This is a genomic window from Vibrio sp. 397 (genome assembly GCF_033339395.1).
Lineage (GTDB): Bacteria > Pseudomonadota > Gammaproteobacteria > Enterobacterales > Vibrionaceae > Vibrio > Vibrio alginolyticus.
Genome location: NZ_JAWOUN010000015.1, coordinates 57,672 through 105,179 on the forward strand (window position 1 = coordinate 57,672; position 47,508 = coordinate 105,179).

General features: G+C 44.6%; 40 protein-coding genes (1 of these 40 cut by a window edge). 29 read left to right on the forward strand and 11 right to left on the reverse strand.

The features are described 5' to 3' along the window. Positions 1-535, reverse strand: the 5' portion of a protein-coding gene (locus R7P36_RS19975; protein WP_047102870.1) for a beta-ketoacyl synthase chain length factor. It extends 194 nt beyond the left edge of the window; only the first 535 of its 729 coding nucleotides appear in the window; the start codon lies at positions 533-535; its stop codon lies off the left edge, out of view. 76 nt (positions 536-611) lie between these two features. Between R7P36_RS19975 and R7P36_RS19980 the strand changes: the two genes are divergently transcribed. From R7P36_RS19980 to R7P36_RS20040, 13 genes are all read left to right on the forward strand, one after another. Next, on the forward strand, positions 612-1,010 hold the full coding sequence (locus R7P36_RS19980) for a hypothetical protein (protein ID WP_005382272.1): 399 nt from the start codon (positions 612-614) through the stop codon (positions 1,008-1,010). 27 nt (positions 1,011-1,037) lie between these two features. Then, entirely contained in the window at positions 1,038-2,105 is a 1,068-nt protein-coding gene (locus R7P36_RS19985) for a class I SAM-dependent methyltransferase (protein WP_017819929.1), read from the forward strand. Positions 2,106-2,112: 7 nt separating this feature from the next. Continuing rightward, positions 2,113-3,357, forward strand: a complete 1,245-nt coding sequence (locus tag R7P36_RS19990) for an NAD(P)/FAD-dependent oxidoreductase (RefSeq protein ID WP_025766964.1) — start codon at positions 2,113-2,115, stop codon at positions 3,355-3,357. A 210-nt stretch (positions 3,358-3,567) separates the two neighbouring features. Beyond that, a complete protein-coding gene (locus R7P36_RS19995; protein WP_081008346.1) occupies positions 3,568-4,308 on the forward strand; it encodes a transglycosylase SLT domain-containing protein in 741 nt (246 codons plus the stop codon). A 99-nt stretch (positions 4,309-4,407) separates the two neighbouring features. Further along, positions 4,408-5,616 carry a DEAD/DEAH box helicase gene (locus R7P36_RS20000; RefSeq protein WP_213899482.1) on the forward strand — a complete coding sequence of 403 codons (1,209 nt, stop codon included), beginning with the start codon at positions 4,408-4,410 and terminating at the stop codon, positions 5,614-5,616. Between the two features lie 250 nt (positions 5,617-5,866). Continuing rightward, positions 5,867-6,529, forward strand: a complete 663-nt coding sequence (locus R7P36_RS20005) for a potassium channel family protein (protein ID WP_005388291.1) — start codon at positions 5,867-5,869, stop codon at positions 6,527-6,529. After that, complete coding sequence (locus R7P36_RS20010; RefSeq protein ID WP_213899481.1) at positions 6,526-7,893, forward strand: TrkH family potassium uptake protein; 1,368 nt, start codon at positions 6,526-6,528, stop codon at positions 7,891-7,893. Before R7P36_RS20005 ends, R7P36_RS20010 begins: the two co-directional genes overlap by 4 nt. A gap of 360 nt (positions 7,894-8,253) precedes the next feature. Next, positions 8,254-11,238 (forward strand): M6 family metalloprotease domain-containing protein, encoded by a 2,985-nt coding sequence (locus tag R7P36_RS20015; protein WP_213899480.1) that lies wholly within the window; start codon positions 8,254-8,256, stop codon positions 11,236-11,238. 172 nt (positions 11,239-11,410) lie between these two features. Next, positions 11,411-12,223: a sugar transporter gene (locus R7P36_RS20020; protein WP_171344882.1), complete on the forward strand. Its 813-nt coding sequence runs from the start codon at positions 11,411-11,413 to the stop codon at positions 12,221-12,223. 176 nt (positions 12,224-12,399) lie between these two features. Next, positions 12,400-13,869, forward strand: a complete 1,470-nt coding sequence (locus tag R7P36_RS20025; protein ID WP_206970935.1) for a protein adenylyltransferase SelO — start codon at positions 12,400-12,402, stop codon at positions 13,867-13,869. Positions 13,870-14,081: 212 nt separating this feature from the next. Further along, positions 14,082-15,080 carry a TRAP transporter substrate-binding protein gene (locus tag R7P36_RS20030; protein WP_017634784.1) on the forward strand — a complete coding sequence of 333 codons (999 nt, stop codon included), beginning with the start codon at positions 14,082-14,084 and terminating at the stop codon, positions 15,078-15,080. A 70-nt stretch (positions 15,081-15,150) separates the two neighbouring features. Continuing rightward, entirely contained in the window at positions 15,151-15,825 is a 675-nt protein-coding gene (locus R7P36_RS20035; RefSeq protein ID WP_005382256.1) for a TRAP transporter small permease, read from the forward strand. Between the two features lie 3 nt (positions 15,826-15,828). Further along, on the forward strand, positions 15,829-17,190 hold the full coding sequence (locus tag R7P36_RS20040) for a TRAP transporter large permease (protein WP_005382255.1): 1,362 nt from the start codon (positions 15,829-15,831) through the stop codon (positions 17,188-17,190). A gap of 33 nt (positions 17,191-17,223) precedes the next feature. Here the strand turns inward: R7P36_RS20040 and R7P36_RS20045 are convergent, their stop codons facing one another. The 3 genes from R7P36_RS20045 to R7P36_RS20055 form a co-directional block, all read right to left on the reverse strand. Further along, entirely contained in the window at positions 17,224-17,406 is a 183-nt protein-coding gene (locus R7P36_RS20045; RefSeq protein ID WP_021034161.1) for a hypothetical protein, read from the reverse strand. A 78-nt stretch (positions 17,407-17,484) separates the two neighbouring features. After that, a complete protein-coding gene (locus R7P36_RS20050) occupies positions 17,485-18,822 on the reverse strand; it encodes a sigma-54-dependent transcriptional regulator (RefSeq protein WP_005382254.1) in 1,338 nt (445 codons plus the stop codon). Between the two features lie 4 nt (positions 18,823-18,826). Beyond that, positions 18,827-20,614, reverse strand: coding sequence for an ATP-binding protein (locus R7P36_RS20055; RefSeq protein ID WP_318122291.1), 1,788 nt, complete (start codon positions 20,612-20,614; stop codon positions 18,827-18,829). Positions 20,615-21,159: 545 nt separating this feature from the next. Here R7P36_RS20055 and tig point away from each other — a divergent pair. The 7 genes from tig (at position 21,160) to R7P36_RS20090 (ending at position 30,097) form a co-directional block, all read left to right on the forward strand. Next, on the forward strand, positions 21,160-22,467 hold the full coding sequence (gene tig, locus R7P36_RS20060; protein WP_005382251.1) for a trigger factor: 1,308 nt from the start codon (positions 21,160-21,162) through the stop codon (positions 22,465-22,467). A 105-nt stretch (positions 22,468-22,572) separates the two neighbouring features. Continuing rightward, complete coding sequence (clpP, locus tag R7P36_RS20065; RefSeq protein ID WP_005382347.1) at positions 22,573-23,199, forward strand: ATP-dependent Clp endopeptidase proteolytic subunit ClpP; 627 nt, start codon at positions 22,573-22,575, stop codon at positions 23,197-23,199. A gap of 70 nt (positions 23,200-23,269) precedes the next feature. After that, positions 23,270-24,550 (forward strand): ATP-dependent protease ATP-binding subunit ClpX, encoded by a 1,281-nt coding sequence (gene clpX, locus R7P36_RS20070; RefSeq protein WP_005382345.1) that lies wholly within the window; start codon positions 23,270-23,272, stop codon positions 24,548-24,550. Positions 24,551-24,680: 130 nt separating this feature from the next. Beyond that, positions 24,681-27,032, forward strand: a complete 2,352-nt coding sequence (gene lon / locus R7P36_RS20075; RefSeq protein ID WP_005384300.1) for an endopeptidase La — start codon at positions 24,681-24,683, stop codon at positions 27,030-27,032. Positions 27,033-27,223: 191 nt separating this feature from the next. Further along, positions 27,224-27,496, forward strand: a complete 273-nt coding sequence (locus R7P36_RS20080; RefSeq protein ID WP_005382341.1) for an HU family DNA-binding protein — start codon at positions 27,224-27,226, stop codon at positions 27,494-27,496. A gap of 201 nt (positions 27,497-27,697) precedes the next feature. Continuing rightward, positions 27,698-29,557 (forward strand): peptidylprolyl isomerase, encoded by a 1,860-nt coding sequence (gene ppiD, locus R7P36_RS20085; protein WP_005382334.1) that lies wholly within the window; start codon positions 27,698-27,700, stop codon positions 29,555-29,557. Between the two features lie 255 nt (positions 29,558-29,812). Next, entirely contained in the window at positions 29,813-30,097 is a 285-nt protein-coding gene (locus R7P36_RS20090) for a ComEA family DNA-binding protein (protein WP_031777211.1), read from the forward strand. A 98-nt stretch (positions 30,098-30,195) separates the two neighbouring features. Here the strand turns inward: R7P36_RS20090 and rrtA are convergent, their stop codons facing one another. Then, positions 30,196-30,747 (reverse strand): rhombosortase, encoded by a 552-nt coding sequence (gene rrtA / locus R7P36_RS20095; RefSeq protein ID WP_005382331.1) that lies wholly within the window; start codon positions 30,745-30,747, stop codon positions 30,196-30,198. 3 nt (positions 30,748-30,750) lie between these two features. Here rrtA and R7P36_RS20100 point away from each other — a divergent pair, with 3 nt between their 5' ends. Beyond that, the gene (locus R7P36_RS20100; protein ID WP_025766956.1) at positions 30,751-31,365 is read left to right on the forward strand and encodes a tRNA-uridine aminocarboxypropyltransferase; all 615 of its coding nucleotides are present in this window, start codon (positions 30,751-30,753) and stop codon (positions 31,363-31,365) included. A gap of 6 nt (positions 31,366-31,371) precedes the next feature. Here R7P36_RS20100 and R7P36_RS20105 read toward each other — a convergent pair whose 3' ends face one another. From R7P36_RS20105 to R7P36_RS20115, 3 genes are all read right to left on the reverse strand, one after another. Continuing rightward, entirely contained in the window at positions 31,372-32,694 is a 1,323-nt protein-coding gene (locus tag R7P36_RS20105; RefSeq protein WP_017634779.1) for an anti-phage deoxyguanosine triphosphatase, read from the reverse strand. A gap of 15 nt (positions 32,695-32,709) precedes the next feature. Continuing rightward, on the reverse strand, positions 32,710-33,294 hold the full coding sequence (gene yfbR, locus R7P36_RS20110; protein WP_017634778.1) for a 5'-deoxynucleotidase: 585 nt from the start codon (positions 33,292-33,294) through the stop codon (positions 32,710-32,712). A gap of 90 nt (positions 33,295-33,384) precedes the next feature. Continuing rightward, complete coding sequence (locus tag R7P36_RS20115) at positions 33,385-34,599, reverse strand: pyridoxal phosphate-dependent aminotransferase (RefSeq protein ID WP_005384283.1); 1,215 nt, start codon at positions 34,597-34,599, stop codon at positions 33,385-33,387. Positions 34,600-34,816: 217 nt separating this feature from the next. On the opposite strand from R7P36_RS20115, the gene R7P36_RS20120 reads away from it, so the two are divergent. From R7P36_RS20120 to R7P36_RS20150, 7 genes are all read left to right on the forward strand, one after another. After that, on the forward strand, positions 34,817-36,124 hold the full coding sequence (locus tag R7P36_RS20120; protein ID WP_033906881.1) for an isochorismate synthase MenF: 1,308 nt from the start codon (positions 34,817-34,819) through the stop codon (positions 36,122-36,124). Then, entirely contained in the window at positions 36,121-37,839 is a 1,719-nt protein-coding gene (gene menD, locus R7P36_RS20125; RefSeq protein ID WP_025766952.1) for a 2-succinyl-5-enolpyruvyl-6-hydroxy-3-cyclohexene-1-carboxylic-acid synthase, read from the forward strand. The genes R7P36_RS20120 and menD overlap by 4 nt, the downstream gene beginning before the upstream one ends. Beyond that, entirely contained in the window at positions 37,826-38,653 is an 828-nt protein-coding gene (gene menH, locus R7P36_RS20130) for a 2-succinyl-6-hydroxy-2,4-cyclohexadiene-1-carboxylate synthase (RefSeq protein WP_213899478.1), read from the forward strand. Before menD ends, menH begins: the two co-directional genes overlap by 14 nt. Next, positions 38,646-39,512 carry a 1,4-dihydroxy-2-naphthoyl-CoA synthase gene (gene menB / locus R7P36_RS20135; protein ID WP_005382318.1) on the forward strand — a complete coding sequence of 289 codons (867 nt, stop codon included), beginning with the start codon at positions 38,646-38,648 and terminating at the stop codon, positions 39,510-39,512. The genes menH and menB overlap by 8 nt, the downstream gene beginning before the upstream one ends. Positions 39,513-39,637: 125 nt before the next feature. After that, positions 39,638-40,627, forward strand: coding sequence for an o-succinylbenzoate synthase (gene menC / locus R7P36_RS20140; RefSeq protein ID WP_213899477.1), 990 nt, complete (start codon positions 39,638-39,640; stop codon positions 40,625-40,627). Next, positions 40,612-42,039, forward strand: coding sequence for an o-succinylbenzoate--CoA ligase (gene menE / locus R7P36_RS20145; protein ID WP_176310858.1), 1,428 nt, complete (start codon positions 40,612-40,614; stop codon positions 42,037-42,039). Before menC ends, menE begins: the two co-directional genes overlap by 16 nt. A gap of 100 nt (positions 42,040-42,139) precedes the next feature. Beyond that, entirely contained in the window at positions 42,140-42,328 is a 189-nt protein-coding gene (locus R7P36_RS20150) for a hypothetical protein (RefSeq protein WP_213899476.1), read from the forward strand. On the opposite strand, the gene R7P36_RS20155 is transcribed toward R7P36_RS20150, so the two are convergent. The 3 genes from R7P36_RS20155 to R7P36_RS20165 form a co-directional block, all read right to left on the reverse strand. Further along, positions 42,325-43,254, reverse strand: coding sequence for a YeiH family protein (locus R7P36_RS20155; protein ID WP_213885746.1), 930 nt, complete (start codon positions 43,252-43,254; stop codon positions 42,325-42,327). The two genes, R7P36_RS20150 and R7P36_RS20155, sit on opposite strands and share 4 nt — an antisense overlap. A 114-nt stretch (positions 43,255-43,368) precedes the next feature. Next, positions 43,369-45,243 (reverse strand): MFS transporter, encoded by a 1,875-nt coding sequence (locus R7P36_RS20160; RefSeq protein WP_213899475.1) that lies wholly within the window; start codon positions 45,241-45,243, stop codon positions 43,369-43,371. A 13-nt stretch (positions 45,244-45,256) separates the two neighbouring features. Then, positions 45,257-45,847 carry a TetR/AcrR family transcriptional regulator gene (locus tag R7P36_RS20165; RefSeq protein WP_005382308.1) on the reverse strand — a complete coding sequence of 197 codons (591 nt, stop codon included), beginning with the start codon at positions 45,845-45,847 and terminating at the stop codon, positions 45,257-45,259. 392 nt (positions 45,848-46,239) lie between these two features. On the opposite strand from R7P36_RS20165, the gene R7P36_RS20170 reads away from it, so the two are divergent. Then, on the forward strand, positions 46,240-47,112 hold the full coding sequence (locus R7P36_RS20170; RefSeq protein ID WP_005384268.1) for a Tim44 domain-containing protein: 873 nt from the start codon (positions 46,240-46,242) through the stop codon (positions 47,110-47,112). The last annotated feature ends 396 nt before the right edge of the window (positions 47,113-47,508 follow it).

Consider the following 47,508-nt stretch of genomic DNA (forward strand, 5'->3'; position numbering starts at 1 on the left):
GGTTTTCATATTCTAAATAAGAGTCAGGCATAGGCTCATCAAAATCAACAAGCAGTACTTTTTTGTCAGGATTGTCGGACAAAAACAGCCATGCTTCTAATATTGCGCTTTGGAATGTGTTTTCTGCCGCAGCGATAGAAGTTAGGGGAATGGGTTGTTTAGTTGCGATAGTGGCAAGCCCTGCTGCGGTATTGTGCACCGATTGAGAAAAAGCCATCGGAGACGCCTCTTCTCCATTAATTATATCTTCAACTAGTGCGACGCTGCGATGCAGTTCACCATGACGGCTTGAAAATACAAGGTAATCAACTTGATGTTGATTAAGCATTTCGATTGCAGTTTGTACCGCCAGTTTACTGAGTGGGCTCATTCTTCTGCGCATCATCGCAGGAATATTTGCAACATTGATTTTGCCATCTTCTGGCCATTTTATCTCTGTTGCCCATTGTTTCCATTCATTGGATTCGGATAAACCGAATGAATTCGCTGTCCACGCATCAATATTGAACGAAATGTTGATCTTCGAGTTTGGCATATTGGGTTAAATTGTTTATTTTACAGCTCGATACAAATTGGGGTTGACCCAAATTCACAATAAAAAGGAAATTATCATGTCGCGTTTTAAGCTGTATGTCTCGTTATTATTAACTTTGCTTCTTGTTGGTTGTGGACGAGTACAACCTGTAATGAATGTGGAGGATACTCCAGTTGCTTATGATCTTCAAAATAAACAAGTAAAAATGGCCATAGTGCAATCAGCAACTAACCGAGGCTGGACGATCGAAGAAGTAAGCCCTGGTGTTCTTATTGCAAAAATCCACGTTCGTAAACACTCTGCAGAAGTAAAAATCCCATACAATAATAAATATTACTCAATTATTTATCTCAACTCAGTAAATCTCAAAGCAAGTGATGGCAAAATCCACCGCAATTACAATCGTTGGGTAAACAACTTGAATGTTGATATTCAGCGAGCTATTGCATTGTTGGGCAATCAATCTCAACAATAAAACTATTAATTGCAGTTAGGTTTTTCCGTGTTAAATCAAAATAATGACCCTTTTAATGCTTTTGAAGCGAAGACAGAAGCTCAGAAGTTATCTTTTGCACCAATCGTGTTCCAGACCGCCAAAACGCTTCGAGATTTAGGTATTTTAGCCGTTTTAGACAGCGCTGGCGCTCAAGGCATGAGTGCCACAGATATTGCCGAGAAAACGGGAGTATCAGAATATGGTGTTAAAGTACTGTTGGATATGGCGATTAGTGCGCATATTGTTTTATGGGAACGACCTAACTATTCGCTTGCAAACCTTGGTTTTTACCTTCTTCATGATGGTATGACGAATGCAAACATGGATTTTACGGCAGATGTTTGTTACGCCGCGATGATGCATTTGACGGAAGCAATTCAAGAAGGTAAACCGTCAGGTTTGAAAGAGTTGGGCAATTGGGAGACCATTTATCAAGGTCTATCGACGTTACCAGAACAAGCCAAACAGAGCTGGTTTAAGTTCGATCATTTCTATTCGGATCGCTCGTTCCCACTTCTGCTTAAAGAAGTATTTGCAAGCAAGCCAAAGCATCTTGTGGATATTGGCGGAAATACGGGAAAATGGGCGATTCAGTGTTGTAAACATGACCCTGACGTTCAAGTGACGATTGTTGATTTACCACAGCAATTAGAAGTAGCGATGAAGAATGTTTCAGAAAACCAGTTCGTCGAGCGTGTACGTCCATACCCTGCAAACATGCTGGATAAAGCACAAACATTGCCTGGACACGCTGACGTATGGTGGATGAGCCAGTTCTTGGATTGCTTTTCCCCAATTGAGATCCTCAATATCCTTAAAAAAGTTAAAGCCCAGTTAACGAAGGGAGATACTATTTACGTATTGGAGCTGTTTTGGGATGCTCAAAAATACGCGGGAGCTTCCTATAGCCTTAATGCCACTTCTCTTTATTTTACCTGTTTAGCTAACGGTAATAGTCGCTTTTATCGCAGTGATGATTTCTTAGAAATTGTCGAAGCGGCAGGTTTATCTGTCGTTGAAAGAACCGACAATATTGGCCTTGGTCATACCTTATTAAAACTACAAGCAAACTAAATTCAGAATGAAAACAGAGCTCAAGCAAGTTGTTGTCGTAGGAGCGGGGCCATCAGGTTCAACCGTTTCTGCGTTATTAAAATCGCGTGGCATAGATGTTGTTGTCTTAGAAAAAGCGACTTTTCCACGCTTTTCCATAGGAGAAAGCCTGCTCCCTGCATGTATGGAAGTTGTTGAACAAGCAGGAATGACCAATGCAGTAAAGCAGTTTGGCTTCCAGTATAAAGATGGTGCTGCATTTCGTCGTAATGGCGTATACACCCAGTTCGACTTTACAAACAAATACACGCCAGGACCGGGCACGACGTTTCAGGTTCAACGTGCCAGCTTTGATAAAGTATTGGCAGATAGCGCTGAAGAGCAAGGCGTAGAGATTCGCTATCAGCATGAACTGCTCAATCTAGTGTTTGAAGGGAAAAAGTCTCGATTAGAAGTGCTCGACTCAAATAAGAAGGCTTATCAAATCGAAGCAGATTTTGTGTTGGATGCCAGTGGCTTTGGGCGTGTTTTGCCACGCTTGTTGGAGCTAGAAGAACCTTCTTGTCTTCCGCCTAGAAAAGCGATCTTTACCCATATCGAAGATCATATCTCTCCCCAAGAGCCGGAATACGATCGCAACAAAATTTTAATTTCAGTTCATCCTGAAAATCACGACGTATGGTACTGGCTAATCCCATTCTCTAATGGTACTTGTTCGTTTGGTGTGGTGGGTGAGCCAGAATTTTTCGAACAATACCCAGAAGATAAGATTGCAGCGTTGCAGCAGTTAGCCAATGAAGAGCCGGGTTTGGCTTCTTTGTTGCGAAATGCGAATTACCCGAATCCAGCAGGCGAGTTGGGTGGCTATTCTGCTAACGTCAAACGTTTAGCGACAGAGCACTACGCGTTGCTTGGTAATGCAGGTGAGTTTCTTGATCCTGTATTTTCATCGGGTGTCACTATCGCCATGAAATCGGCAGAGTTTGCAGCGGACTGCGTGGTTCGTCAGCTGAATGGTGAAAAGGTTGGTTGGCAAGAAGAGTACTCGCAACGCTTAATGGTGGGAGTGAACACATTCCGCACTTATGTGGAAGGCTGGTACAACGGCACGTTGCAAGATGTGATTTTCTATCAAAACCCGAACCCACGTATTAAACAGATGATTAGTGCGATTTTGGCTGGATATGCTTGGGATACGAATAATCCTTACGTAAAACAAAGTGAGCAGCGTTTGTCGACGCTTGCAGAACTGGTTCGGGAAGCTGAACTGTAAGAATATACATTCGCTTATCCGAGAATCAGTAAACCTAGGTCTTACCAAAAAATTGGTAAGACCTTTTTAATGCCTCTTTACTTTTACTTCTAGCGTGTTGGAGACACATTGACCACTTACATCGGTGTGTATCGAATTTGAGAATTTTTATGGTGACATTGATCACATCTAGAATTCCTGTTGCTGATATTTATATTAAATTTGTAGGAAATGGATTACATTCTGGGAGTGTTCCCTACATCTGGCTTCGTTGTGAAAACGGTTTATAAGCAACTGTATAAGTTAGTAAAGTTCCAAAAACTACACCAAAAAAAAGACAAGTTTCTTACCAAATCAATTCGCTTGGTGAGTTCGAGCCATCGACTACGCCAAACGCTTCCTCTACTTTCTAAAATTGTCGAAGAACATGACGCATCAACGGTCTCTTCGATTGCAGATCCCGAGAACGCGGTAGCGTGGGGAGGTAAAGTTTCTCCAGAGTTCAAATCTAAAGTCATCCGTATTAGTAAAGAGCTAAAGATCAATCCTAATCATCTTATGGCGTGCATGGCATTTGAAACTGCTGAAACTTTCAGTCCAAGCATCAAAAATGGTTCCGGAAGCGGGGCTACAGGGTTAATTCAATTTATGCCCTCTACCGCAGAGTCATTAGGAGTGAACACAAAGACTCTTGCGAGAATGAGCGCGCTTGAACAACTTGACTATGTGAAAGCGTACTATTGGCCCTATCGAAATAAAATTAATAGCTTAGAAGATGCTTACATGGCCATTCTCTACCCTGCTGCGATTGGCAAACCGCCGTCTTTCGTTTTGTTCAGACAAGGCTCAATTGCCTATCGACAGAATGCAGGTATCGACCGCCACAACACGGGGAAAATCACGCTTAATGATGTTTCCTACAAAGTGAGGAAAAAATTAGAAAAAGGTTTGCAGCCCAATTTCATGGGCTAAGATTGTGTCATGTTCCTAGTTTTTCGCGCATGAATCCTTCTGTTACTTCACGGGGATTCTGATACACTACGCGCCCATTTCCTCTGTTGAGACTTTTCTATGCCATTTTCTAAGCTTGGTTTAAGCGCATCGATTGCTGATGCAGTAAAAGCGCTAGGTTATGAAAAACCCACTTCTATCCAACAAAAAGCCATTCCAATCGTATTGCGTGGCCGCAATTTAATTGCAGCAGCGCAAACGGGCACAGGTAAAACGGCCAGTTTTGTTCTGCCAATCTTAGAAAAGCTTAGTCGAGGCGAAACGCAACGTAAAAAACGCGCTCGTGCGATTATCCTAACGCCAACACGCGAACTTGCGCTTCAGGTTCATCAAAGTATTGAAGCTTATGGTAAAAACTTACCATTACGCTCAATGGCGATGTTTGGTGGTGTGGATTATGCACCACAAAAACAAGCCTTGATCGAGGGTGTCGATATTGTGGTAAGCACGCCTGGGCGCTTGATTGATCTGTACGGTCAACGCGCGATTCACTTTGATGAAGTGGAAATGCTAGTGCTTGATGAAGCCGACAAAATGTTGGATATGGGATTCATCGATGCGATCGACAAAATCGTCGACTGTATGCCAGAACATGTGCAAAGTTTGCTGTTCTCAGCAACGTTATCTAACCCTGTTCGTGACTTGGCGAAAAATGCGATTATTGATCCTGAAGAGATCACGATTGCAAAGCACAGTGCCTCAAAATCAAATATTAAACAGTGGATCACGACCGTCGATAAAGACATGAAGTCGTCGCTGTTAAGTCACTTGCTTAAAGAAAATGACTGGTCGCAAGTACTGGTATTTATTGAAACTAAACACGGCGCAGCCAAACTGGTAAGCCAACTTGAGAAACGTGGCATTGTGGCAGAAGCATTCCACAGTGGCCGTAATCAGCGTGTTCGCCAGGAATTAATAGAAAAGTTTAAAGCGGGTGAAATCCAGTACTTAGTCGCAACCGGTGTTGCTGCGCGCGGTATTGATATTGATAATCTGCCAGTTGTCATCAACTACGATTTACCTTACCCAGCGGATGAGTATGTACATCGTATTGGTCGTACAGGTCGTGCTGGCGCGAAAGGTGAGGCGATATCACTGGTTTCAAAAGACGACTTTAAGAACCTCTGCATGATTGAAAGTCGTTTAGGGCACTTGCTAGAGCGAGTGGAAATTGAAGGTTTTGCGCCAAGAAAGCCAGTACCAATTTCAATTTTAAATTACGTGCCTAAGAATAAACGTAAACCGCGCGATAAGCGCGAATCAAAATAGCCAGTTTATCCCATGATCTAAAAGCCGCATTCTTGCGGCTTTTTGCGTTTTAAGGCATCCAATTATGTAGCCATCGCGACGGTTTCTATTCGGTAATGAGGAAAAAAGTTAATCAGTGTCATACGCTTAACACGTAAAGTGAATCAAGGTGCGTTAAGCTTTTGTCAATTATCTGTCCGCAGGTTTGCACAAGGTAAGGAATGGGCGCAAACTTTTTTGCTTGCTAATGAATGCATAAGATGGGGCACAAATGAAAACAGGTGATAAGCAATTCGCCGTTATTGGTCTTGGCCGATTTGGTTTGGCAGTGTGTAAAGAGTTACAAGATTCAGGCGCTCAAGTTTTAGCCGTTGACATCAACGAAGACAGAGTTAAAGAAGCCGCCAGTTTTGTTAGTCAGGCGGTTGTGGCTAACTGTACTCACGAAGAGACGGTTGCTGAGCTCAAACTTGATGATTACGACATGGTGATGATTGCCATCGGAGCGGATGTCAATGCCAGTATTCTTGCGACATTGATTGCTAAAGAGGCGGGAGTAAAGTCAGTATGGGTTAAAGCCAACGACCGCTTCCAAGCTCGTGTTCTGCAAAAAATTGGCGCAGACCACATTATCATGCCTGAGCGTGACATGGGGATACGTGTCGCGCGTAAAATGCTCGATAAACGGGTTCTTGAGTTCCACCCATTAGGCAGTGGCTTAGCTATGACGGAGTTTGTGATTGGCTCTCGTTGGATGGGTAAGACACTAAGTGATTTGGCTCTGTGCAAAGTCGATGGCGTGCAAGTGCTAGGGTTTAAACGGGGCCCAGAAATTACCAAGGCACCTGACCTTAATACCACACTAGAAATTGGTGACCTAATTATTGTGGTCGGCCCTCAAGATGCGCTCGCAAATAAATTAAAATCGCTATGACGTATTTTCATCAGAAAGGTGTTTTTTACGCACCAGATGGTAAACAAGAGAAAGCGAAAGGCAACGAACCGCGAATTATATTGCTCAGTTTTCTCGGTGTTTTACTGCCTTCTGCGGTATTGCTAACCTTGCCAGTTTTTTCTGTTACGGGACTGTCGATAACGGATGCTTTGTTTACCGCAACGTCCGCTATTAGTGTGACAGGGCTTGGTGTTGTCGATACTGTGCAACACTTTACGCTTGCGGGTAAAATCTTGCTGATGTTTTTAATGCAAATCGGTGGGTTGGGGCAGATGACTTTGTCGGCGGTCTTACTCTATATGTTCGGCGTGCGTTTGAGTTTGCGTCAACAAGCGCTGGCGAAAGAAGCATTAGGGCAAGATCGGCAAGTCAATCTAAACCGACTAGTAAAGCGGATTGTTGTTTTCGCGCTTGTTGCAGAAACGCTCGGGTTTATTTTTCTCTCTATCCGCTGGGTCCCTGAAATGGGCTGGAAGACTGGTATGTTTTACGCCTTGTTTCATGCAATTTCTGCATTTAACAACGCTGGGTTCGCGCTGTTTTCTGACAGTATGATGAGCTTTGTGAATGATCCGTTGGTTATCTTTACACTGGCGGGGCTATTCATTTTTGGCGGGCTTGGCTTTACTGTTGTGGGTGACATCTGGCTAAACTGGCGCAAAGGTTTCCACTTTTTGCATCTTCACACCAAAATCATGCTGATTGCGACACCGATATTGCTCTTAGTCGGAACGATGATGTTTTGGTTACTTGAGCGAAGCAACCCAAACACAATGGCGTCTTTACCTGCAACAGGGCAATGGTTGGCGGCATTCTTTCAATCTGCGAGTGCTCGAACGGCAGGGTTTAATAGTGTTGACTTGGCGTTGTTTACCCAGCCAGCCTTACTGGCCATGATTGTTCTAATGTTAATTGGAGCGGGTTCCACCTCAACGGGGGGCGGTATTAAAGTTTCCACATTTGCTGTTGCGTTTATGGCTACGTGGACCTTTTTACGCCAAAAGAAACATGTGGTTATGTTTAAGCGAACCATAAATTGGCAAACTGTGACTAAGTCATTGGCAATTATCGTTGTGAGCGGAGCCATCCTGACAAGCGCAATGTTTTTATTGATGCTTACCGAGAAGGCCAGCTTTGATAAGGTTATGTTTGAAACCATTTCCGCATTTGCCACAGTGGGGCTCACCGCCGGTTTGACTGCGGAACTTTCTGAACCTGGTAAATACATTATGATCGTGGTGATGATCATTGGTCGTATTGGGCCGCTCACGCTTGCCTACATGTTGGCACGTCCTGAACCTACCTTGGTCAAATACCCAGAAGACGCCGTTCTTACAGGTTAATATAGCGTTCAACAATGGCCGCGCGACCATTACGAGCATTGATTAATAGCAGTGCTCGTACATTTATAGAATATGTGGAATGTTGCCCAGTTTTACCTACAAATTCGTAGAAGTTCATTTCTTCTTCCTTTTGTTTCGATACTATTCATTCACTCAATTTATATTCTCAGAAGCTACGCTCATAACAGCGTTTTGGAATCCGACGCTTTTGTAGTGTGACACCAAACTACGTCGTGTTATCTGAGCGAATTGATACCAGCCTTCGTCAATAGTCACTCAGTCTTACTCTATGCCCATAGGGTTACTTTGTGTTTGTTGTGCTTGGTATTAATTAACGAATCGAAAAGATGGAGTCGTACTTTGAAATTCAACACACTCGCCATAGCTATGCTAACTGCGCTTCTTGCAGGGAAGAGCATGGCAACTACTCCGCCATCACCGGTTTGGCATACTATTGCGTTGAGCGATGGTAGCTCCAGTGAGGCAATTCTACGTGGAACGGCAGATTTCCACTGGTTTGAAGATAAGCAGGGCAATGCCTTACTTCAGGAAGACGGCGTTTGGTTTTTCGCGCGGATTCAGCGCGAGTCAGACACGCCAATATTGATCTCGACAGGTGTGGTGAAAACGCAGTCGAGTGAGCCACCTGAGTCGGCGAGGTTTCGCCCGGATTTACAAGTTAAACCGCAATTATCTTCTCTAAAAACCATTGAACCGATGGCACGAAAAAACCTACTGCGTTCGGCGCAAGGTTACCAGGCGATGAGCAGTTCAACGGTGAAGCAGCAGCCCCTATTGGTTGTGCAAGTTTCGTTTGATGACCAAGCAATGGTGCATGATTTTGAGCAACGCGTATTTAATACCAATGGTCAAAGCGTTGTGGATTACTTTGATAAAAACTCTCAAGGTAAATTCAAAGTTGTTCCTGCACTTGAGAGTTACGGCACCGCCAATGACGGTGTGATAGATGTGACTGTGGCACAAAGCCACCCTAACTGTCACTCTAGTTCGACTGATAAGACATGCACCGCCAAGTTGAATGCGGTTTTCACCGAGGCTTATCAAAAACTGGATCCATACTTTAATCTTTCGGCCTACGACAGCAATCAAAATGGTACCGTAGAACCGTCAGAACTCTCTGTCATGTTTATTTTTGCGGGGGGCGATCGTTCAACAGGGGTTCTCAACCGTCCTGCTATTTGGCCGCACAAATTCTCTCACGATGATGTCACACTAGATGGTAAAAAGATCACAGACTATTGTGTGTTCGCTGACTATCAAGTTGATCATCAAGCGACCTTGGGCGTGATCGTACACGAGCTTGGCCACTTAATGCTTGGCTTACCGGATTTGTACGCAAGGAACAGTGATGCCTCGATCGGCTCTTGGGGCGTGATGGGTGGCGGTTCATGGGCGCAGAAACCGGGAGATTCATACGCTGGTGACACTCCGGTGAACATGAGTGCATGGAGCAAACACGCTGCTGGTTTTGTTGTACCAACGGTAACTCATGAAAGTCCAGCGCCTATTTCTGTGAACAACGACGATGTCAAGCTGGTGTATCTCGACCCGTACTTGAAAGAGTTTGGTCCACGTATTTACTTGGAAAATCGCACCTTTAGCGGTTACGACCGAGCATTGGCGGCTGAAGGTATCCTAGCGACGTCGGTCAATGTCCAGAACCGCTTTAATGATGTTGGCGCGATGCAGGTTCAAATCATGCAGGCTGATGGTCTGAATGAGTTAGAAAATGATGGTAGGAGTGACGCTGACGATTTATACCCTAATGGTGGCGATGTCATTTCAGATACATCGACCCCGGGTCTGAGAGCGATCACAGGGTTTGATACTGGGGTTCGTATTTCCAACATTGCCAGCAACACCAACGGCGGTAGCTTTTCTCTTGAGCATACAAACGAACCAAATAAATCAGCATGGCTGAACTCTCTTCATCAAGGTTATGTGTACGCGAGTGGGAGTAACACTCTGGCGGTGTCACTGGACTTGAATAGTGATACAGAGCTTGATGGTCTTCAACTTTACGCGCAAAGAGATAGCGCTCAAAGTGACATGACTTATCGAGTTTGGCGATTCCCATTTTCTGGAAACATTGGCTATCGATTAATATTGAATCAAAACAACGCTGAGCTTTTACAGCAAGGTAACTTCCAAAAGTCATCTCGAATTTTATTCCCCCAACCAAGCCAATTGAGTGCGGGTCAGCATTTATTGGTCGTTGAATTGGAAGGCGGTCAATTTGATGCAAACTTTGACTTCGGCCGCTTGCTAAAAACTGAAAAAGCCTCCCTACCTGTAATGTGGACTGGTGATTACAGTGAGATTGGCACGTTTGGTCTAGAAAAAGCCGGGTTCTCTTATATTCCGTTTGCAGCATTATTAAATGTGGATGCGAGCAACTTGGTTGAAGCGAAATCTGATTCGTTACAAACCAATAAAAATACGCCAATCAAACTGAACCTGATGGACAATGATTTCATGGCGGTAGGGTATCAGTTCAATGTGGACATTGTGCAGAAGCCTGAGCACGGCACCATCTCTGGCAACCAGTACCAACCTGAAGCTAACTTCGTTGGTCTGGACACTTTCCAATATCGTTTGTTGTCGGTTGATGGTGCGTACTCATCTTCAATCGTGAATGTGCAGGTGGAAGTGCTTGGCAGCAACGAAGCGCCAGTGGCCGTGATTGATGTTGATAATAAAGACATGACGGTTGGGCAGCGAGTCACGTTGTCTGCGTTAAATAGTACGGATGCTGATGGTGATGTGTTGAGTTATAAATGGGAGCAGTTGGCTGGCACTTCAGTTTCTCTTGGCAATGCAACCAGTGTTAGCACAAGCTTTACGGTGCCTCAAGGTGCAAAAGCGGGTGAGGTTCTGACATTCCGTTTAACCGTGACTGATCCTAGTAATGAAGCGTCCAGTGCTACCGTCGATTTAACCATGAAAAACGCAGCGCCACTTACGCTTGCAGATACGGCGACCGTTGCCGTTGGTGAAAGTATTCTGATTGATGCAGCGAGCAATGATTCGGATGTGAACGGCGATAAACTGGTTGTAGATAGCGTACAGAACGTAACGGGTGTGGGAAGTGCGAGTGTAGAGAATGGCAAAATCCGTTTTCAAGCACCGGATAGCCCTACTGACGGCATCAAGCTGCAATATACGGTTTCAGATGGTCATGGTGCCACTGCTACGGGGGAAGTTATCGTGACGGTTGTTGCTTCTTTGAAGACAACGACATTCAAGAACTCAGAAGGTAGCGGCAGTGTTTCTTATTGGGCTTTGATGTTACTTGCAACATTAGGCTGGCGACGTCGCGTCTAAAACGGTATTGAATTGCGGTATAAGCCACTCACATTGAGTGGCTTATTTTTTATCTGATCTATTTTGGTTTCGTTCTCATTGTCTTATGAGATGTGTTTCTCATTATTTTTAAAGCGATTTTTCTACTCTGCGGTTACCCTAGGGGCCGATTTTTATGAACTAAGGATGTTATATGTCTACCGAGGCCTTTTCTGTTTCGGAAATATGCCGAGAAGCGGCAGTGATGGTCAGAAGGAATCTACTCGCAATTGTTATTGCTTGTATTCCGTTGATTATCGTGCACTCAATTTTTGCTTTTATGTATCCTGAAATGACGGGGCAAGATCAAGCGAACGTTCAAGAAGGCAATGTCGCAGGATTTTATTTCGTCACAATTATTTTGTACCCACTTGTTGCCGCTATGGCGGCTGTGCGTGTGCATCGAATTTATTTAGCCGGCGATTACATGCACTCTGCGTTGGATGTATTTCGTTTGTCAGCTCGAGAATTCCGTTTCATAGGCTGGTGGATACTGTTTGGACTGATGATGATGCTTGTTATTGGTATCCCGATCTTTGTGTTGTCGTTTATCTACATTGCAGAAAGTGGTGAAGCCGACTTTGTTGCTATGGCTATTATCACAACGATTGCAAGCATTCCTGGCTATTGGGTAATGGCGCGATGGTCATTTGTGTTGCCAGCGACTGCAATGGATCATCAGCCGCGCAGTTTGCGTCGTTCGTGGAACCAGAGCAGACCATACAACAAACAAGTATTCATTTTGATGGGACTAATTCCATTGGGTGCGGGCTTGCTCAGTCAGCTGATCTTTAGCCACTTTACGAATCTCTTTATGTTGAGCCTCGTCGGTGTGGCCTATGGTATTTTTGGCGCGTACCAGCTGGCATTGTTATCGTTGAGCTATAAAACGGTAGTGGATATCGAACGCGCTCGTTTTGATACGCCATCACAGCCACCAAAAACGGGTGAAGAATTTTCCGCTTAACCCTTTGATCGTTTTTACATGATACCTCCGTTTAGGAGATGGTCTGCGGCAGGTTGATACCTTCCTGCCGCCTTCGCGTTATTCACGCAAAATACCCATGTCCATTTCATGGCTGAATGACAGGGACATTCACACGTATACTCACAACAGTACTTCTTTTTATTAAGGAACCCTACATGTCCATTTGGCAACGGGTCAATTTCACCCATCGCTTTAGTCAATTACCGTCAGCGTTCTATACGTTGGTCGAGCCACAACCCTTGGACAACACTCGCTGGGTCGCTTGGAATGGTGAGTTTGCACAGCAGTTTGGTTTACCAGCAGAGCAAAACGATGAGTTATTGGCGGTTTTTTCTGGGCTAAGTGAATTCGAACAATTTCGTCCTCTTGCGATGAAATATGCAGGCCATCAGTTTGGCGTTTACAACCCAGATTTGGGCGATGGACGTGGATTACTGTTGGCAGAAATTGAGCATCAGGATGGTACTTGGTTTGATCTTCACCTCAAAGGTGCAGGGCTAACGCCTTACTCGCGAATGGGGGATGGGCGAGCGGTATTACGCTCGACTATCCGTGAGTACCTGTGCAGTGAAGCCATGGCGGGCCTTGGGGTTCCCACGACACGTGCTCTCGGTATGATGGTCAGTGATACACCTGTTTATCGAGAAAAAACGGAATCGGGCGCTTTGTTACTTCGAATGGCTGAAACCCATGTTCGATTCGGTCACTTTGAGCATTTCTTTTACACCAACCAGTTAGCAGAGCAGAAGCTGTTGGCGGATAAGGTGATTGAGTGGCACTTTGCTGATTGTGCATCGGCGGAGAAACCATATGCCGCGATGTTTGACGCCATCGTGACTAAAACAGCCGAGATGATCGCATATTGGCAAGCTTTTGGTTTTGCGCATGGCGTGATGAATACCGATAACATGTCAATTCTTGGGCAAACTTTTGATTATGGTCCGTTTGGCTTTCTTGATGATTATGAGCCGGGATACATTTGTAATCATTCAGACTACCAGGGTCGTTACGCATTTGATCAACAGCCTAGAATTGCGCTTTGGAACCTGTCAGCACTGGCGCATGCGTTATCGCCACTCGTTGAACGAGAAGATTTAGAATCGTCGTTGAGTCAATTTGAAGTTCATTTAAGCCAGCAGTTCAGCCGCCTCATGCGTGAGAAGTTGGGCTTAAAAACTAAGATAGCGGAAGACGGGCGTTTGTTTGAAGCTATGTTTGAGCTTCTTCACCAGAACAAAACGGACTACACTCGCTTCTTCAGAACACTCTCAAACCTTGATAATGCGCCTTCCCAAGCCGTAATCGATTTATTTCTCGACCGAGAAGCTGCGCGAGCTTGGCTTGATCTGTACTTAGCTCGGTGTGAGCTAGAGGTTGATGAACTAGGGGGCCTGATTTCAACCGAACAGCGTTGCAAACAGATGCGTCAAGCCAATCCCAAATACATCTTGCGTAACTACTTGGCTCAGTTGGCGATTGATAAAGCGGAAGAAGGGGACTTTAGCGAATTACACCGATTGGCCGAACTGTTAAAACGCCCATTTGATGAGCAACCCGAGTTTGATGATTATGCGAAATTGCCGCCGGAATGGGGGAAGAAAATGGAGATAAGCTGTTCTTCATAAATGGGTCATTTCCCACCCATTTATATCTTTTTCTTGGGTGGAATTCACTCGTTACACTTCGGATTCATGTTAACGGGCTTTGTTAATTTATTGAAATATATATAAATTTTAACATGGTCCATTAATTGCTCTTTGTTGAACATCCGTACCCATCGCCTAACACCTAGTTACTCATGGACGGGATGGGATGTGATTCAACAAGGAGAATAATAATGTTTAAGCCTCTAACTCTACTATCTGTCTCTGCACTTGCTGTTACCAGTTTTAATGCTGCCGCAAATTGTGACCCGGGTGAAACGGTCATCAAGTTTAGCCATGTAACGAATGCGGACAAACACCCTAAAGGCATCGCGGCTTCGTTACTTGAAAAGCGCGTCAACGAAGAGATGAACGGTAAAGTCTGTATGCAGGTGTTTCCTAACTCAACTCTTTATGATGATGACAAAGTGTTGGAAGCGCTACTGAATGGTGATGTTCAACTCGCTGCTCCTTCTCTTTCTAAGTTTGAGAAATTCACCAAGAAGTACCGCCTTTTCGATCTCCCTTTCTTGTTCGATGATGTCGACGCGGTTGACCGTTTCCAAAACTCGGAAGCGGGTGAAAAGCTGAAAAACTCAATGAAACGTCGTGGCCTACAAGGCATTGCGTTTTGGCATAACGGCATGAAGCAAATGTCAGCCAACAAGCCGCTCATTTCTCCAACTGATGCTGAAGGACTTAAGTTCCGTGTTCAAGCGTCTGATGTACTCGTTGCTCAGTTTGAGCAGCTAGGTGCTAACCCACAAAAAATGTCGTTCAAAGAAGTTTACGGCGGCTTGCAAACTAAGGTTATTGATGGTCAAGAAAATACTTGGTCAAACATTTACGGCAAAAAATTCTTCGAAGTTCAAGATGGCATTACGGAAACGAACCACGGAATTCTGGATTACTTAGTTGTGACGTCAAACGACTTCTGGAAAAACCTACCAGATGATCAGCGCGAGCAGTTAAATACCATTATTCAAGAGGTAACTGCGCAGCGTAATGCTGAGTCAACCAAAGTAAACCTTGCGAATAAGAACAATATCATCGAAGCCGGTGGTGTGGTTCGTACTCTAACGCCAGAACAGCGCCAAGAGTGGGTCACTGCACTTCAACCAGTATGGAAGAAGTTCGAAAAAGACATTGGTTCTGACCTAATCGAAGCCGCTTTGGCGTCTAACCAAAAATAATAACACCTAGCACATTTAGCCCTCTCAAACTGAGGGAGCTCTTTCCCCCTACAGACGACGTGATGTAATTATGGAACAGACTTTTTTTGCCAAGGCTGGACGAATCACTGATGCCATTGAAGAGACTTTGATTGCTTTCTTCTTGGGTGCCATGACCTTGCTGACCTTTGCCAATGTCATCTTTCGTTATGTCTTTAACGACAATATTCTTTGGGCGCTTGAGCTCACCGTTTTCATGTTCGCATGGATGGTGTTGGTTGGCGCATCTTATGGTGTGAAAAAACACTTTCATATTGGTGTCGATGTCATTATTAACATCGTTCCGGAAGGTAAACGAAAAGCCCTGGCGCTTTTTGCAGCAATGTGTTGCTTAGCCTTCTCTATTTTGCTGTTAATTGGCGCTTGGAACTACTGGTATCCGTTCGCTACTGACCGAGCGTGGTATGAAACGGACGATATTCCGATGCCTGAAATGCTCCAGTTCATGGCCGACTGGTTAAATGAGGGAGAGCGTTATGAAAAGCTGCCACGTTTTATTCCTTATTTCGCTTTGCCACTTGGAATGGCGCTACTAACGTTTAGATTTGTTCAAGTCACGTGGCAAATCGCTACTGGTAAGCTCGATCGCTTGATTGCAGGACATGAAGCGGAGGAAGAGCTCGAATCTCTTAAAGCTGAGATGAGTGACGCTGAAGACGTAATGGCTCCAAAGGCCTCGCAAGACGCTAAAAACAAGGAGCAATAAGCCATGGATATCTTATTTCTATTTTTGATGGTAATTGGCTTTATGCTGGTTGGCGTGCCAATTGCTATTTCGCTGGGCCTTTCCAGTGTTCTTTTCCTTTTAATGCATTCGGATGCCTCTTTAGCGTCAGTTGCTCAAACGCTGTTTAATGCATTCGCGGGCCACTACACGCTATTGGCTATTCCATTCTTTATATTGGCTTCAAGCTTTATGTCGACGGGTGGCGTAGCAAAGCGGATCATTCGTTTCGCCATTGCCATTGTAGGCTGGTTCCGCGGCGGTTTGGCGATGGCTTCGGTTGTAGCGTGTATGATGTTTGCCGCGTTGTCAGGTTCCTCACCTGCAACGGTTGTTGCCATAGGTAGTATTGTTATCGCAGGTATGATCAAAAACGGTTACTCAAAAGAGTTTGCCTCTGGGGTAATTTGTAACGCAGGTACGCTAGGGATTTTGATCCCACCCTCGATTGTGATGGTGGTGTATGCAGCCGCAACGGATGTGTCAGTTGGACGTATGTTCCTTGGTGGTGTGATTCCCGGTTTGCTGGCGGGTGTCATGTTGATGATCGCGATTTACATTGCCGCGAGAATCAAGAACCTTCCAAAGCAACCTTTTGTCGGTTGGAAAGAAACTTTTGATGCCGCCAAGGATGCAAGCTGGGGCTTGTTGTTGGTCGTCATCATTCTTGGTGGTATCTATGGCGGTATCTTTACGCCGACAGAAGCCGCTGCGGTTGCTGCTGTGTACTCATTCTTTATTGCTAACTTTGTATACAAAGACATGGGGCCATTTGCAGACAAGAAAAACACTAAACCTGCGCTCGTTAAAATCTTCCAAACCTTTGTTCATAAAGACACCAAACACACCCTGTATGAAGCGGGCAAACTCACCATCATGCTGCTGTTCATCATTGCTAATGCCTTAATTTTGAAGCATGTTTTAACGGAAGAACGCATCCCGCAAATGATCACCGAGTCGATGCTCTCGGCTGGTCTCGGACCCATCACTTTCTTGATTGTGGTGAACGTCTTGTTGTTGATTGGTGGTCAGTTCATGGAGCCATCAGGCTTGTTGATCATTGTTGCGCCGCTCGTGTTCCCAATTGCGATTGCATTAGGCATAGACCCAATTCATTTGGGCATAATGATGGTGGTGAATATGGAGATAGGAATGATAACGCCGCCCGTGGGTCTTAACTTATTTGTGACCGCTGGTGTTGCCAAAATGTCGATGATGAACGTAGTGAAGGCAGCATTACCCTGGGTTGGAGTGATGTTCTTATTCCTAATTATCGTCACATATGTACCATGGGTATCGACTTGGTTGCCTACTACCTTGATGGGGCCGGAGATCATTACCAAGTAATGGAAGCCAGAAAGTAGAAAGAGGTGTGAGAATTCACACCTCTTCGTCTATTGACTTGTAACAAGTTTTGCGCGGGTCTGAATTAATTCGACGTTCATAGTGTCGCCACCTCTTTTTATTTTTACGACGCTCTTCACCGAATCTTCTCTCTTCTTGATAGCAACCGTCTACGAGCACGGTATCTGTAACAATCGGTATTCTCACTTTTTCGTTCATATCTATAACAACCATGATAAACCCGTTGTTAAAAATTATGATTCAAGTTGAATATAATGCCAGCTATTTGAACGTGTTTTATTTGTAAAGGTCTTTATTTATTTGGTAGCGCTGCATCTTGTCGTAAAGGGTTTTTCTTGGCACATTCAATTGGCACATTGTCTGTTTAATACTACCGTTGTTTTCTAATAAAGCGCCTTCAATGGCTGCTCTCTCAAACTCCGCCACTTGCTCTGCAAGGCTTGAGGAAGACTTAGCGACTGGGTTCGATTCTCCCAACTGAATTAACTTACCCAATAGCACAAAACGCTCTGCAGCATTTCTGAGTTCTCGAACATTGCCAGGCCAGTCATGGCTCATCAGTTGCGCTAGATCTTGGGGTGACAAGCTAGGTGAGCTTTTGCCATAACGTGAAGCTGCTACCAACAGAAAGTGGTGAAAGAGGGCGGGAATGTCTTCTTTTCGTTCGCGTAGTGGCGGGAGATCCAGGGTCACGACATTGAGCCGATAATAGAGATCCTGACGGAAAGTACCTTCTTCAGCTGCGTGTTTTAAATCGACCTTTGTTGCGGCAATCACTCGAATATCTAAAGGCAATAATTCATTGGAACCGACACGCTCAATCACGCGCTCTTGTAATACCCTCAATAAACGAATTTGGGCTTGGATAGGCATCGACTCGATCTCATCCAAGAAAAGTGTGCCGCCTTGTGCAAACTCAAATTTACCGATACGACGGCTTTCGGCGCCAGTGAATGCGCCTTTTTCATGGCCGTAGAGTTCACTCTCAATTAAGTTCTCTGGAACCGCTCCACAATTTACGGCGACAAAGTTTTGGTTCCGGCGAGAGCTTTGCTCATGTAAAGAACGAGCGATTAACTCTTTCCCTGTACCGGTTTCACCAAACAATAAAATATCGGCGTCGGTATCGGCGATTTGGGTGATGGTCTCTCGTAATATTTGGATGCTAGAGGTTTCACCAATAACTCGTGGACCAAGGGTTTTACTGGCTTTAAGTGACAGGCGCAGTTTTTCATTTTCATTGGTTAGTTTGCGCTTCTCAATCGCCCGCTTAACCGTTTCAACCAAATGTTCTGGCGCAAAAGGTTTCTCAATAAAGTCGTAAGCGCCTTGATGAAGGGCTTGCACAGCCATGGAAATATCACCGTGTCCCGTGATCATGATGACGGGTAAGTTTGCATCGCGTTGAGTCAAAGTTGTCAGCATATCCATACCAGAAATGCCCGGCAAACAGATATCAGTGACCACGACGCCAGCTTCTTCTCCTTGCTGCATCGCTATTAAAGCCGATTCTGCATCCACAAAAAACTTGGCGTCGATATCCGCCAGTTCAAAGGTCTGTTCTATAGCGATTCTGAGATCGGCCTCATCATCAATAAAAAACACCTGACACATGATCTTATCCTTTTGATGGTTCAGTGTTGTAAGAAGTGATAGGTAAACACAATGAGAATCGAGCGCCGCCTTGTTCTCGATTATGGGCACATAATTTTCCATTCATACTGGCTAAGATTTGTTGCGAGATAGAGAGACCCAAACCTAAACCGTTCAGTTTAGTGGTTAGAAACGGTTCACATAAATCAGAAAGTGAGAAAGAGCCAAGCCCTGGGCCATTATCATCAACATGAATCCAAACCAAATCAGTGTGCTCATCGTGTTCTACAGATAATTCTACCTGTTTGTCTTGTTGCTCTTTGAGTGCTTCTATCGCATTAGTCAGTAAATTGACCAACACTTGCTCCAGTTGAATAATATTGATCTGCACTTCAACATCATGCTCTGGCAAATTTGTTTCTAACGTGACGCGCCCTGATTTAAATGCGGGCTTCATCAGTTCTTTTACAGAGGCAATAACAGGGAACAGTCGAGATTGAGCCAACTCGTCACCACTGGTTTTTTTGGCGAAAGAGCGAAGTTGCTGACTGATATTTGCCATACGGTCAGTGAGAGCAGAAATGCGAGTGAGATTATCTTCCACTCGCTCATATTTTTCTTTTTTTAGAAACAGCTTGCCGTTCTCCGCAAAGCTACGAATTGCCGCAAGTGGATTATTCAGTTCATGGCTGATACTGGCTGACATTTGTCCTAACACCGCGAGTTTCGCTGCTTGCACCAATTCATCTTGAGTAACGCGTAAAGTTTGCTCGGTATCGATACGCTGTGCGATCTCAGCTTGCAACTCGGCAGTCCGTGCCATGACTTGATATTCCAACTTTTGATTGGCTTCTTGTTGAATTCGTTCAATTTGCAAGTGACGCTGTTGACGGTGATAGATAAGCTGACCAATTAAAAACAAAACCATGAATGCTAGAGTGAGTACAAAGATGTAACCCATGGTGAACCAAACGATCGACTGTTTAGGAGACAGCACACGAATTGTCAGTTTGAGTTCGGGAAGGGGCAGCGAAGAGACCACCAAGGTTCCTTTATTGTATGGGTAACCCTGTTTAAGCTCAGAATGCACCTCGTCCAAACTACCTACTAATCCAAGCGTTTCAATTGGCGCATCAAGATATTGTTGGCTTGCCCAAACTTGCTTTTTCTCTTTTTTTGTCAGTGGTTGTAAGCTTTTGAGTAGCCATTCACTTCGGCTACTCATGAAAACAATTCCGTATGGGTCGCTGGCGACAAAAACACTGTTAGGTTGCTGCCAGTTGTCCTCTATCTTACTTAGGTCCATCTTCACCACGACGACACCAAGTACACCGCCAGCGTATACGATGGGATAAGAATAGTAGTAGCCACGTTTACCAGATGTTGAGCCCAGTGCGTAGTATTGGCTTCGTTTACCTACAATGGCTTGTTTGAAATAAGGTCGAAATGCAAAATTTCGACCGATAAAGGAGCGCTCTTTACGCCAGTTGCTGGCCGCGATCGTTGTACCCCATTGATCGATTAAGTACGTATCCGCTGCTTCAATCACGGCATTAACGGATTCTAAATACCGATTAGTGATTTCCAGTTGCGCACTGTTGTTGGGGTGCAGAAGCGCTTGATAAAGAGGATCATCTTTAGCGAGAAGATTTGGGATATGGGCGTACTTATCGAGTTTATTTTTTATATGGCCAGAAAACTGCTCCAGCTGTGATTGGTGTTTATCAAGTAGAGATTGATAACTGGTCTGCCAAACCCAATGGCCACCGATAATTGCGGACAGGAAATAGAAAGCAAAAAATGTCAGCAGAATCCGTTTTTTTTTGCGACATCCTTACACTCCTTACAACTTCCTTTGGTCACGTAAGAAAATGTTAATAGTTTGTAGGAAGGATTAGGGATTTAGTTTTCAACTCTGTGGAGTAAAACAAGAGCAAGATCTCTTTTTAGGCTTTTCGATAAAAAAACCGGTCGATTCTCTTGAAAAAGTCGCTATTGTCCCCATTCTAGATATGCTGGCGATGCTTAGACGGTGTCTGAATCGCATTTTTGAAGAAAAAATGGGTCAGCATTCGAGAATTTAGCGCAGACAATGTCCACATAGTGGCTATTGGCTCGACAGGGTTGCGACAGATCGCTAGAATGTCGCGTCTAAAAATTCTGTCCTGAGGCTAATAGGAGATACCTTTGGTTATTTTATCGAAGATATCACTGATTAGTCCGGTACTGACAACCAGTATCGATACTCGATTTTAAATTAGGTGTTCGGACAGAACACTACACAAGGATGAAGCGTAAGCTCCTCTGAGTTTCGCTCATACGCTCGGAAAACCGAGCCACTTTAGAGGTTTATATATAATGCAAGTTACTGTTGAAACGCTAGAGGGCCTAGAGCGCCGTCTAAACATTACTGTTCCAGCTGCAAACATCGAAGACGCTGTAACAGCTGAACTACGCAACATCGCTAAAAACCGTCGTTTCGATGGTTTCCGTAAGGGTAAAGTGCCTCTAAAAATGGTTGCTAAGATGTACGGCAAAGCAGTACGTCAAGACGTTCTTGGTGAAGTAATGCAACGCCACTTCATCGAAGCTATCGTTAAAGAGAAAATCAACCCAGCTGGCGCTCCAACTTTCGCTCCTGTAGAGAACAAAGAAGGTTCAGACCTAGTTTTCACTGCAACTTTTGAAGTTTACCCAGAAGTTGAGCTTAAAGGCCTAGAGAGCATCACTGTTGAAAAACCACTAACAGAAGTTAAAGATGCAGACGTAGAAGAGATGATCGATACTCTACGTAAGCAACAAGCAACTTGGGTTGAAGTTGAAGAAGCAGCAGAAGATGGCAAACGCGTAAGCATCGACTTCGTTGGTTCTATCGACGGTGAAGAGTTCGAAGGCGGTAAAGCTGAGAACTTCCCTCTAGAAATGGGTGCTGGTCGCATGATCCCTGGTTTCGAAGACGGTATCGCAGGTAAAACTGCTGGTATGGAATTCGACATCGACGTGACTTTCCCAGAAGATTACCACGCTGAAAACCTAAAAGGTAAAGCAGCTAAGTTCGCAATCAAAGTGAACAAAGTTGAAGCTCGTGAACTTCCAGAACTAAACGACGAGTTCGTTGCTAAGTTCGGTGTTGTTGAAGGTGGTGTTGAAGCACTTAAAGCTGAAGTTCGTAAGAACATGGAACGCGAACTTAAGCAAGCTGTTAAGAACCGCATCAAAGAGCAAGCGATTGACGGTCTAGTTGAGCAAAACGACATCAACGTACCATCAGCGCTTATCGAGCAAGAAATCCAAGTTCTACGTCAACAAGCTGCACAACGCTTCGGTGGTAACCCAGAAGCTGCTGCTCAGCTTCCACGTGAACTGTTCGAAGAACAAGCTAAACGTCGCGTAGTTGTTGGTCTTCTACTAGGTGAAGTAATCAAATCTGAAGAGCTAAAAGCGGACGACGAGAAAGTTAAAGCTCTAATCGAAGAAATGGCTACTGCATACGAAGATCCATCAGAAGTTATTGCTTACTACGAGCAAAACGAAGAAATGATGAACAACATGCGCAACGTAGCTCTAGAAGAGCAAGCAATCGACGCGATCATCGCTAAAGCACAGGTTTCTGAGAAAGAAGTAGGCTTCAACGAGCTACTTAACCAACAACAACCTGCTGCTTAATAAGCAATATCTTGCGTAGAAGGTTGACTTAACGTTAACTATTCTGCTAACAATGGTCCGTATGATAGTCATCATCCGGGCCATTTATTTTAGGGACATAAGAATATGAGCTACCAAGAAAAAAATGCAATGTCGCCAATTATGGACGCGCTAGTACCAATGGTGGTTGAACAAACTTCCCGAGGCGAACGCTCTTACGACATCTACTCACGTCTGCTGAAAGAGCGCGTGATTTTTTTAACGGGTCAAGTGGAAGACCACATGGCAAACCTTGTCGTGGCTCAGCTACTTTTCCTAGAATCTGAAAATCCAGATAAAGATATTTTCCTATACATCAACTCGCCAGGCGGCAGCGTAACAGCTGGTATGTCTATTTACGATACCATGCAGTTCATTAAGCCAAATGTCAGCACTGTGTGTATGGGTCAAGCATGTTCAATGGGTGCCTTCCTGCTTGCAGGTGGTGCGCCAGGTAAGCGTTACGTACTGCCTAACTCTCGTGTAATGATCCACCAACCATTGGGTGGTTTCCAGGGTCAAGCTTCTGATATCCAAATCCATGCTCAGGAAATCCTGACGATTAAACAGAAGCTAAACAAGTTGTTAGCAGAACATACAGGCCAACCTCTTGAAGTCATTGAGCGCGATACTGATCGTGATAACTTCATGTCATCAGAGCAGGCTGTGGAATACGGTATCGTGGATGCAGTGTTAAGCCATCGTGGCGAGTAATTAGCCAGCGCATTTTGGCAAAAATTGATATACACTCATTCATGAAGAGTAAAGGCTAAGAGGTTAGCGAATGACAGATAAAAGCAAAGAAAGTGGCAGCGGTAAATTGCTGTACTGTTCTTTCTGCGGCAAAAGTCAGCACGAAGTTCGCAAGCTAATCGCAGGTCCGTCAGTGTACATTTGCGACGAGTGTGTCGACTTATGTAACGATATTATTCGCGAAGAAATCAAGGATGTTCTCCCTAAGAAAGAATCTGAAGCGTTACCAACGCCAAAACAGATCCGTGAACACCTTGATGACTATGTGATCGGGCAAGATTACGCGAAAAAAGTGCTCGCAGTTGCGGTATATAACCACTACAAGCGTTTACGCAATGGTGATACAACGAGCGAAGGTGTGGAGCTTGGTAAGAGTAACATCCTTCTAATTGGTCCTACAGGTAGCGGTAAAACACTACTTGCGGAGACATTAGCTCGATTCTTGGATGTGCCATTTACAATGGCAGACGCGACGACACTAACCGAAGCCGGTTACGTAGGTGAAGACGTTGAAAACATCATCCAAAAGCTTCTGCAAAAATGTGATTACGATGTAGCTAAAGCGGAACGCGGCATCGTTTACATTGATGAAATTGATAAGATTTCACGCAAAGCTGAAAACCCATCTATTACGCGTGACGTATCTGGTGAAGGTGTTCAGCAGGCGCTACTAAAACTTATCGAAGGTACGGTTGCATCGGTTCCACCTCAAGGTGGTCGTAAGCATCCTCAGCAAGAATTCCTACAAGTGGACACATCTAAGATCCTGTTCATCTGTGGTGGTGCTTTTGCTGGCTTAGACAAAGTGATTGAGCAGCGTGTTGCAACAGGTACAGGTATTGGCTTTGGTGCTGAAGTTCGTTCGAAGAATGAATCGAAGACAGTAGGTGAGCTATTTACTCAAGTTGAACCTGAAGACTTAGTGAAGTACGGCCTCATTCCAGAATTCATTGGTCGTCTACCTGTAACAACAACACTGACTGAGCTTGATGAAGAAGCATTGATTCAGATCCTATGTGAACCGAAGAACGCACTGACCAAGCAATATGCAGCATTGTTTGAGCTGGAAAACGCTGAACTTGAATTCCGTGAAGATGCGCTGCGCGCTATCGCGAAAAAAGCAATGGAGCGTAAAACAGGTGCTCGTGGCTTACGCTCGATTCTTGAAGGCGTGCTACTTGAAACCATGTACGAATTACCATCTGCAACAGACGTTAGTAAAGTCGTGATTGATGAGTCCGTCATTAATGGCGAGTCAGAGCCACTGCTTATTTACAGTAACGCAGACAATCAGGCAGCTGGAGCAGAGTAAATTCAGCCATAATGAAAAAGGAGGTAAGTAATTACCTCCTTTTTTTATTTCTCTTATTGAATCCAAACAATTAGCCCCCATATACTGCCTTAAGTAATACGTTAAACGTGAAAGCGGAAGAGAGAATTATATGAACTTGGAACGTTCCGAGCGTATCGAGATCCCGGTACTACCTCTACGTGACGTAGTGGTCTACCCACACATGGTTATTCCATTGTTTGTTGGTCGTGAGAAATCGATTAGCTGTCTAGAAACGGCGATGGAAACCAACAAACAAGTTCTTCTTGTGGCACAAAAGCAAGCGGATACTGACGAGCCTACGGTTGACGACCTATTTGACGTAGGTACGGTAGCCACCATTCTCCAGCTCTTGAAGCTTCCGGATGGCACAGTAAAAGTATTGGTCGAAGGCCAGCAGCGAGCAAAAATCAATCACTTTAAAGAGAGTGACTTCTTCTTAGCTGAAGCTGAATTTGTTGTTACGCCAGAATTGGATGAGCGTGAGCAAGAAGTGATTGTTCGCAGCGCGATTAATCAGTTTGAAGGGTTCATTAAGCTAAACAAGAAGATTCCACCAGAAGTGCTAACGTCACTTAATGGTATCGACGAAGCTGCACGCTTAGCGGATACCATCGCGGCTCATATGCCGTTGAAGTTGGTGGATAAGCAGCAAGTACTTGAAATTGTTGACGTTACTGAGCGTCTGGAATTCCTGATGGGCCAGATGGAATCAGAGATCGACTTGCTGCAAGTTGAAAAACGAATTCGTGGTCGCGTTAAAAAGCAAATGGAAAAATCTCAGCGTGAGTACTATCTGAATGAGCAAATGAAAGCGATTCAGAAAGAACTTGGTGAGATGGAAGACGCACCAGACGAGTTCGAAACGCTACAGAAGAAGATTGACGAATCAAAAATGCCTCAAGAGGCACGTGAAAAGACAGAGCAAGAGCTGCAAAAGCTTAAGATGATGTCTCCAATGTCTGCTGAAGCAACAGTGGTTCGTAGCTACATCGATTGGATGGTCAGCGTTCCTTGGGCTAAGCGCTCAAAAGTTAAGAAAAACTTAGCGAAAGCAGAAGAGGTTCTTAATGAAGATCACTACGGTCTAGAACGCGTCAAAGAACGTATCCTTGAATACCTGGCGGTTCAAAACCGTATCAACAAGCTAAAAGGTCCTATCCTTTGTCTTGTTGGTCCTCCTGGTGTAGGTAAAACGTCTCTTGGTCGTTCAATTGCTTCAGCTACTGGCCGTAAGTATGTTCGTATGGCGTTGGGTGGTGTGCGTGATGAAGCGGAAATTCGTGGTCATCGTCGTACTTATATCGGCTCATTACCAGGCAAATTGATCCAGAAAATGTCGAAGGTTGGTGTGAAAAACCCGCTGTTCTTATTGGACGAAATCGACAAAATGTCTTCAGATATGCGTGGTGATCCGGCATCGGCTCTACTAGAAGTCCTTGATCCTGAACAGAATAACTCGTTCAACGATCACTACTTAGAAGTGGATTACGATCTCTCTGACGTTATGTTTGTTGCGACATCGAACTCGATGAACATCCCGGGTCCATTGTTAGACCGTATGGAAGTTATTCGTTTATCTGGTTACACCGAAGACGAGAAGCTGAACATTGCAAAACGTCACCTTGTTGATAAACAAGTGAAGCGTAATGGCTTGAAAGCGGATGAGATCGTCATTGAAGATTCTGCGATTATTGGCATCATTCGTTACTACACGCGTGAAGCGGGTGTCCGTAACTTAGAGCGTGAGATTTCTAAGATCTGCCGTAAAGCGGTGAAGAACATCTTGCTGGATAAGGACATCAAGTCAGTAACGGTAACGATGGACAACCTAAAAGAGTACTTAGGTGTTCAACGTTTCGATTACGGTAAAGCGGATGAAAGTAACCGAATTGGTCAAGTAACTGGTCTAGCTTGGACCGAAGTGGGTGGCGATCTATTAACGATTGAAACTCAATCAATGCCAGGTAAAGGTAAGCTAACACAAACGGGTTCTCTTGGTGATGTGATGCAAGAGTCTATCCAAGCAGCAATGACAGTGGTTCGCTCTCGTGCAGAAAAGCTAGGTATCAATACTGACTTCTACGAGAAGAAAGATATTCACGTACACGTCCCGGAAGGCGCGACACCAAAAGATGGCCCAAGTGCGGGTACAGCAATGTGTACAGCATTGGTTTCTTCTCTGACAGGCAACCCTGTGAAAGCAGAAGTAGCGATGACCGGTGAAATCACACTGCGTGGTGAGGTTCTACCTATCGGCGGCCTAAAAGAGAAGTTACTTGCGGCACACCGTGGTGGCATTAAGACAGTGCTAATTCCAAAAGATAACGAGCGTGATCTGGAAGAGATTCCTGATAATGTTATCGCTGATCTGAAAGTTATCCCTGTACAGTGGATTGATGAAGTACTGAAAGTCGCACTAGAGCGAGACCCGACGGGCGTTGAGTTTGAGTCTCAAAAATAGTGATGTGTAGCAAAAATAAGTAAAAGTTTACGCTGATAAGCCCAAAAAGGCTTGTCAGCGTTTTTTTTGGGCGCTAAGTTAGTTTCGATAGCTGCCAGCCCTTGATGAATAAGGGGTGGAGCATATTTTCTTAACAATGGAACGAAAGTCATCACAAAAATAATCACAGATGACACAAAGGGGAAATTACAGTGAATAAAACTCAGTTAGTAGAACAAATCGCAGAAAATGCAGATATTTCTAAAGCGTCAGCGGGTCGTGCTCTAGATGCATTCATCGAAGCAGTAAGCGGAACTCTTCAATCTGGTGATCAAGTCGCTCTAGTTGGCTTTGGTACATTCAGCGTTCGTACTCGTGCTGCACGTACTGGTCGTAACCCAAAAACTGGTGAAGAAATCCAAATCGCAGAAGCAAAAGTACCAGCTTTCAAAGCTGGTAAAGCACTGAAAGACGCTTGTAACTAATCACGGCGTTATTTCTGTAACCGGCCATTTGCTTAACTTTTGCTCAAACAATAAGTTTCGAACAAAAATTTACAAACTTCGAGCCGAACTTTCTTAAATTATGCGCATCATACTGATGCGCATTTCTTTTTCTGATATTATTGCGCCATTATTTCTATTAGATAGAAGCAGTAGGCTTCAATTGTGGAGAGCAGTTAAATTATGATGGATCGACTACGCGAAGGCGTGAATAGCATCGCGGTCAAAATTATCCTTGGACTTATCATCCTGTCTTTCGTATTTGCAGGTGTAGGTAGCTACATCGTTGGTGGTAGCAACAACTCTGCAGCGAAAGTCGGTAACACTGAGATTCCTCGTGGTGAGTTCGAGATGGCATACCAAAATGAGCGTAACCGTATGCAAGCTCAGTTGGGTGACTACTTCTCTCAAATGCTGGCTGACCCTGCATATGTTGAATCTTTCCGCAAATCCGTTTTAGATCGAATGATCAATGACGTGTTGCTTGACCAACAAGCTGAAGCTTTGGGTCTGCGAATCAGCGACACTCAAGTGCGTAGCATGATTCTAGACATGCCTCAGTTCCAATCTAATGGTCAGTTTGATCAAGAGATCTATCAAGCTTCTTTGCGTCGTGCAGGCTTTTCGCCAGACTCTTTTGCTGAGTACATGCGTCGTGAATTGGTTCGTGAGCAACTGCTGAATGCGCTACAAAACAGTGAATTTATTCTGCCGGGTGAAGTACAAGCAGAAGGCAAGCTGTTCACTCAAACTCGTGATATTCGCACGATTCAGATCGACTTAGCGGAGTTTGCGAAAAATATTGAATTGACCGACGAAGAAATTCAAGAGTACTACAAAGCAAACCCAGACAACTTTACACGCCCAGAGCAGGTTAAAGTCTCTTACATCGAACTGTCAGCTGAAGCGCTAAAGGAACAAGTTAATGTTTCTGATGCTGAGGTGAAAAAGTACTACGACGAGCACTTAAACAAATACTCTTCAGAAGAGCAACGCCGTGTCGCTCACATTCTTGTAGAAGGGGACGATGAAGCAAAAGCGCAAGCTATCCTAGATGAGCTAAACGCGGGTGCAGATTTTGCGACGCTTGCTCAAGAGAAATCTGACGATTTTGGCAGCGCTGAAAACGGTGGTGACCTAGGTTGGATTGAGCGTGATGTGATGGACCCTGCTTTTGAAGAAGCGGCATTCGCACTGAAGAATCCTGGCGATACGTCGGGTCTAGTAAAGTCGGACTTTGGCTATCACATTATCAAGCTTGAAGAGCTAAAAGATTCTGTGGCGAAGCCATTTGAAGAAGTAGCTGCTGAAATCAAACAAGAGATGGTCGACCAACAAGCGATCGATCAATTCTACGAGTTGCAAAATGAGCTTGAGCGCGTAGCGTTTGAATACCCAGACTCATTGTATGATGCTTCTCAAGCGGTTAACCAAGAAGTGAAGACAACGGACTTTATTTCTCAGGTTGATGCACCTGAAGTGCTTCGTAGCCCTGCGGTAATGCAAGCTATCCTAAGCCCTGAAGTTAAAGAAGATGGCCTAAACTCTGAAGCTATCGAAGTTGCGCCTGAGCATATTATCGTTGTTCGTGTTGAAGATGCGCGTGACGAGACAGTTCTTCCACTAGAAGAAGTGAAAGATCAGGTTGTTGCAGAGCTATCTCGTGTTAAAGGTGAGCAAGAAGCGATGGAACTTGGAACACAAGTCGTTGCGGCATTGAAAGAAGGTAAGACGAACGTGCTTGCTGAAAACAATCTTGCCTTTGGTGAACAAGAGACAGTAGATCGTCGTTCTCCGTTGGCAACAACGGTATTCGCGATGGCAAAACCAGTCGATGGTAAACCAGTATACGGTCAGTCTAAAGATCTTGAAGGTAACATCATTATCATCGAGCTTGATGCTGTAAACGCAGAGCTAGATAGTGAGTTAGAAGATCAAGTTGCGATGCAAATGCAGCGTGCATCTTCTCAGCAAGATTTATCATCTGTACTAGCCGTACTGCGTGCAAATACTGACATTGAGTACTTTGTTGTGAGCAACTAAGCACAATTAGTGTAATTTGTATGTTGAATAAAACGGACCGCATAAGCGGTCCGTTTTATTTTTGTCTTTATGAACTTCAATCATCAATAGGCATTACTTAAATTAGTGCGCGTTTAAGTGATAGCGGCCGTTGTGAATTCCGGATCATCTCAGTTTGTTAAATGCATAACCATATTGCTTTCCATTGCAAACTTGATAGTGACTCGCTCTCGACGACTGTTTTTAGCCTACTATTTTGGAGATTGTATGTTCAATATGAAATGGATTTTGACATTGTGCTTATTTGTTTTTGCACCTTTTAGCATGGCTGCGGATTCAGCCACTGACAAATATGAAGGAATTGAAATTACTGTAAATATCAACACGGCCACTGCTGAAGAAATTGCGACCATGTTGAAAGGTATAGGTGAGAAGAAAGCGCAGAGTATAGTGGACTACCGCGAGGAACATGGCCCTTTTAAAACGGCAGCAGATTTGAAGAGCGTAAAAGGCATTGGTGAAGCGACAGTTAAGAAAAACGAAGACCGCATTTTACTGTAGCTTGATGTATCGCAGATATTGAGTCTGAATTCAGAACAATATCTGTTTCCCTATTACTGCTTTCCCGAACCAGCCCCTCTTTCGTGGTTCGGGATTTTTTATCCGAATAAACGACGGCGAAGGCCTTTTTCCAGTAAAGCCATCACTAACCCACCGAGTGCGCCAAACATATGAGCATCAATAGCAACGTTTGCACCGATAAGCTCAGCAGTACTGCTGGATGGGCCATAGACCTGCTCCCATGCTACTTTGGCGATTAGTCCTCCAACTAACAACACACTGCTTCTTCTGCTTTCAAAGACTTCTCTGAGCGCCCAAAATCCAAACAATCCGTGTAATACGCCGGATAAACCCACGTATACCGACATGTTGGTAAACAAATTCAGCGCACCAACACATGCACATAAGATTGAAAAAACGATAAGGAAGTTACGAGTGCTTGGGCGAAAAATAAAAGTAATGATCCACAATCCGGCGAGGTTCATTCCTAAGTGCGCAAAGTTGGTATGTGTGAGATTTCCTGTTACGATTCGCCACCATTCACCATGGCGTATATTGTAGCTGTGCCACTCGGTTAGGCTTGCCATTGGTTCAAATTGAAGTATCAAACAGATCACGCTGATAATACTCAGCAAGGTATAAAGGTTCACTCTATGTCTCGTTATTGTTCTCGTTGTGGAAAATCGCAAAAAGCGTGTATTTGCCAATGGATTGTACCGCTGGCAAGCGAGGTAGAACTTATCATTCTTCAGCACACGAGTGAAGAACATCGTCCGCTTGGTACGGCACGGATTCTCAATTTGAGTTTAGATAACTGTATTTGTTTGATAGGAGAGGACTTTTCTTGTGATGATGCCTTAAATCACTTATTAGCGGATGAGTCATATCAACATTTTGTTCTTTACCCATCAGAAGAGTCACGATGCATTTCTGAAATCACTCAAGCGAGTCATAGTGTATCTAAGAAAATACGTTTGATTTTGCTCGATGGTACGTGGAAAAAAGCGTACAAAATGTGGCAACTCTCAAGCAACTTACATCCACTCCCAACCGTGCAGTTGCCTAAGCAACTACAAGGGCACTACACCATTCGTAAGGCGCCCTCTGAGAATAGCTTATCGACAGTCGAGGCTGGTTATCATTCGCTTCGCTTGCTTGAACCCGAGCGAGACTTTACACCGCTGATGCGTGCGTTTGAAAAGATGATCGAATTCCAAATCGCCCAGATGCCTCCGGGCGTTTTTGAAAAGAATTACTTGAAAGGTTGAGTGTTACTAAAGAACGATGGAAGAGAAAAGTTGGCGGTGTAGCTTTTGCGCGTGACCATCGGTCATTGCAGAAATATAATCGGCGATGACCCTCATTTTATTGCTCTCGCTCTTCGCCTGACACCACAGATCTCTTGTATGAACGGGTAGTAATCGCTCTGGGTCTGCTGTTAACGCTTCAAAAATATCCATAATAATTTGCTGACCCTTATACTCAACGATCTGGACCTGCGGGACTTGGATAACGAAGGTGCTGACAAAGTGCTTGAGTACGTCAAGTGCACGTGCCATCTGTGGTTCTAAACACGCATTCCAAGACAGTAACGGGTTATTAAACGGCTCATCCACCGTTTTGATTGAAATGCTGGTCAGTAGCGCGTTAACCATACCACCGATAGCATCTTTCCGCTCATGGTGCTTACCGCTAAATAGCATCTGTCCGATGGAATCGATATGAGCTTCAAACCACGGGTCGCCACAGTCCGCTAATTGACTTGCTGCGCCTTCTTGCCATTGCTGACGTGTCACCATACCAAGTACGATTGCATCTTCTAAATCATGAACACCGTAGGCGATATCATCTGCTAGCTCCATGATTGAGCAATCGAGTGATTTAAAACGCGTTTTACTGTGCTCAAACTCCGATTCTGGCGTTGAACGCATCAGACTAAGCAATGCCTTGTCGTTGTCAGAAAGCGGTGCAATTACCCAATCAAATAAGTCTTTATCACAATCATAAATGCCTTTAGCTGGGCTCCAATCTTTTGCTTTTAGTTTACGTTGATGCTCGGCTGGTTGAGGCAACTTGACGGAGCGTGTTTGACTAATGAGGGCAGGGTACTTAATCAAACCAAGCAGTGTGCGGCGTGATAAATTCATTCCGAAATGCTCAGTATAAGGCTCTAACTTAGTGACGATACGAAAGGTTTGGGCGTTCCCCTCGAAGCCGCCATGTTCGCGCATTACGTAGTTTAGAGCGACTTCTCCCCCATGACCGTATGGAGGATGCCCGATGTCGTGCGCTAAACATAATGAATCAATTAAGCTGTCTGATGGTAATAGATCGCGGAACTCTGGCTGTTTTTTCTTTAGTTGGGCGACGATACCGGTCCCTAGTTGCGACGCTTCTAAGGAGTGTGTTAACCGACTGCGGTGAAAGTCTTCCAAGCTATTGCCGTGTACTTGGGTTTTTGCTTGTAGGCGTCGAAATGCAGCCGAGTGAAGAATGCGCGCTCGGTCTCGTTGGTACGGGCTCCGATGGTCGTCTCGACGGATTTTATGCTCATCATCATGGCGCTCTTGCCATTGCGGGTGTAATTCAAACGACACGATTATCTCCGTAAGCTAACTGATTTCATCTAACGATAATTCGAAACTTGGGGCAAAGGTATTGAGAAAGTAATCCATTTCAGGCGTTCTGCGTTCTTGCAAAGTGACGTCTAAGCGTTTTTTTGCCAGAGCGAACTCATGGTTGCCGGCGCTTAGTTCTTCAAGACATTTTAAATAGGCACAGATGGAATCGGCTTGCTTAACGATTTTTGCGTCCTCTTCGTGTGCAGAGTGAGAAAGAAGATAGGGGGCAAAATCATCGTGGAACTCTTCCGGTAACATTGAGAGTAATTTTTGTTCCGCTGCCGATTCTATCTTCTTATATTCTTTGGCAATTTCAGGGTTGTAATACTTCACTGGAGTTGGAAGATCACCCGTTAATACTTCACTGGAGTCATGGTACATGGCCAGAATCGCGATGCGTTCTGGATTAAGGTTGCCGCCGAACTTTTTGTTTTTAATTAGGGCAAGGGCATGAGCGACAAAAGCAACTTGTAAGCTATGCTCTGAAACGTTTTCTGGTGAGACGGACCGCATCAAAGGCCAGCGTTGGATCAGCTTCATTCGAGCCAGGTGGGCGAAAAAATGGCTTTCTTTCATGGCTTTCTCCGTTTCTGGTGTAAAAAAGGAACTCACTAGGAGTTCCTCTAAGCATATGAGAGATCAGCACTAATTACTACCAGTGATTCATTACTGGCTGTAGGTTGATAGGAATCTTTCAAAACGTCCAATGGCGATTTCTAGATCTTCAACGTGCGGTAGTGTCACGATGCGGAAGTGGTCTGGTTTTGGCCAGTTAAAGCCGGAACCTTGCACCAGTAAGACTTTCTCTTGTTTTAAGAAATCTAAAACCATCTGTTGATCGTTCTTGATGTTGTACATTTTAGTGTCGATTTTCGGGAAGAGGTACATCGCACCCTTAGGTTTGACACAAGAAACGCCAGGAATCTGATTGATCAGTTCATACGCTCGGTTGCGCTGCTCTAACAAGCGTCCGCCAGGTAAAATCAGTTCATTGATACTCTGGTATCCACCTAACGCGGTTTGAATGGCATGTTGCATTGGTACGTTTGCACATAAACGCATCGATGAAAGCAGCTCCAAGCCATTCACGTACCCTTGAGCCAGATGTTTAGGCCCCGTTAGGAACATCCAGCCACCACGGAAACCACAAACACGGTAGGCCTTTGAAAGGCCATTGAATGTCATGACTAGCACGTCTTCAGTGAGTGTGGCGACTGAGGTATGTGTTGCACCGTCGTACAACACTTTGTCGTAGATCTCATCTGCGAAAATGATCAGTTTGTGCTGGCGTGCTATCTCAATCACTTCAAGTAGGAAGTCACGGCTGTATACCGCACCTGTCGGGTTGTTCGGGTTGATCAGAACAATGCCACGTGTCTTTGGTGTGATTTTCTTTTTGATGTCTTCAAGGTCTGGGTACCAGTCAGCCTCTTCATCACATAGGTAGTGAACCGGCTTACCACCAGATAGTGCAACTGAAGCTGTCCATAACGGATAGTCTGGTGCTGGGATCAGCATTTCGTCGCCATTGTTTAATAGCGCTTGCATGGCCATTACGATCAACTCAGACACGCCGTTACCTACATACACATCTTCGACATCTAGCGAGCGTATACCTTTACGCTGATAGTGTTGGACCACAGCTTTACGAGCAGAGTAAATACCTTTGGAATCACAATAGCCTTGAGAAGTCGGCAGATTACGAATCACGTCGACTAAAATCTCATCAGGGGCGTCAAAACCAAATGGGGCAGGGTTACCAATGTTTAGCTTTAGGATTTTATGCCCTTCTTCCTCCATGCGCTTAGCATGTTTGAGTACAGGACCCCTAATGTCGTAGCAGACATTGTCGAGTTTTGACGACATCCCGATATTTTGCATTGTTTAATTCCTAAAAATTCGTTAATTTCTTTATTAAAATACAATAATTTGTTTTTTATTAGAATATATATCTGTAAATAATCTGTCTGCTGGTTAAGTTTTGCTCGCTTGCTATCACAGGATTTTGCAAAAGATCGCATACGACCTTGATTTGCTTTGGGTCTAAACTTAGAGTAGCCGTCAGTTACCGTTTATCCTCACATACAACGAGGTTGATTTGTCACAGTTCCATCAAGCCGTAAAGAGAATTATCGAGCGAGTTCAGCAATCGGAAGGCAATCAAACACGTCTGGTCGAGCCCCTTAGCGAGAAACCCAATTTCTCATTTATTGATTGGCTTGATGCACAACCACTTTTCCCTAAGTTTTATTGGCAGTCCCGCGATACACGTGAAGAGGTCGTTGCACTAGGGCAATTGCACGCTTTTGTTGAGCCAGGTCCTGCTTATACCATTCTAGGTGAAGGGCAAAGAGTTTGGGGCGGGCGCTCTTTTGATGGGCAGCATGAGAAGAATCGCCGCTGTATGCCTTCTTTTTTCTTTTTGCCTCAAATTGAGTTAATTCGTTTTGACCAACAGTGGTCTCTCGCAGTTAATATTTCAGAAGACAAAGCGCGAACTCTAGCTGGGTTGAATAAACTGGTTTGTGAGGTCGCAACCTTAGCTCCAATTTCGTCTCACATCCGCTCTATTGTTCATACGCCAAGTCAGCCTCAATGGAATGAGTTAGTTCATAAGGTTCTGACTGGTATAGAGAATGATGATTTTAAGAAAGTGGTTTTAGCGCGTCGCTCTACCGTGCAGCTTGATAACACATTAAGTGCTGCACAGTTACTTAAAGCAAGTTACTTAAATAACCATCATAGCTTCCATTTCATGCTGAGCTTAGACAGTAAGCACAGTTTTATGGGGTCTACGCCAGAACGTTTGTATTCTCGCGTAGGGCATGAGCTACATACCGAAGCGTTAGCAGGTACGATTGGTCGGGGAGACAATGCCACTCAAGATATGGAGTTGGCGAATTGGTTATCCCAAGACCAAAAGAACCTCAACGAAAACCAGTATGTGGTGGACGACATCATTGATCGTCTATCACCGCATTCTGAAATGGTTGAAGTGGAAGCTGAACCGAGTTTGGTCAGACTACGAAAAGTGCAGCACCTTAAGCGAAATATTCACGCTAGTCTAAGAGCGGGGATAAATGGTGTTCAGTTGTTATCGGCGCTTCAGCCAACAGCGGCGGTTGCTGGCTTACCCCGACAAGAGTCTATGCAGTTTATTCTTGATAATGAGCCCTTTGCACGCGGCTGGTACGCGGGGTCAATGGGTTACATCAGCCATGAACGAGCAGAGTTTTGTGTCGCAATCAGAAGTGCGCTTGTGCTCGGTGAGCAAGTACAACTGTTTGCGGGCGCAGGGATTGTTCCAGGCTCCATTGCAGAACATGAGTGGGCAGAACTTGATAAGAAAATGTCGACGTTACTTACGCTGATTTCTGATCATCCGCCATTGGGAGTCGCATCATGAGTCATGACCAAGCGGTGCTCAATCGAGTTTGGTCAGAAACCATATTGATTGAGCTTCAGCGATTTGGCGTTAAGCATGTTTGTATCGCTCCCGGATCTCGTTCTACGCCTTTAACTTTAGAAGCGGCAGAACAGTCCGACTTTTCCATTCATACTCATTTTGATGAGCGTGGATTGGGCTTTATGGCTCTTGGTTTAGCGAAAGCTACTCAGGAACCCGTGGCAATTATCGTTACCTCTGGTACGGCAGTGGCGAACTTATTACCGTCGGTTGCCGAAGCCAAACTTACTGGTGAAAAACTGGTGCTGCTGACAGCAGATCGTCCAGTAGAACTTGTCGGCTGTGGTGCAAACCAAGCGATAAATCAATTGGGTATTTTTTCACATCATGTTTCGGCCAGTTTGAATTTACCAAGCCCAAATTTAGCAACGTCGCTTAACTGGTTGCTGACCTCTGTTGACGAAGTGATGTTTACTCAGCAATTGCAGGGTAGTGCCGTTCATATTAATTGTGCATTTCCAGAGCCTTTGTATTCCAACGGCGCAAAAGCGGATTATCAAACCTACTTAGATTCGGTCGCCGGATGGCGAAAAGGAAGCGGCACTTATACTCAGCGTTTTAGCCATTTGTCACAGGCGAACATCCCGCCTTTTTCAGACAAAAAAGGCTTGGTTGTGATTGGCAGCTTACCGCTTGAACAAGCGAAGTCGGCGCAGGCATTTGCACAAAAGATGGGATGGCCAGTACTTGCAGACCCGCAAAGTGGTCTCAGTTCGGATTGGGCGTATTACGATGTATGGCTTCAACTTCCCGAGTTCGCAAACGAGCTTGAATCTTGTGAACTTATTATCCAATTTGGTAGCCGAATCATCTCCAAACGTTTGAACCAATGGATTGATAAACAAGTATCGAAAAATCAACAAAGTAAAGACGTTCAGTATTGGTATGTCTCACCTTGTATGGACCGGAATAACCAAAATCATCTGGCGCAAATGCACTGGGTTGAGCCTCCTAAAACGTGGGTTTCTCGCATTAGTTTTGAGAAGTCAATATTTGCTGGGTGGGCTGATAGGTTAGCGAATGACGTTAAGCGAGTTCATCAACGTATCGAAGAAGCCTTCCTATCTGATTCAGCGTCTGCCATTGACGAAATTGCGTTGGCAGCAGACATCAACGAGCGCACAAAGAACGTAGATGTTTTCTTGGGTAATAGCTTGTTTGTTCGGCTTGTTGATATGTACGGAAAATTGGATGGTGTAGAGGTTTTCACTAATCGAGGCGCATCAGGGATTGACGGTTTGTTTGCTGCGGCATCAGGCGTGCAACGGGCAAGAGGTAATCCGTTACTAATGTATATCGGTGACACAGCAGCACTTTATGATCTCAATTCTCTGGCGCTATTTTCTCACAATAAACTGCCGGCGGTACTTGTTGTTACTAATAATGACGGCGGTGCGATTTTTGATATGTTGCCAGTACCACCAGAGCGCAGGACGACATATTATCAAATGCCTCATGGTTATCAGTTTGAACACGCGGCAAAGCAGTTTGGTTTGGCGTATTTGCATGTTTCTACACTGGAGCAATTCCAATCATCTGTAAAAGAGCATTTATGTCACCGCCAAGGAACGTTGCTGGTCGAGGTTCAAACCCCACCTAATCAAGCTGCTGAGACACTCAAGGCATTTAATAAGAGTCTGAATGCTTTACTTTGAACGTTTCCCTGTATTAGAAAAACACCAAAGTAGAACGTTGCCCACTTTGGTGTTTTTGCATGGTTTGCTTGGTAGCGGTGAAGATTGGCAATCGTGTATCAACGCGTTACCCGAGTATGAACGTGTTACGGTTGACCTCCCTGGTCATGGGCACAGCCAATCTATTTCTTGCAGCGATCTGAATGATTGCTGCAAACTTCTTGGTTCCACACTATCTTTATTATTTCCCTCACAACAACCACTTATTTTGATTGGTTACTCTATGGGCGGCCGCATTGCGATGCATGGTATTGCCCATCAATGCTTTCCAGATCTCAATATTGCGGGCGCGATTGTTGAAGGGGGAAACTTCGGGCTTCAAACTGAGTCAGAGAAACAGGTGAGATTAGAGAATGATGCTCGCTGGGCAATGCGTTTCAAAACTGAACCACTTGAACGTGTTTTGAACGATTGGTACCAACAAGCGGTGTTTTCTTCACTAAACCATGAGCAAAGACAAACATTCATTGCGAAGCGAAGTGATAATCTTGGCTCAGCGGTGGCGAATATGTTGATGGCGACATCGTTAGCCAAACAGGCATATTTGTTGCCCTCACTGCAAAAGCAGAACATACCAGTGTATTACTTGTGTGGTGAGAAAGACCAAAAATTTAGCCAACTGGCACAACATAGCGGGTTGGCGTATCGACAAGTTGAAGGCGCTGGTCATAACGTCCATCAAGAGCAGCCCAAACAGTTTGCGATACATACCAAGCAAATAATTCAGTCTCACTTTGGTGAGAGTAACGAGAACAATGGGAATCACCATGGCTAAAACAGTAGGCATTTCTGAAGAAGAACTTTACGCTCCGGTTCAATGGAAAGATTGCGGCGAGAAATACGAGGACATTCATTACCATAAGTCTGAAGATGGTATCGCGAAAATCACCATTGCGCGTCCTCAAGTGCGTAACGCGTTTCGTCCTCAAACGGTAAAAGAGATGATTGATGCGTTGGCAGATGCGCGTTACGACTCTGGTGTTGGCGTGATCATTCTGACAGGTCTAGGTGAAGACGCATTCTGTTCTGGCGGCGACCAGAAGATCCGTGGCGACTATGGCGGCTATAAAGATGACCAAGGTACGCATCACCTAAACGTATTGGACTTCCAACGCGATATTCGTACTTGTCCAAAACCAGTGATCGCATCGGTAGCGGGTTGGGCTGTTGGCGGTGGTCACGTTCTGCACATGATGTGTGACCTAACGATTGCAGCTGACAACGCTCAATTTGGTCAAACAGGCCCTAAAGTGGGTTCATTTGATGGCGGTTGGGGTGCATCTTACATGGCTCGCATCGTAGGCCAAAAGAAAGCTCGCGAAATTTGGTTCCTATGTCGTTTCTACAATGCTCAAGAAGCGGTAGACATGGGCCTAGTAAACACAGTTGTACCACTAGCGGATCTAGAGAAAGAAACCGTTCGTTGGTGTCGTGAAGTACTACAGCACAGCCCAATGGCATTGCGCTGCCTGAAAGCTGCATTAAACGCAGATTGTGATGGTCAAGCGGGTCTGCAAGAGCTAGCGGGTAACGCAACGATGATGTTCTACATGACTGATGAAGGCCAAGAAGGTCGTAACGCCTTTAACGAGAAGCGTCGCCCAGACTTCGATAAATTCCCTCGCAACCCATAATCCGTCTAAATGAGGAGCGTGTTAGCTCCTCTGTTCCTTTTTTCCTGAGCGCCTCGCCCTCTGGGAGGCTGGTGGGATTGCTCGTCAGAACGCTCAAATATAAGGCATTACATAGGACTTGAATTATGCGTGAAGCGAAAATTTATCGTTATAGCTTGCCCATGGATAGTGGTGTCATCCTACGTGACAACAAGCTAACCGAACGTGTTGGTTATGTTGTTGCGCTTTCTGAAGGTGACCAAATAGGGTTTGGAGAAGTCGCTCCTCTTCCTAGTTTTAGTTTAGAGAGCACCGAAGATGCGGGTGTTCAGCTACAAGAACAGGCGGAACGTTGGGTAGCAGAGTTGGATGTGGATTATGCCAATATGTACCCGTCGGTTGCGTTTGGTTTATCGATGGCACAGCTTGAATTAGCTGGTGGCTTACCACAACAAGGTAAATACCAAACAGCGCCACTATGCACTGGCGACCCAGATGAGCTCATTCCAAAGCTGAACGAAATGGAAGGTGAGAAAGTCGCTAAGGTGAAAGTTGGACTTTATGAGCCAATTCGCGATGGCATGCTTGTGAACCTTTTTCTTGAATCAATCCCTCAATTAGCGCTTCGACTCGATGCCAATCGCGCTTGGACACCAGAAAGAGCGCAGCAGTTTGCTAAATACATTACTCCGTCTTTGCGTCAGCGCATTACTTTTTTGGAAGAGCCGTGCCGCTCTCCTGGCGATAGTCTCTCTTTTGCGATTAATACTGGTATTGCTATCGCTTGGGATGAAACATTGCAAGATGCGGTTCGTCGTGAAGATTTCCGTCTTGAAGATCTAACTGGAGTGAAAACGATCATTATCAAACCCACACTCATTGGTTCAGTGGATTTTTGTATTACACTGATAGAGAAAGCGAAGTCACTAGGGATGAAAGCAGTGATTAGCTCGAGCATTGAATCCAGTCTCGGTTTAACTCAATTAGCGCGCTTTGCCCAATGGCAGCTGCCTGATGAAGTTCCAGGTTTGGATACGATTGGCTTATTCAAAGCTCAGCTAGAGCAGGGCTGGCCTAAGTGTGAACTTCCCGTTCTTCCTCTAAAAGACCAGGAGATTGTGTGGCATTCTGCGTAGACAATATTGCGAAGGCACCATGGAAATATTGGGCTCAAACGAGCCCTTTTTCTATTGCACTCAAGACATCAACAGAAGTTTTAAACTGGCAACAACTCTCGAAGCGTATTGACCAATACACTCACTATTTGAATGACTTGGGTGTAACTCGGGGGGATGTGCTGACTTTGGTTGGCAAGAACCAAGTAGAAACACTGTTGTTTTATCTTGCCTCCAAACAGTTAGGCGCGCTCGCTGCGCTGACCATGGAACAACCACTAGATAAGTTGCAGGGTAAGCTTGCTACACTTTACAGGCCTGATCAAACTCGGTTTATCTGGTTTTCTCAGGAATGCGCTTCGACCTTTTCTGAACATGATATACAAAAACTCAAGGCAACATTGCTTTCACCGCCTGTAGTATCACCGCAAGAGAGTGATTCGTTGACTGAAGATAGCTATCATCATGACCGGCTCGCTTCAGTAGTATTTACTTCTGGCTCTACAGGTGAGCCTAAAGCTGTGGTTCATACACATCGACAGCATCTTGCGTCTGCAGAGGGCTTGTTGCAGGAGTTCATTTTCACTCAGCAAGATGCTTGGCTGTTATCGCTTCCGCTGTATCACGTCTCTGGATTAGCGATTGTCTATCGTTGGCTATATGTCGGAGCAACACTAAAAGTCGGTTCAGGGAAACTTGTTGATGATGTTCAGGGCGTATCACACGCTTCTTTGGTTGCGACTCAGCTCAAACGGTTATTGGATGATGATGCACATTTGTCATTGACACATGTGCTACTGGGCGGCAGCCACGTTGATCACGAGTTGGCACTACGAGCAACAGGGCAAGGCATTGAGACATGGTTAGGTTATGGGATGACGGAGGCGGCCTCTACCGTTACCGCAAAGAGAATTGACAGCACCAGTAATGCTGGACATGTATTGAAGCACCGTAAGATAAAATTAGTTGACCAACGCATTTTTATTGGCGGTAAGACATTAGCGGCAGGGTATTTCCATCAAGGACATGTTACCCCATTTCTGGATGAGAAAGGCTGGTTTTACAGCAAGGATCTTGGCGAGTGGCAAGGTGATGAATTAAAGATAATCGGCCGTGCCGACAATCAGTTTATCTCTGGTGGTGAGAATATCCATTGTGAAGAGATTGAAGCCGCTTTGAACCAAATTGATGGTGTAGTGCAGAGTATAGTGGTTCCAGTCGAAGACGCGGAGTTTGGTCATAGACCAGTAGCTGTGATTCAGACCAATGGATTGCGCAGCAAGTCGGAGTATGACCAGCACTTACAATCAAAGTTAGAGAAGTTTAAATGGCCAGTGGAATACCATGTAATGCCACTAACTCTACTAGAAGGTGGGATCAAAATTTCACGTAAGGCCGTGAAAGAGTGGCTACTGTCATCACTTCAGCATTAGTCAATTTTGCTATGTATTAGTCATAAAGAGAATTTCGTATCCTTATAACTCTGAATCATAATTATGCTTCTTCGTGGAGAGAAAATGCATAAGGTTCAGGATGGCAAAGCTAGTTTTAATTGCGGCAGTAGCACTACAAATTGGTATCGCGATAAGTAGTGAAGGGCTAGCCCGCTCTCTTGCAGAGCTAACGGCATTTTTGAGCGCTATTGCGTTGGTCGTTATATACAAAAATAGCAAACGGGAAATACCGTCCCCTCAACGCGATAAGCAGACCACCAATATCTAAAACAGTAACCAACTTAGAGAAGTGGTCGAAATTAACACCCACAGAGTCACACCAAACAACAGTGGCTTAGCTCCAGCATACTTTAGTTTTGAAATTGAAATGCTACAACCTATCAAGAACAGACATACAACCAACGCTTGCTTTGCTCCAATGAAAATGCCGTGATAGACCATTTCAAATTGAGGAAAGAAGTCGCTAAACGCGATAGCTGCACAGTACCAAAAAATGAAATAAGGGATAGCTAGTTTTTTCTTTCCATACTCTTTTTGGCTTCTTGAAAAGATGACGGCACTGATCAAAGCAACAGGAATGATCCATAAAGCGCGCGCGAGTTTCAATGTTGTTGCCGTAGTTAGCGCTTCTTCCCCATAGGCCGAGGCAGCCCCGACAACAGAAGATGTGTCATGAATGGCAATTGCAGCCCATGTGCCAAACGTGTGTTGATCTAGCCCTAAAGCATGTCCAATCACAGGAAACACAAAGAGTGCAATGGAGTTCAGGACAAATACCGTTGCCAGTGCTAATCCAATCTGCTCGTCTTTCGCTTTAATCGCCGGTGCCACAGCAGCAATTGCGCTACCACCACAAATTGCAGTACCTGATGAGATTAAGTAAGCGGTTACTCGCTCCAATTTAAGTACCCTGGCAATGAGAGTACCCATGATCAGTGTGCCTGTAATAGTGGCGATGATCAGGCCGATACCATCCGATGTGACTGTAAGCGCTTGCTCGAAGTTGATGCCAAAGCCTAAGCCAATAATCGAGTAAGACAGCAGCTTTTTAGTAAAAGAAGCGATGGGCAGCTCGGAAGGCACAAAACCAAAACTTGCGAGTAGAAAACCGATAACTAGAGCAATGGGAGAGGAGGCAAGAGGGGTTAGACAAAAAAGTAACGCCAATCCAAACAGGAGGTAGTTTCTATTCAAGGTTTTTATTCGCTGTTGTGAATGAAAGGGAGAGTATATCGCACTGGGTGTGGTCAGTTTGTCTTAATGATTTGAACACATGTTCAGTTATCCTAAACATGTGTTTAAGTGTATTTATCGCCAGTCGCCTCTAAGTTGATGCACTTTATCGAACATTGTTTTTGCCGTTGCCTCGTTTGGTGGCACCGGTTGTCCTGCCTCTATTTCTAGCTTTGACCAAAATCGAGTCGGTAAGCCACAGCATGCGCGACCTTTTGCGCGGCTGAAATAGCTTCCCCATAAGCCTTTAAGTGCAACAGGTATGACGGGTACTGGGCTACGACGTAGAATGATATCAATACCGCGCATGAATTCATTCATTTCACCATCTGAAGTTAATCTTCCTTCAGGGAAAATACAGACGATATGACCTTCGCTTAGCGCGGCTTCCACATCGTTAAATGCACGTCTGATAGAGCTTCTGTTACTCGCTGAAATTGGAATTACCCCAGTTCGACGTAAAAAGCGCCTTAATGGAGGTAGGTTGGCGTAATCTTCCTCCATCACAAAACGAATCAACCTTGGGCATACTGCACTAAGTAGCAATGCATCCATGTAGCTTACATGATTACATACAATTAATGCCCCACCATGCTCGGGTAGGTTATGTAGATTCTTATGCTTAACTCGATAGATGGTGTGCGTAAGCATCCACATGACAAAGCGAACTACAAAAATAGGAATTTGCAAAAAGATGTAAGCGGCGACTAAGAAATTTAAAATGGCTAACAATGCAAACAGCTGAGGAATTGTCATCTTGATTACACTTAAGCACACAATACCTAAGACAGCGCTGCCGACCATAAACAGAGAGTTAAAGATGTTGAGCCCTGCGATGACTTGAGCACGTTCGGTTTCCTTTGCTCGATGCTGCATTAATGCGTAAAGAGGCACGATAAACAAACCGCCCGAAGCGCCAATCATCAATAGGTAGAAAAATAATGGCCCAAAAGGCTCATATCTAAAGAAGTCTACAAAGTTATGGAAAGTAGGTAGATCATTGGGAATGGAAGTGGCCATTAGGTACCCAAATACCGTAATGCCAAAGGCACCAATTGGCACAATACCGACTTCTATACGATGGTTTGAGATCCAATTGCAAAGTAGCGACCCTAGCGCGATACCAATGGAAAATAGAGCGAGCAAGAAAGACACCGCACTCTCGGTGCCATTTAGGTAAATCTTAGTGAAATTCGGGAATTGTGTTAGATATGCGGCGCCTAAAAACCAAAACCAGCTTATTGCCATTATGCATTGAAAAACAACTCGATCGGATTTGGCGATAGAGAGCGTGTGTTTGGTTTGCTTGTATGGTTGCCAACGAAAAGAGAGATTGGGTGCGCTGGCTGCAGCAAAGGGGATTGAGCGGCTCGACAAGTAGCCTAACAATGCGAAGATCACGACACAAAATGCGGCGAGGTATTTTGCGTTGTCTGCAGAGGCTATAATCCCAGCGCCTAAGGTGCCAATAAGGATGGCGATAAAGGTACCAGCTTCAACAAGAGCGTTGCCGGGCACTAACTCTTTAGCATTTAACTTTTGAGGCAAAAGGGCATATTTAACTGGGCCAAAAAATGCTGACTGTGTGCCCATTAAAAACAGTAGCAATAAAAGCACACCATAACTTTCGGTTATGAATCCGATGGCACCTAACAGCATGATGGCTATTTCAAATAGTTTGACCTTACGAATAAACCATGACTTTTCATATTTGTCGGCTAATACGCCAGCGGAAGCAGAGAACAGAAAGAACGGTAGAATGAACAAGCCTGCCGCAAGGTTGATGAACAAATTGCTCGAAATAGGCAGTGCACTGGAGCCAGCGAATGCGACAAACAACAGCAAAACGTTTTTAAAAATATTGTCGTTAAAAGCGCCAAGAAATTGAGTAATGAAATAGGGCAGGAATTTTCTCTGCGTAAGTAAGGACGGCTGTCTGTCGGATGACATGTATAATCCTTTGTTACCAGTTCGTGAGGTAGTTGGAAAGAAGATTACTGATCAACTCTTTGCCATCAATCGGTTCACTAGAGAAAAACTTATCATCAACACTGAGTAAAGTAATGCCATGTACGCCAGACCAAAGGACTCGACTCGCTTGAATCACTTCGGATTCAGTACGATGTGGTGCGATTTGAGCCAATAGTGACTCTAGCATTCCCGTCATACCATCGATACGTTTGGCATGCCATTCCGGAAGTTCTGCTCCATTCATGTTGTGTTCGAACACTAACTGCCAACGGTATGGGTGTTTTTGAGCAAAATCGTGGTAGCAATAAGCGAGTTCAAAAAGCGCTTGATGGGAGTCTTTGCTGTCATTAGTCGCTTTGCGTGCTTCTTGAGATAACTCATCTAAAGTTTGAGCGACAACATGAAGCAACAACAAATTATAATTACCAAAAACATTTACCAATGTGCTTGGCACGTAACCAATCATGTTAGCGATTTTACGAAGACTGAGTTCGTGGTAAGAATTCTCATCTAAAAAGTTTTTGACCGTTGTTAACGTCAAATTCACTAACTCTTCTCGGGTGTGATCGTTTCTGCGCGCCATACTCTCAAACTACTTTATTGAACATCGTTCAATATGATAGTCAGCTACCTATTAACCGTCAACAAGGCAATGTGTCCAAGTGCCCTCAAGGTGTAGGATTCTGAGCTGTGTCACTGATTCTAATTCAAGTAAAACAATCTGGAGTATTAGTGAACTTATTCCATACTTTTTTTACATTGATCAAGCGCCTTCAGCTGAATTGTAAGCAGTGTGAGCAGTCTGCATTTTTGGCAATATTCTGATACATGTCAGCTTCTATAAGCTATTTTCATCAATCGGTATACAGAGTATGATGACTTAAAAATCATCTTTGGCGTGCTACTGTTTGAAACAACGATTGTTTCGTCTTGAAAATGGGGCACTATCTTAGATAGCTAACTTTAAGGATAACGATGAAACGTTTATTTTCTATTGTTGCTTTATTGATGTTTACTGTTGCTGTAACGCCTATCGCGGAAGCGAAGAAGTTTGGTGGCAGTAAGTCTTTCGGTAAGAGCTACAAAACTGCACCAGCACCGAAACAACAGCAACAAAACACCAATACGGTCGGCAAAGATCAGACGACAAAGTCTTCAAGTAAGAAAGGCCTTATGGGGGGTCTGCTAGGCGGACTTCTTGCTGGTGGTCTACTTGCTGCATTCTTTGGCGGTGCTTTTGAAGGTATCCAGTTTATGGATATCCTAATTATTGGTTTGATTGCCTTTGTCATATTTAAACTAATGCGCGGTATGCTAGGTGCGAAGCAGGGCAGTATGAACCAGCATCGTCAACAGCCTGCATTTGGTGGCAACGCATCTAAGTTTGAGCAACCAAACATGCAAAACTTTGAGCAACAACCAAACACAAATAATGGTGGCTTTGGTGGTTTTGGCGCTCAAACAGACGTACCACATAATTACCCACCGGGTTTTGACCAAGCAGCGTTCATTAATGGTTCTCGTGAACACTATCGAATCCTGCAAGGTGCGTGGAATCACAACCAGCTAGAAACTATTGAAGAATATGTTTCTCCAAGCTTGTTTGAAGACCTAAAAGCAGAGCGCGCGAAGCTCGACGGTGAGCAGCATACTGACGTAATGTACGTTGATGCGGAGATCGTCCGTGCTGATTACGATGCAAATAAAGCACAGCTTAGTCTGCAGTTTAGCGGTCGTTACCGTGACACAGTAGAAGGTGTTGAAGAAGAAATCGAAGATATCTGGCACCTAGAGCGTGACTTGACTGCGCCTAATGCGCCATGGTTAATCGTTGGTATTCAAGGCTAGTCACCTTTAAACCAATTTAGTCACTAGTAAAAATCCCGCATCCCCTGCGGGATTTTTTGTATCTATCATTTATATTTCTTGTACGTGTTTTTATACAAACATCACTAATTGAGTCCGGTTGGTAATTTTGCGAGCCCACTTTTTCTAGTAAGTCCTCAAGTGTTTTCCTATTTATATTGAACATTCATATTAAGGCCATACGAACTAACAAAATCAAAATAGCTAGTACATTGTTTGTAGGGTAAAGATCTGCTCCTCAGCCTTTTGTTTGTGGAGTTTCACATGGGGTTGGTTGCTTTAGTGAGATTGAGTATAGGTTATACCAATCGTAGTAAATAACTGGTCATTCTAGCTTGTTAAAATACTCGATAACTGCGTTGCAATTTTTGATTGTAG

Excerpts from the sequence above, each read along its gene's own strand:
- R7P36_RS20030 (WP_017634784.1), top strand. The coding sequence starts at position 14,082 with ATGTTTAAGCCTCTAACTCTACTATCTGTCTCTGCACTTGCTGTTACC.
- menH (WP_213899478.1), top strand. The coding sequence starts at position 37,826 with ATGCTTTACTTTGAACGTTTCCCTGTATTAGAAAAACACCAAAGTAGA.
- R7P36_RS20005 (WP_005388291.1), top strand. The coding sequence starts at position 5,867 with ATGAAAACAGGTGATAAGCAATTCGCCGTTATTGGTCTTGGCCGATTT.
- R7P36_RS20165 (WP_005382308.1), bottom strand. The coding sequence starts at position 45,847 with ATGGCGCGCAGAAACGATCACACCCGAGAAGAGTTAGTGAATTTGACG.
- R7P36_RS20150 (WP_213899476.1), top strand. The coding sequence starts at position 42,140 with ATGGCAAAGCTAGTTTTAATTGCGGCAGTAGCACTACAAATTGGTATC.
- R7P36_RS20035 (WP_005382256.1), top strand. The coding sequence starts at position 15,151 with ATGGAACAGACTTTTTTTGCCAAGGCTGGACGAATCACTGATGCCATT.
- R7P36_RS19995 (WP_081008346.1), top strand. The coding sequence starts at position 3,568 with ATGGATTACATTCTGGGAGTGTTCCCTACATCTGGCTTCGTTGTGAAA.
- R7P36_RS20020 (WP_171344882.1), top strand. The coding sequence starts at position 11,411 with ATGTCTACCGAGGCCTTTTCTGTTTCGGAAATATGCCGAGAAGCGGCA.
- R7P36_RS20170 (WP_005384268.1), top strand. The coding sequence starts at position 46,240 with ATGAAACGTTTATTTTCTATTGTTGCTTTATTGATGTTTACTGTTGCT.
- R7P36_RS20160 (WP_213899475.1), bottom strand. The coding sequence starts at position 45,243 with ATGTCATCCGACAGACAGCCGTCCTTACTTACGCAGAGAAAATTCCTG.
- R7P36_RS20000 (WP_213899482.1), top strand. The coding sequence starts at position 4,408 with ATGCCATTTTCTAAGCTTGGTTTAAGCGCATCGATTGCTGATGCAGTA.
- menB (WP_005382318.1), top strand. The coding sequence starts at position 38,646 with ATGGCTAAAACAGTAGGCATTTCTGAAGAAGAACTTTACGCTCCGGTT.
- R7P36_RS20045 (WP_021034161.1), bottom strand. The coding sequence starts at position 17,406 with ATGAACGAAAAAGTGAGAATACCGATTGTTACAGATACCGTGCTCGTA.
- clpP (WP_005382347.1), top strand. The coding sequence starts at position 22,573 with ATGAGCTACCAAGAAAAAAATGCAATGTCGCCAATTATGGACGCGCTA.
- clpX (WP_005382345.1), top strand. The coding sequence starts at position 23,270 with ATGACAGATAAAAGCAAAGAAAGTGGCAGCGGTAAATTGCTGTACTGT.
- yfbR (WP_017634778.1), bottom strand. The coding sequence starts at position 33,294 with ATGAAAGAAAGCCATTTTTTCGCCCACCTGGCTCGAATGAAGCTGATC.
- tig (WP_005382251.1), top strand. The coding sequence starts at position 21,160 with ATGCAAGTTACTGTTGAAACGCTAGAGGGCCTAGAGCGCCGTCTAAAC.
- R7P36_RS20115 (WP_005384283.1), bottom strand. The coding sequence starts at position 34,599 with ATGCAAAATATCGGGATGTCGTCAAAACTCGACAATGTCTGCTACGAC.
- lon (WP_005384300.1), top strand. The coding sequence starts at position 24,681 with ATGAACTTGGAACGTTCCGAGCGTATCGAGATCCCGGTACTACCTCTA.
- ppiD (WP_005382334.1), top strand. The coding sequence starts at position 27,698 with ATGATGGATCGACTACGCGAAGGCGTGAATAGCATCGCGGTCAAAATT.
- R7P36_RS20010 (WP_213899481.1), top strand. The coding sequence starts at position 6,526 with ATGACGTATTTTCATCAGAAAGGTGTTTTTTACGCACCAGATGGTAAA.
- R7P36_RS20040 (WP_005382255.1), top strand. The coding sequence starts at position 15,829 with ATGGATATCTTATTTCTATTTTTGATGGTAATTGGCTTTATGCTGGTT.
- R7P36_RS19990 (WP_025766964.1), top strand. The coding sequence starts at position 2,113 with ATGAAAACAGAGCTCAAGCAAGTTGTTGTCGTAGGAGCGGGGCCATCA.
- R7P36_RS20025 (WP_206970935.1), top strand. The coding sequence starts at position 12,400 with ATGTCCATTTGGCAACGGGTCAATTTCACCCATCGCTTTAGTCAATTA.
- R7P36_RS20100 (WP_025766956.1), top strand. The coding sequence starts at position 30,751 with ATGTCTCGTTATTGTTCTCGTTGTGGAAAATCGCAAAAAGCGTGTATT.
- R7P36_RS20050 (WP_005382254.1), bottom strand. The coding sequence starts at position 18,822 with ATGTGTCAGGTGTTTTTTATTGATGATGAGGCCGATCTCAGAATCGCT.
- menD (WP_025766952.1), top strand. The coding sequence starts at position 36,121 with ATGAGTCATGACCAAGCGGTGCTCAATCGAGTTTGGTCAGAAACCATA.
- R7P36_RS19980 (WP_005382272.1), top strand. The coding sequence starts at position 612 with ATGTCGCGTTTTAAGCTGTATGTCTCGTTATTATTAACTTTGCTTCTT.
- R7P36_RS20090 (WP_031777211.1), top strand. The coding sequence starts at position 29,813 with ATGAAATGGATTTTGACATTGTGCTTATTTGTTTTTGCACCTTTTAGC.
- menC (WP_213899477.1), top strand. The coding sequence starts at position 39,638 with ATGCGTGAAGCGAAAATTTATCGTTATAGCTTGCCCATGGATAGTGGT.